A 56,297-nucleotide genomic window follows, 5' to 3' on the forward strand; every position below is an offset into this window, starting at 1 on the left:
TTTCACCGTCGAGCCCCAACCCAACAGAACCCAGAACAGCATCCGCACCTCATGGGTGTACACCGGACGTCCCATCGCAACCATCCCCCAATGATCAGGCACGTTGCGATGACTGCTTGAGACCGCCGTATAGCGGGCTATACATTCGCACGCACGTAGGAGCCGCCATCATCCGAAAGGATGACTCACATCGCGACCCCAGACCGATGCGCGGTCAGGCCCGCATGAGGGACAGTGGTCCGCATGATCGAAGTAACGGGACTGACCAAGCAGTACGGTGCCACCAAAGCGGTCGACGATCTGACCTTCACGGTGAAGCCGGGCATCGTGACAGGCTTTCTCGGCCCCAACGGGGCGGGCAAGTCGACGACCATGCGGATGATCCTCGGATTGGACCGCCCGACCAGCGGCACGGCCCTCATCGAGGGCAAGCCCTACAACCAACTCACGCAGCCACTGCGTACCGTCGGAGCACTTCTCGACGCCAAGTGGGTGCACCCCAATCGTTCGGCCCGCGCGCATCTCGAGTGGATGGCCGCGTCGAACGGCATCCCGAAGTCGCGCGTCGAGGAAGTGCTGCGGCTCGTCGGTCTCTCCGAGGTCGCGAAGAAGAACGCAGGCGGCTTCTCCCTCGGCATGTCGCAGCGGCTCGGGCTCGCCGGCGCACTGCTCGGTGACCCGAAGGTCCTGTTGTTCGACGAGCCGGTCAACGGTCTCGACCCCGAGGGCATCGTCTGGATCCGAAAGTTCATGCAGCGCCTTGCTGCCGAGGGACGTACTGTTCTCGTGTCGAGTCACCTGCTGTCCGAGATGGCCCAGACCGCAGAGCATCTCGTCGTCATCGGCCGCGGACGTCTGGTGGCGGACACGTCGGTCCAGGACTTCATCAACCATGCGTCCGAGGCGTCGGTACGCGTCCGAAGCCCGCAGCTCGATGCTCTCCGCAGTGCACTGACGTCCGCCGGACTGACGGTGCGCGAACCTGCGGACAAGGGCGAGCTGCAGCCGTCGCTCGTCGTCACGAATTCGACGACCGACGCCATCGGAGACATCGCCGGCCGCAACGGCATCGTTCTACACGAATTGTCCTCGCAGCGAGGATCTTTGGAAGAGGCGTTCATGAAGCTCACCGGACAAGACGTCCAGTATCACGGTGAAGGCACCGACGCCATGGGAGGTGCACTGTAATGGGAGTTCTTGCAGCAGAACGCATCAAGATCACGTCGACGAAATCGCCGTGGTGGTGCACCGTCGCCATCATCGTGCTCGGACTCGGCCTGGCGTTCTTCGTCGGACTCGCCGCCAAACTCGGCATGCAGTCCTACGAGAACGAGGTGGCAAGCGGTAACACGCCCGACTTCGACCCGTACCTGCCCACCGTGTTCGAGGTGGTCGGTAGCGGCGTCGGCGGTATGGGAGTCATGGTTCTCATGATCCTTGCGGCGCTGACGGTCACCAGCGAGTACCGCTTCGGCATCATTCGCACGACGTTCCAGGCCATTCCGAACCGTGCCTCGGTGCTCGTCGCGAAGGCGTCGTTGATCGGTGTGTTCGGATTCGTCCTGTCCTTCGTGCTCGGCATTCTGGCGTTCTACGTCGGCAAGGCCGTCGCAGGTCCCGACGCCGGTGCGTTGCTGAGCTTCGACGTCGACGGAACGTGGCGGGTCATCTACGGAACCGCGATCCTCGCGTTCCTGCAGGTGTTCGTCGCCGTCGGTGTCGGTGCGCTGCTTCGTCAGTCGGCGGGAGCCATCGCGCTGCTTCTTCTGTGGCCGCTGCTCGTGGAGTCGCTCTTCGGACTGTTCGGATCGTTCGGCCGCGCAATTCAGCCCTTCCTCCCCTTCGGGAACGCGAATCATTTCCTCGGCCAGGCCGGCGGAGTCGACTATCACTGGGGACCGTGGGGGAGCCTGATCTACTTCATCGCGTTCACCGCGATCGTCTTCGGCGCCGCACTGTTCGTGACCAATCGCCGAGACGCGTGACGTAGGTTGCGGCTAGGGTGCATCCATGCAGCGGATGACCCTTCTCGCAAGCGTCGCAGTCGGAGCACTCGTACTGGCCGGTTGTTCGTCCTCCTCGGAGGACGAGCCACCGGCCAGTTCTGCACCCACCCCGGTCTCGACGCCGGACGGTCCAGGTCTGGCCGACGCCGTCACCGGTGACGCGGTGGTGGCGCACCTCGAACAGCTCGAACGAATTGCCGTCGACAACAACGGGAATCGAGCCGCGGGCACGCCGGGTTACGACGCGAGCGTCGACTACGTCGTCGACCAGTTGGAATCCGCTGGATTCGAGGTGGAGACACCGGAATTCGAGTTCGACCAATTCGAGGCGACGACGCAGACCCTGTCGGCAGGCGGGCAGGAGATCCCGGTGAGCGCGTTGCAGTACTCACCCTCGACGCCGGACGGCGGTGTGACGGCCCGAGTCGTCGCTGCACCCAAGGACGACTCACCCGGTTGCGAGGCAACGGATTACGACGGCCTCGATCCCAAGGGCGCCGTCGTCGTCGTCGATCGTGGCGTCTGTCCGTTCGGCCAGAAGCAGACTGTCGCAGCCGATCTCGGTGCATCGGCGATCGTCGTGGTCAACAACGAGCCGGGTCCGCTCGACGGCGCGACGCTCGGCGGTTCGGACATCGCGCGCATCCCTGCCGGCGGCGTCGGGCAGGAGGACGGCGCGGCGGTCGCGTCGGCACCCGAGCTGACGTTGACGCTCGACACCGAGACGACCACGACCAAGAGCCGCAACGTCATTGCGCAGACGAAGACCGGCGACACCGCGAACGTCGTCGTCGCGGGAGCGCACCTCGACAGCGTGCCGGAAGGCCCCGGCATCAACGACAACGGATCCGGAACCGCTGCGGTTCTCGAGACGGCGCTGCGGATGGGCAGCGAACCCGACGTCACCAACGCCGTGCGATTCACGTTCTGGGGCGCGGAAGAACTGGGTCTCGTCGGATCCACGAAGTACGTCGAGGGTCTCAGCGACGAGGACAAGCAGAACATCGCGCTGTACCTCAACTTCGACATGATCGGCTCGCACAACGCCGGCTACCTCGCCTACGACGGTGACGACTCGGACCAGGTCGGCGCGCCCGCCGGACCACCCGGATCCGACGCCATCGAGCGGGTCTTCCTGCAGCGTCTCGAGCAGGAGGGCATCGCCGCCGACGGCACCGACTTCGACGGCCGTTCGGATTACGGCCCGTTCATCGAGGTCGGCATTCCAGCAGGCGGAGTGTTCAGCGGCGCGGACGAGAAGAAGACGCCCGAGCAAGCCGCGAAGTGGGGCGGTACCGCCGACGAGACGTTCGACCAGAACTACCACACCGCCGAGGACACCCTCGCCAACGTCGATCGCGCGGCGCTCGCCGAGAACGCGTCCGCAGTGGCGTTCGGCATCGGCACCTACGCCCAATCCGTCGAGGGTCCGGACGGCGTTCCCGTCGGTGCCGCGCGCACGGAGGCGCGTTCGGGGGAGTGAAGTACATGTGACCGTCGGTTACGCTCGAATCCGTGCCTTCGTACTGGACGTCGACGATCGACCGGGTTCGCGCGGTCGATCGCAGTCCCGTGATCGTCGACGCGGTGCGACGAATCCGGAACGTGCTGCCCGGGGACCCGTCGTTCGGGGACCCGCTGTCGATGGCGGGTCCGGGCTCGGCGCTCGCCGTCGCACGCGTCGCCGATCGGTTTCTGGACGACGAGCCCGGTGCATCCCGTGAGGTCGGGCTCGGTGCGCTTCAGCTGTGGCAGGCTCTCCTCGAACGAGCAGGTCGAGGTCGCGGGGAGCACGACGTCACCATCGTGTTCACCGACCTCGTCGGGTTCTCGTCGTGGTCGCTCGTCGCAGGGGACAGCGACACGCTGACGCTGCTGAGGCAGGTGTCGAAGGCGATCGAGCCGGCGATCGAAACCCATCAGGGCCGCGTCGTGAAGCGGATGGGCGATGGTTTGATGGCCGTCTTCTATCGACCCGAGAAAGCGCTGTACGCCGTCGCGGCTGCTCGGAGGGCGCTGACCTACGTCGACGTCGACGGCTACACACCGATCATGCGGGCGGGCATTCACACCGGAAATCCGCGGCAGATCGGATCGGACTGGCTCGGCGTCGATGTCACGATCGCCTCCCGCGTCATGGAGACCGGCGGCAACGGCAATCTGATGATCTCGCAGCGATCGCTCGACAGCATGCCGCCCGGCACGCTCGACGACCTCGGCCTGACCGCGCGGCCCTACCGTCGCGGATTCTTCGCGCCGAAGCTGAACGGCGTACCCGAGGACCTACGAATCCTGCGACTCGTGCAGACGCCAGAGCGGTGACACCGGGCCGTGGCCGGCGCCCAGGTCGTACGACGCGGCCAGGCAGCGGGTGACCCACTCCTTGCCGAACGCGACGGCGTCGGGAATCGAGTAACCGTTGGCCAGCGCGCTCGCGATCGCCGCAGCGAGAGTGTCGCCGCCACCGTGATCGTTTCCGGTGTCGATGCGCGGGCTCGTGAACTCGAGGAACTCGTTGCCGTCGAACAAGATGTCGGTGCTCTGCTCGGACGTGCGCAGATGTCCGCCCTTCACGAGGGCATACCGCGCACCCAGCGCATGCAAGGCCTCGGCCGCACGATGGGCCGACGCGTCGTCGACCACCTCGATGCCGGTGATCAATCGGACTTCGTCGAGGTTGGGCGTCACGATGGTCGCGATCGGGAAGAGGGTGTGCCGAACGGCGTCGAGGGCTTCTTCGTGCAGTAGGGGATCGCCGTGCATCGACGCGCACACCGGGTCGACGACGAGCGGGATCGAGCCCGCGTTGCCGATGCCGACCTCGGTGCACGTCGCGGTCACTGCTTCGATGATGGCCGACGACGCCAGCATTCCCGTCTTTGCAGCGCCGACGCCGATGTCGCCCACGACGGTCCGGATCTGATCGGCGACGACCGTCGGGGGAATCTCGTGGAAGCCGCTGACGCCGACCGTGTTCTGCACCGTCACCGCGGCGACGGCGACGCACGCATGGACGCCGCACATGGCCATCGTGCGGCTGTCCGCCTGGATTCCCGCGCCTCCGCCCGAGTCCGTTCCAGCGATCGTGAGCGCGCGGACGGGCGTCGCGCCGTGGGGGGTCAGCGGTAGGAACTTCACGAGTGAAAACAGTACCGGCCGCGGTCTCACCGTCTACGACAGATGCATGCGTCGGCATGAATGTTGTTGCATCACAATGCCGATGGTGAACCGCTATGAGCGTTACCAGCCCGAACGTTGCATCTATGTTGCGGACCTACGGCACCGAAGGTTTGTTCCTACAAACGGGTGACAAGGCACCCGGTGCACTGTTTAATAGTGGTGCAGGTCACATATTGGTCACGACGAATTCAACACACACATCACCCTCGGTAAAGGAGGTGACCCGTGCTTGCGAGCAGTCCCAGCGCTGACGTTTCCATAAACAGGGATCAAAACCGTTTCGAACTCAGGCTCAACGGCGATCTGGTAGGGATCGTCGGCTTCTACGAGTTCGAAGGTCCGGCAAAGCGCGGTTCCCGCGCGTGTGTCGTCTCGTTCATGCATACCGTCGTCACGGAAGATTTCGGGCATCAGGGTCTCGCCGCGATCCTCGTGCGTCGTTCGCTCGACAACGCGCGGTCCTACGGCTGGAAGGTGAAGCCGGTCTGTACGTACGTGCAGCGATTCGTCTCGGCGAATCCCGAGTACTCCGACCTCATGGTTCCTGTCGACAAGTAACGGTTGCGACTCGGCGTGGCGTCGAATCGCTACGTCCGGTCGACGAGAAGTCGAGCTGCTGGTCTAGTAGTGACATGGATCACATGGACTTGACGTCGCAGGCGGCCGTCGCCGCGGCAGTGCGTATCGAGGACAACTGCGCGCACAACCGTTTCGATCTGTTTGTCGGCGACGAGCTGGTCGGCATCCTCGGGTACCGCGACGCGGACGACGATGCGGTGGCGTTCATGCACACCGTCGTCAAAGAGGAGTTCGGCGACCGCGGCTGGGCAGGCGTGCTCGTACGCGGCGCGCTGAACACTGCGCGAGACCGCGGATGGCGGATAGTCCCCATCTGCACGTACGTCCGACGCTACCTCGCGCGGAATCCGGAGTTCCTGGATCTCGTGGCGGAGTGACCTGAGATTGCGAGAGCAGTGCTCTTGTAATCCTGAGCTGCTGCGTGAATACTGCTTCCCAGAGAGAGCGCCGCTCTCCAAGTCGGGAGGTAGTCATGGGTCGACCGTTGCTCGTGGTGACGGGCATTCTCTTCGCGCTCTATCCGATTCTTCGTCCGTACTCGAGCGAAGCCGGATCCGACGGTGCCGACGCGTTCGCGTCGCCGCTGTGGGTTGCCGCTCACGTCTGCGCGATGATCGGATTCGTGACGCTGGTGCTCGCGGTGTCGACCGTCGACGCCAGGGCCCCGCTTGTGATCGGAGTGGGAGTCGGGCTCGTCCTGCCGTACTACGGCGCCGAAACGTTCGCTCTTCATGAACTCGGCCGCGAGGCCCAGGCGACCGGCGCCTACGACCTGATCGATCTCGCGGAACCCATCAGGTACGGGCCGACTCAGATGATCATGTTCGGGGTCGGACTCGTGACGATCGCGGTGGGTGCGATCCTGTTCGCCCGCAGGCTCGGTGGATGGCACTCGGCTGTGCTGGCCGCAGGTTTCGCGACGTTCCTGCCCCAGTTCTTCCTGCCTCCGTGGCTACGGGTCGCTCACGGCCTGCTGATTCTAGCCGGCTGCCTGCTCGTCGCAGCGCAGTGGTCGTCCGCGCCGACGCGTCAGGAGATGTCGACGACGACCGGCGCATGATCGCTGGCGCCCTTGCCCTTGCGTTCCTCGCGGTCGATGAAGGCGCCGCTGACGCGAGCCGCGAGCGCAGGCGAGGTCAACGCCATGTCGATGCGCAGCCCCTGCTTCTTCGGGAACCGCAGCTGCGTGTAGTCCCAGTAGGTGAAGGTCTTGGGTTCGGGCGTGAATTGCCGCGTGACTTCGGTGAACCCGGCTTCGGTGAATGCCTCGAAGGCGTCGCGCTCGGCCTGCGACGTGTGCGTCTTACCCTCGAACAGAGCCGGATCCCAGACGTCGTCGTCGGTGGGCGCGATGTTCCAGTCACCGACGAGAGCAATCTGCGCCTGAGGATCCGCGGTGACCCAGGCCTGGGCGTCGGCGCGCAGTTTTGCCAGCCACTCGAGCTTGTAGGTGTAGTGCGGGTCGGCGAGCTCGCGACCGTTGGGGACGTAGAGGCTCCACACCTGAACGCCGCCACACGTGGCCCCGATGGCGCGTGCCTCGACGACTGCCTCGACCTCGGGATCCTTGCTGAAACCGGGCTGATCCTCGAAGCCGATCCGCACGTCGTCGAGACCGATGCGCGACGCGATCGCGACGCCGTTCCACTGGCTGAGCCCGACGTGCGCGACCTCGTAGCCGATCTCGGAGAACCGCTCGTACGGGAACTGCGCGTCCTTGCATTTGGTTTCCTGCATCGCCAACACGTCGACGTCGGACCGGCCGAGCCAGTCGACGATCCGATCCTGACGAGAGCGGACGGAGTTCACGTTCCAGGTAGCCAATCGCACGGCCGTCACCTTAGGCGCTCGCACCCGTGCGTGCGAATGTGCAGCCCGCTATACATTCGCACGCACGGGTGGCGCAGCCGCATACCGATACCGATGATGCTCGAGAAATCCGAGTCCCTGGTACATCGCGATCGCACCGGTGTTCTCGGCGGAAACCTGCAGGTAGGCATGCGTGGCACCATGGTCGCGCCCCCATGCGACGAGCTCGCCGCACATCCGCGTCCCGAGCCCGTTGCGTCGATGCGCAGGCGCCACCTCGACGGCCGTCAGACCGACCCAGCGCCTGCCGTCGGGAGCATCCGTCACCGCGGCCCGCCCGATGGCGAGCATCGTGCTCGCCGCCGAGCCGATACGGCCGAAGCCGAGTGCGCCGTCCCGCACCGACGAGATGACGACGAGTGCGCGGCTCGGAAGCCGGCGGCCGCGATACCGATACAACCCGAGCCAGTCCTCGTCGGGAGCATCCGCGATCACCGACACCGAGTCGGTGGGAAGCGTCACCTGCGAGATGTCGGCCGCCATGACGAGCGTCTCGTCGCGCGTCGACCATTCCGGCGGCACCGCGCCGAGCCGGTCCGGGAGCAGCAGCGTCGGAGGCAGCAGGCGGGCGTGGAACCACTGCACTATCCGAGGAAGCGATTCCAGCGACGCCGACGGTCCGACCGGTACCGCCGAGTTCGCCCGGTCCGTGAAACCGTGCCCGGCCCGCAGCAGCCATCCGTCGATCCACGCCCGTTCGACGCCCGGCCACCCGTCGGCTGCAGCCCGCTCGAGCCCCCTGATCTCCGACGTCCGAATCGGTCGAGGGCCCAGCTCCTTCAACGCGACGACGCGGTCAGGCGTCACCCGCACGACCCGGCCGTCCGACGCCCGTACCGCGACGACGGATTCGTCGTGCTCCACGAGCTCCCCGATGACGTCCGTCATCGGGTGACTCTGTCCGGACGGCAGCAGGTAGCGCAGCGCGACCCGTGGACCCACGGGTTCAGTCCTCGTGGCCGAAGGGGTCCTCGACGGTTCCCGGAACCCACGACAGTCCCGGCTTGCCCCAGCCGGCGCGTTTGATCGCCTTCTTCGCCGCGCGTGCGTTGCGGCCGATGAGCACGTCGACGTACAGGAATCCGTCCAGGTGGCCGACCTCGTGCTGCAGCATCCGCGCGAAGAAGCCGGTGCCTTCGATGTCGACGGGATCGCCCTTGGCGTCGGTGCCCGTGACCCGTGCCCAGTCGGCGCGACCCGTCGGGAACTGCTCGCCGGGAACCGAGAGGCAGCCCTCGTCGTCGTCCTCGGGATCGGGCATCGTCTCGGGAATGGCCGACGTCTCCAGCACCGGGTTGACGACCTCGCCCTTCCGGCGGATCATCTTCCCGTCCGGGCCCTGGTCGGGGCAGTCGTAGATGAACAGTCGCAGCGGCACGCCGACCTGGTTCGCAGCAAGCCCGACTCCGTTCGCGGCGTCGAGCGTCTCGTACATGTCCGCGAAGAGTTCCGCGAGTTCGGCGGGAGTCTTGGTGACCTTCTCGGTCGGGGTGTGCAGCACCGGGTCGCCGACGATCCGGATGGGGAGAATTGCCATGTTGACCAACAATAGTGGCGGGCCGGTCGTGACCGTGCACGCGGTGAACCGGGTCCGACGCGCCGCGCGTGCGCCGCGCGCACGGTAGGCGGTGCTCAGCGTGGTTGAATGATCGCGAACCACACGTGTGTAATTCGTGCGGGTCGAGTGGGCCGGGATGTTCGGCCGCGAAACGACTCCGCAGATGCGGGTCCGAGAAGTCGAGGAGTGAGATGGACGGCGCTGCAGCGCGTGACTCGAACCAGTCTCAGCAGTCCGGCGATGCGAAGAACCCCAACGAGGTGGGCGACGACGGTCTTACCCGTCGCGAGCACGACATCCTGTCCTTCGAGCGTCAGTGGTGGAAGTACGCGGGCGCGAAGGAAGACGCCATCAAGGAACTGTTCTCGATGTCCGCCACCCGCTACTACCAGGTGCTGAACGCGCTCGTCGATCGTCCGGAAGCTCTTGCCGCGGATCCGATGTTGGTCAAGCGACTCCGTCGTCTGCGGGCAAGTAGGCAGAAGGCCCGCGCGGCTCGCAGGCTCGGCTTCGAGATCTGACGTGCGTAGGCCCGCGATTGCGATCAACTAGTGTCTTCGGGTGTGAGCAGTCCTAACCCGGAATCGTCCGGTCCTCCGCTCCGCGCTCTGGCAATGGTGTTGATCTCGCTCGCGATTCTGTTCGCGGCAATCGGTGCACTGTCTTTGACCGGTTCGGACGACAGCGACGACACAGCGTCCGAACCGACGACCAGCGAGCAGGCCGCGGCCCCCACGTCGGCGGCGCCCGCCCCCACGTCGGCTTCTGCAGCTGGATCGACGTCGGCGTCGGCGACGGCGTCGGCTACGACGTCGGTGGACCCGGCCGATGTCGATGTGCGAGTGCTCAACAACAGCGACGTGTCCGGCCTGGCGGCCGATACCGCAGCAACTCTGACGTCCGACGGCTGGACCATTGCCGAAACCGGCAATTACGCCGCCTCTCAGATCCCCTCGACGACGGTCTACTACGGAACCGGCCCCGGCGAGCAGGCTGCGGCTCAGCAGATCGCCCAGCAACTCGGCGCAACCACGCAAGCACGCCCGGCCACACTCAGCGAATTCGGCGACGGCGTGATCGTCATGGTGACGCAGTAACAGCTGACAACCCGTGGTCGGCTACTACTACGGGGCATAGTTAAGATCGACGCAACCGTATCGCCGGCCCCACGAAGGAGCTTCTCCCATGGCACCGACAAGTACAGCTCGATCGAAGATGCGCTCCTGGCGTTTCGCTACCCCGATCGTCGCTGTCGCGGCATTCGGCCTGACTGCCTGCAGCGCCCCCGAGACGCCCTCCGACGTTCCGGGAACCACTCCTCCGGTGTGGACCGGACACGAGGATCCGAGCGGACACGGCGTCGCTGCCGACAATCCGGAGAGCACCGTCGAAGCGGAGTTCGAGAACGCGTCGGGAACCACGGTCGGCACGGTGTCCTTCGTCGAGGAGGGCGACCATCTGGTCGTCACCGTCGAAGCCGAGAACATGACGCCGGGCTTCCACGGCCTGCACATCCACACCGCCGGCAAATGCGAGCCGAACTCGACCGCTCCGACAGGCGGAGAGCCGGGCAACTTCCTGTCCGCCGGCGGTCACCTTCAGGTCGACGGCCGCACCGAGCACCCCGCGAGCGGTGACCTGACGTCGCTGCAGATCGGACAGGACGGAACCGGCACCCTGGTCACGACGACCGACGCCGTCACGCTCGACGATCTGCGTGCCGACGGTGGCCGCGCGGTCATCATCCACGAAGGTGCCGACAACTTCGCGAACATTCCGACCCGCTACACGCTGCCCGACGGCGCTGCGGTTCCCGACATGAACACGTTGATGACCGGTGACGCCGGCGGCCGCGCCGCCTGCGCAGTTCTGCAGTAGGTGAACTCTCCGAGCGTGCCGGGCGCACCACCTGCGATTCCGTTCAACAGCTCGGCACGCCCCACTCTCGGAGTCGAGTGGGAAATAGCGTTGGTGGACAAGGACTCTCTGGACCTGGTCAACTCGGCGGCCGCCGTCATGGACGGTGTCACCGAGCTGGCCGGGGCCGAGACGCCTCGGGTCACGAAGGAATTGCTCCGCAACACAGTCGAACTCGTCACCGGAGTGTGTGACAACGTCGGCGAAGCGATGGACGATCTGGACGAATCGCTGAATCTCGTTCGGAGAGCGGCAGATCCGCTGGGAATCGACTTGGTCTGCGCGGGGACGCACCCGTTCGCCGAATGGTCGACCCAGGTGCTGACGCGCTCGCCGAGTTACGACGAGCTGATCGCACGTACCCAGTGGTGGGGTCGGCAGATGCTCATCTGGGGTGTGCACGTCCACGTCGGAGTCTCGTCTCCGCACAAGGTCTTCCCGATTCTCAATTCGCTGCTGCTGCAGTATCCCCACCTGTTGGCGTTGTCCGCGTCGTCGCCGATCTGGGCGGGTTCGGACACCGGATACGCGAGCAACAGGGCGCTGATGTTCCAGCAGCTGCCGACGGCCGGTCTGCCGTTCCAGTTCGAGAACTGGGGTCAGTTCGAAGGGTTCGTACGGGACCAGATGAAGACCGGCGTCATCGAACAGCTCGGTGGCATGCACTGGGACATTCGCCCGGCGCCGAAATGGGGAACCATCGAGGTCAGGGTCTGTGACGGTGTGTCCACCAGGCGCGAGCTGGCCGCTCTCGTCGCGCTGACGCACTGCCTGATCGTCGACCTCGACACCAGACTCGAGGCGGGAGAAGACCTTCCGAGCATCCCGCCGTGGCACGTGCAGGAGAACAAGTGGCGTGCCGCCCGATACGGGCTCGACGCCGAGATCATTCTCGACGCCGACAGCAACGAGCGGCTGGTCACCGACGACCTGAACGACCTTCTCGAAAAGTTGGCGCCGACGGCCAAGCGCCTGGGGTGCGCCGACGAGCTGGCGTCGGTAGCCGACATTCCCCGTCTCGGCGCGTCGTACCAGCGGCAGCGACGCGTCGCGTCGGACGCGGGCGGGGACCTGAAGGCCGTCGTCCGGTCGCTGGTCACGGACCTGAACGCCTGACGGTTTCGTCGTAATCCGCCGTTCATCGACCGTTTACTATGAACGGCGTGCTCCAGGGAGAAGAGCGCGCCCTCACGGGCTCGCAGATGTCGGGGTCCCTGCGTCCCTTCGCGATCGGTGCTGCCGTCGTCGCGGTGTCGTTGTTGTCGCTGCAACTCGTGGCGTCGCGCTACGGTTTTTCCGGTCCATTGCCGAGCATCGTGAACGACTTCGTCGGCACCCCCAAATCGATGGCGGTCCCGTGGGGCGGGCTCGCTCTGGCGTTGGTCGGGGTCGCGGCTCGCGTGCGCGTGTGGGCGTTGGCGAGCGCGGTGGCCATCGATCTCGTCGGGATCGTCGTACGACTCGACGCGGGACTGCCGTTCTCGGTCGGCAACGGTGCCGTCATCGTGCTCACCGGTCTCGCGCTGTACGCCGTCGCACGTCGTGATCCGCGCGGACTGAAAGCTGCGTGCCTCGGGGGTCTGCTGATCCTCGCGACCAAGATCGGTGACGTGTGGCTGCAGATCACGACGATCGTGCGACCCTACGTTCTCGACGAATACGCCCAGCTCGCCGATCACGCGCTCGGCAACCCGTCGTGGCTCGTGGGCAGCGCACTCGCCGAGCTCGGACCCGGTGTCTACGCGGTGCTGCACTGGGTCTACATCCAGCTGCCCGTCGCCGCCATCGCGATCGCGATCTACCAGCTCCGAGGCGTGACCACCGGGGCGTGGCCGTCGCACTATCTGGTTCGCACGTTCCTGCTGATCGGCATCGTCGGCCCGATCTTCTACATTCTGTTTCCCGTGGTCGGTCCGGTGTTCGCGTTCGGTCCGGATGGCGACGGCTTCCAACTCGGCAACTTCTGGCCGACGGTCGTGCCTTTCGACGGCACCCCGTCGGCCATCGGATTCGACGGCGAGACGCCGCGCAACTGCATGCCGAGCCTGCACACCGCGTGGGCACTCGCGCTCTTCGTGCATTCCCGACGCGGCCCGTGGTGGTTGCGGCTCGGTGGAACCGCATGGCTCGTCTGCACCCTCGCGGCGACGCTCGGATTCGGCTACCACTACGGCGTCGACCTCGTTGCAGGCGTCGTACTGTGTCTGACGCTCGAGTCGATCCTGCGCGACCCGGAACGTGGTTGGGACCGCGCTCGGGTGCGGCTCGTTGCGTTCGGGGCGATGATCATGGTCGTGCTTCTGCTGAGCTACCGCTACCTGGCCGTGCAGTTCGGCAACTATCCCGAGCTGTTCGGTCCGCTGATCCTCGTGCTGATGGGCGCCGTCGTCGGCATGTTCTACGCGACGTTCTTCGCCGCCCCGGGAACGGCGCTGGCCACGTGGGGCGGCCGGCCTAGTCTCCGTCCGACTCCATCTCGTTGACGATGAGCAGCCCGTCGCGTCCGCGCTGTTCTCGGTAGGCGACGCGGCCGACGACGTGCGCGATGACAGGTGCGGTCACGAGAGTGAAGATGCCGACGAGCACGAGCATCCAGATGTCGACGTTGCCCCGCAGTTCGATGACGGCACCCGCCAGCACGAGCAGTAGGCCGACGACCTGAGGCTTGGTCGCCGCGTGCATGCGCGACAGTGTGTCCGGGAATCGGACGATGCCGACTGCAGCGGTGAACGCGAGCGTCGCGCCGAGCAGAATCAGGATCGCCGAGATCACTTCCAACAACATGTTCATTCGTCCCTCACCCGGAATCGTGCGACGCTGACCGAGCCGATGAAGCTGACCAGCGACAGTGCGACGATCGAGGGGACGATCGTCGTGTCCTTGCTGTAGACCGACCACACCGCGAGTCCGCACATCGACACCGCGAGGATGGTGTCCATCGCGACGAGTCGGTCGAGGGTGCTCGGGCCGTCGAGCAGGCGGTACGCCGTGACGACGGCGGCCGCGACCAGCAGGATGCCGGCGATGGCGAGAACGATCGTCACGACCAGTTCCCCTTTCGCTCGTCGTCGGTCTTCTTGTCGTCTCGGCCTTCGCGGTACGTCGTCACGTCGTCGCCGAGAACGCCGTGGTAGCGCTCGTACTCCTGGAAGTGCAGCGGACTCGGCTTCCAGTCGGAGTCACGCTCGAAACCGGCGATGAAGAGCTTCTCCAGATGTCGTACGTACGCGTAGAACGAGTCGACGGCCTTCTGGCTGCCCATGTCGAGGACGTGAACGTACAGCAACCTGCGGGTCTGGTCGATCTCGAGCACCATCGTTCCCGGCACCAGATTCATCGCGTCGACGAACAGAGTCAGCACGAGGTCCGACTTGATCGCGATACGGCACCGCAGCACGCCGGTGACCGGGGGCGCCTTCGGCCGCACCGCGAGCCATGCGACGTTCACACTCGACTCGGCGGCGTAGTAGAAGAACCACGCGGTGAGCTTGATCAGGGACCACACGTGGACGCGACCCTCGACCGGAACCTTCGGCAGCGGCAGCAGCACCATGATGAGGACTCCGACGGCGATGCCGCCGAGGATGTTCGCGGGACTGACGTTGCCCCACAACAACACCCAGACGGCCGTCAGCCACGCGAGGATCCACAGTCGAAGCAGTACGAAGCGGTTGAGGAATGTCATCGGCCTGCCTCTTCTCCCGCGACCTGATCCATCGTCTTGTCCCCGAGGAACTCGGCGCCTCGCACCGCGTCGATGTACACCGAGCGATCGCGTAGGTCCGCGGCCGCACGATCGCTGATGTCGATGATGCGACCGGCGAACACCGTCAACGCCAGCCCGACCGCGACGAGCCCGATCGTCGGGATCAGCATGAACGCGGGCATGCGGCCCACGTCCTCCCGGTCGGCGAGCTGGATGTCGCTCGAATCGTCGAGCAGCACCGACGGGCTGTTGTCGGCCAGGTCGCCCTCCGGAGCATCCGCACGCGCACGCCAGAACGCCTTCGTCCAGACGCGGGCCATGACGTAGAGCGTGAGCAGGCTGGTCACCGTGCCGCCTGCGACGAGAATCCACGCGAGGACGCTGCCCTGCGCGCTACCGGCCTGCAGGAGCGCCACCTTGCCGATGAACCCGGAGAACGGCGGAATGCCGCCGAGGTTGAGCGCCGGGATCAGGAAGATGATCGCGAGAACGGGACTCGCGGCAGCGAGACTGCCGAGGCGTCGCAGCGACGACGATCCGGCCTGCCGTTCGATCAGACCGACCACCAGGAACAGCGTCGTCTGCACGATGATGTGGTGGGCGACGTAGTAGATCGCACCGGACAGACCCGACTGCGTCGACAACGCGACACCGAACACCATGTAGCCGATGTGGCTGACGAGCGTGAAGGACAGCAGTCGTTTGATGTCGCTCTGCGCAATGGAACCGAAGATGCCGACCAGCATCGTCAACAGGCCACACACCATCAGCACGTTGTCGAGGCTGCCGTCCGGGAAGAGCAGCGTGTGCGCGCGAATGATCGCGTACACACCCACCTTGGTGAGCAAACCGGCGAACACCGCGGTCACCGGGGCAGGTGCCGTGGGGTAGGAGTCGGGAAGCCACGTCGACAGAGGGAAGACCGCGGCCTTGATACCGAATGCGACGAGAAGAACCGCGAAGATCGCCGTTTTCGTACCCGACGGCACGTCGTCGAGGCGGGTGGCCATGTGTGCGAGATTCAGCGTGCCCGTCGCCGCGTAGACCAGTGCGATGCCGAACAGGAAGATCAGCGACGACACCATCGACACCATGACGTACGAGACACCGGCTCGCACGCGGTCGGCGCTCGCACCGAGAGTCAGCAGCACGAACGACGCGGCCAGCAGGACTTCGAATCCGACGAACAGGTTGAAGAGGTCACCGGCGAGGAACGCGTTGCAGACGCCCGCGCTCAGTGCGAGATAAGTCGGCAGGAAGATCGAGACGGGCTGGTTCTCGTTGCCGTCGCGAATACCCTGACCGATCGAGTAGACCATGACGGCCAGCAGCACGATCGCGCTGACCAGAAGCATCAACGCCGACAGGCGATCGACGACGAGCGAGATGCCGATCGGCGACTCCCAGCCACCGACCTGTAGCGCGAACGTGCCGTCGCGGTCGGCCAGGAAGAGCAGCAGGGCGGACACGACGACGACGGCCGTCAGCGCGACGACGGTGATGAACCGTTGCACCCGCGGACGACGACCCGCGATCAGAGTCAGTGCGGCGGCGAAGAGCGGGATGAGGACGGGCAGGGGAGTGAGGGCGGAGATGGCGCCGACGGGGATGGTCATTTCGCGCCTCCCTTCTTCCGCTTCGTCTTCTGACCGCTGCGTTCTGCGGTTCGGTCTTCTTCTGCGCTGTCGATTCCGTCGAGGCCTTTCATCTCGGGTTCGTCGTCGTCGTCGTCGAAGTCACCGTCGTGCAGATCCTCGTAGCATTCGAGATCCTCGAGGTTCTTGAGGTCCTCGATCGGAATCGGGTTGCCGTCGGAGTCGAACGCGTCGCCGCCGAAACTCGGCTCGCCGGTGACGGGGTCGTCGGACCGGTCGCGGTCGGGCATCTCGGCCATCGACCGGCGCTTGGAGACCTTGGTGTCCTCGGGGTCGTTCTCGACGTCGTCCTTCGTGTTGAGCGTGAAGGAGCGATACGCGAGCGCCAGGACGAACGCCGCGATACCCATCGTGATGACGATTGCGGTCAGAATCATGGCCTGCGCCAACGGATCTGCCATCGTGTCGTGAATCGACGTCGTGCGCCCGACGATCGGCGGGGTACCCGTCGGGCCTCCCACCGTCAGCAGGAGGATGTTGATTCCGTTGCCGAACAACAGAAGTCCGAGCAGCATCTTGGTGATCGAGCGTTCCAGAAGCAGGTACACCCCCGTCGCGACGAGGATGCCGACGACGATCAGCATTCCGAGGTTCGCGATCATCGGGCGTTCACCTGGCTCTGCATCTCCACCTGTGCATCGAGACGTGCACCGAGACTTCGGAGTACGTCGAGTACGAGACCGACCACGATGAGGTACACGCCGAGGTCGAAGAACAGCGCGGTGACCAACTTGATGTCACCGAGCACCGGCAGCGTCAGCTCGATCGTCGCCGACGACAATGCGGGCGCGCCCAGGAACATCGACGCGATCGCCGTTCCCGACGCGAAGATCAGACCGAGGCCGAGAATCTTGCCCGCGTCGATCGGAACTGCTTCGCCGAGTTCGTACCGACCACCGGCGAGGTAACGGAGAACGAGGGCGAGACCTGCCGTCAGGCCGCCCGCGAATCCGCCTCCCGGCGCGTTGTGACCGGAGAAGAAGAAGTACACCGACAGCACCATGATCGTCGGGAAGATCAGACGCGTCGTGACCTCGAGGATCAGCGAGCGATGCCGCGGATCGATCAGGTCGCCGCCGAGCAGCCACGTCGTATCGGTGCCGACGCCGCCGTCGGACTGCGTGGCCGGGGCGTCGGACACCCGCGGTGCGCTGCCGAAGCGACGGTTGCGGAACACGAGGCTCGCGACGCCGGTCGCAGCGACGAGGAGCACCGAGATCTCGCCGAGGGTGTCCCACGCACGAATGTCGACCAGCAGCACGTTGACGATGTTCTTGCCGTCGCCGAGGTAGTAGGCCGCGTCGGGGAGTTGCAGCGAGATCGGCTCCGCGCTGCGCGCGTTCATCGCGAACGCGCCGAGAACGGTGACGGTGACGCCGACGGCGATGGCCAGCGCCGCCCGCGGGAGGCGTGAACCGGCCGAGCCACGGTCGTCGACCTCGGCGGGCAGCTTGCGCAGCACGAGCACGAAGACGACGAGCGTCAGCGTCTCGACGAGGAACTGCGTCAGCGCCAGGTCGGGTGCGCCGTGGACGGCGAAGATGACGCCGCAGCCGTAACCGGTGAGTCCGACGAGGATGACGCTGGCCAGACGGTTGCGCATCACCGTCGCGCCGAGGGCGCCGGAAATCATGATGAGCGAGACGATGACCTGCAGCGGAGTGTCGAACCAGACGAAGTTCAGACCCGGTTCGCGTCCGAAGGCGAGCAGCAGCATCGGCAGCAGAACCAGCGTGAGCAGGATGGTTCCCTGCGTCAGAGGAAGCGAACCGCGCTGCGTGGTGCCGGTCAGTCGGAGCGAGATGGTGTCCATCGACTTCAGAACCGAGTCGTAGACGCGGTCGGCGTTGCCGAGTGGCGGGTGCTCGAACTTCAGGCGGTTGACCATGCGGTGCGCGATGAAGAGGGACACACCGCCGACCACGACGATGACCGTCAGACCCAGCGGCAGGTTGAATCCGTGCCACAGCGACAGGTGGTACGACGCCTGGCCGTATGCGTCGAGCGTGCGCGCGTACGGGCTGACAAGGGTGTCGACGACCGGCGAGAAGATGCCCGACACCAGGCCGAGCACCGCGAGGAATGCAGGCGCCGCCATGAAGAGGGCCGTCGGCGCGTGCATGTTCTTGACGGCCGGGCTCGGGCGCTTGAGCTGCTTGCGGCCGAACGCTCCCCACACGAAGCGGATGCTGTAGGTCACGGTGAGGATGGAACCGACGACCAGGCCGGTGACGACGAGCACGCTGACGGTCGTGTTCAGGACCGGCGTCTCGATCACCGCGGACAGCGCCGCTTCCTTGCCGACGAATCCGAGGAACGGCGGCAGACCCGCCATGCTGGCGGCAGCCAACGCGGCGATGACGGCCAACCACGGGGCCTTCTTGCCGAGGTGGGCGAGCTTACGGATGTCGCGGGTGCCGGTCGTGTGGTCGATGATGCCGACGACCATGAACAGCGTGGCCTTGAACATCGCGTGCGCGACGACCATCGTCAGACCCGCCAGCATCGCCTTCTCGGTACCGATCCCGACGAGGACCATCAGAAATCCGAGCTGACTGACGGTGCCGAACGCGAGGACCAGTTTGAGGTCGAACGCGCGCAGCGCTCGCCAGCCGGCCAGGATCATCGACAGCAGTCCGAGCGAGATGACCGTGGCGCGCCACGGCCCGGAGTCGGCGAAGCCGGGCGCCATCCGTGCGACGAGATAGATACCGGCCTTGACCATGGCCGCGGCATGCAGATAGCCACTGACGGGCGTCGGTGCCGCCATCGCGCCCGGCAGCCAGAAGTGCATCGGAACGATGGCCGATTTCGACAACGCACCGATCAGGATCAGGACGATCGCGACGCCGGGCAGCCATCCCGACGGGGCGTCGGCGACGACGTCGGACAGGTTGTAGCTGCCGGCGACCTGACCCAGGACGATGATGCCGACGAGCATCGCGAGGCCACCGGCGGTGGTGACCAGGAGGGCCTGCGTCGCGGCACGGCGTGACGAGGCACGTTCGGCATAGTGGCCGACCAGCAGGAACGACAGGACGGTCGTGATTTCCCAGAAGGTGTACAGGACCAGCATGTTGTCGCTGGTGATGAGACCGAACATGGCACCGGAGAACGCGACCATCTCGGCGGCGAAGATGCCGAGGCGCGGCTCGTCGTCCTCGAAATAACGGGCGCAGTAGAGCAGAATGAGCGCGCCGATACCGAGGACCAGCACCGACATGATCGCGGCCAGTGAGTCGAAGCGCATGTCGACGTTCATCGACAGGCCGGGGGCCCACTCGATGCTGAGGAACTGTTCGGTGTTCCAGTTCGCGACGACCCAGACCAGACTGACGAGCGGAACGAGCGCGAGTGGGAAGAATGCGTTACGGCCCCACCAGCGAACCAGAAGCGGAGCGAGCACGGCCGCGACCGTGTGCGCAATCAAAATAGCGAGCAAAAAGGTACTCCGTCGTCTCGGGTCGCGTCACCCTCGACGGGTGACGCGGTGGTCGTTGGGCGGCGTCGAGTAGGCGAACAAAACGAGAAATCAAGCTCGCGAGCCGTGTGCTCGGCCGGCGAGTATGGGTTGGCTCCCATATTACTTTGCGTGGCCGCGCGGCTCTCGACTGGTGCAAAAAGGACAGACCTGTTGACGGCGAGGGCGTCGGCGCCTACCGTAATCAACGTATGGATTGATAAAGGAGTTGGTTGATTATGAGCGTCACGGACGACAGGCTCGACGGGGCGTTCATGGCGCTCGCCGATCCGGTTCGGCGTGCCATCGTCGCCCGACTCAGTCGTGGGCCGTTGACGGTGAACGATCTCGCCGAACCGTTCGAGATCAGCAAGCAAGCCGTCTCACGGCACATTCAGGTTCTCGAGGCGGCAGGGCTCGTGACCCGGTCACGCGACGCGCAGCGTCGTCCGGTTCATCTGGACTCGGCGCGCCTCGAGGAGCTGACCGCATGGATCGACAAATACCGCATCATCCACGAACAGCAGTTCAGGAAGCTCGATGCACTGCTGGCCAACGACAAGGACTACGGCAATGACTAATCCCGTGACCATCACCGTGCCCGACGGCGTCCCGTTCATCACGATCACGCGTGAGTTCGACGCGCCCGTCGACGCAGTTTTTCGCGCCTACCGAGACCCCGAGCTCGTGGTGTAGTGGCTCGGACCGAACGGCTACGACATGAAGCTCGACACCTACGACTTCTCGACGGGAGGCCGTTACCGCTACGTGCACACCGACCCGGAGGGGGCGACGTTCGCCTTCAACGGTGTCTTCCACGTCGTGCGTGAGAACGACTTCGTGATTCAGACGTTCGAGTACGAGGACGTTCCCGACGTCGTCAGTATCGAGTCGATCACCTTCGTCGATCTCGGCGACGGACGCACTCGCATCGAAGGGCAGAGCACCTTCCCGTCGATCGAGGCGCGCGACGGCATGGCCCAGAGCGGTATGGAGAAGGGCGTCACCGAGGGGTACGAGAGATTGGATACCTTGCTTTCGTGATTCGTACCGCTGGGTTGGCGTATGTGAGAGACCGTCGAATGCTCCAGGCGCGCTCGACCGGGAAAACCGCGTTCTACATGGCAGGCGGGAAGATCGACCCCGGTGAGACGCCCGAGCAGGCTCTGCATCGGGAGATACGCGAGGAGTTGGATGCCGACGTCGTCGACGCCCGGTTCCTCGGCGTCTTCGCCTGCGACGCGTGGGGGCATCCGTCCGGAACCCCGCTCGAGATTCATTGCTTCGTCGCCGAGCTGGGTTCCGAGCCGGTGCCGACCAGTGAGATCGCCGAGATCAGATACTTCACGCGGGACGAGTACGCGGCGATGCCCGACGTCGCTCCCGGCTCCCTCATGGTGTTCGACCACATGAAGAAGCTCGATCTGATCGACTGAAGCAGGTACGGTGTGGGAGAACGTACGTTCTCCCAACCTTTAGGAGCTTCAATGTCGAGCTTGGCGCAGAAGGCAACAACCCTCCTCGAACTCCACAAGCCGGGTGACCCGGTCGTTCTCCCCACGGTGTGGGATGCGTGGTCCGCGAAGCTCGCCGTCGATGCGGGATTCACCGCGCTGACCGTCGGAAGCCACCCGGTGTCCGATTCGATCGGTAAGCCGGACAACGAGGGCATCACGTTCGACGAGTTGCTCGCGCGCATCTCGCAGATCACCGCGGCCGTCGACGTTCCGCTGTCCGTGGACATCGAGTCGGGATACGGCGAAGATCCGAAGCGTCTGATCGACGGCTTGGTCTCGGCCGGTGCAGTCGGCCTGAACATCGAGGACACCGTGCATAGCGAAGGCGGCCGTCTGCGTGAGGCGCAGGAGCATGCGGACTTCGTCGGTGCCCTGCGTGCGGCGTCGGACGCAACCGACGTGCACGTGGTGCTGAACGCGCGCACCGATCTGTTCGTCAAGCAGGTCGGTGACGAGAGCGATCGGGTCGAGCGCGCCATCGAGCGGATGAAGCTCGCCGCGGCTGCCGGGGCGGACTCGCTGTACCCGGTCGGCTTCCACAGCGACGACGACTACAAGCGTCTCGTCGAGGGACTTCCGTTGCCGGTCAACGCAATCGCCAACCCGGCCGACGGCGACCTCTCGCACTTCGCGTCACTCGGCGTGGGGCGCATCAGTTTCGGCCCGCTGTTCCAGGGTGCACTCGCCGGTGAGGCGTCGAAGTTGTTGGCACGCTGGCGCTGACGCGCCCCGTGCGTGCGAATGTACAGCCCGCTGTACATTCGCACTCACGACCCGTAGGCCTCCAGGTGCGCCACTTGCTCGGGATCGAGCGAGGGGCGCACCGTCTTTCGTGCGGTCTCGACGTCGTCGGCCGTGACGAACGCGGCATCCAACGAGCGGCGCATGGCCGTCAGCGCGGCCTCTCGCAGGAGCGCGGAACAGTCGGCGGCCGAGTAGCCGTCGAGGTCGGTGGCGAGCAGATCGAGGTCGACGTCGTCGGACAGCGGCACGGATTTGCTCGACGCACGCAGGATGTCGGCCCGCGCCTCCGCGTCGGGCGGCGGGACGAACACGAGGCGTTCGAGCCTGCCCGGACGCAGCAGCGCGGGGTCGATCAGGTCCGGTCGATTGGTCGCCCCGAGCACGACGACGTCACGTAGCGGTTCGACGCCGTCCAGTTCGGTGAGCAGTGCCGCGACGACGCGATCGCCGACGCCGGAATCGCTGGTCTGTCCGCGTCGAGGTGCCAGTGCGTCGACCTCGTCGAGGAAGATCAGTGACGGTGCCGAGTCGCGCGCACGCTGAAACAGCTCGCGCACAGCCTTTTCCGACGACCCGACCCATTTGTCCATCAGCTCGGCGCCCTTGACGGAATGGACGCTCAGCTGGCCCGAACTTGCCAGCGCGCGCACGAGGAACGTCTTGCCGCAGCCGGGAGGGCCGTAGAGCAGCACGCCTCGGGGCGGCTCGATTCCCAATCGGGAGAACGAATCCGGATGCCGCAGCGGCCACAGCACGGCCTCGGTGAGTGCCTGTTTCGTCTCGACCATGTCGCCGACGTCGTCGAGGGTGAGGCTGCCGATCGCCAATTCCTCTGCGCCGGAACGAGACAGTGGACGAATGACGTCGAGGGCGCCCAGCAGATCCGATTGAACGAGCTGCGGGTCCGACCCATCGGAGCTCGCCCGCGACGCGGCCCGCAATGCAGCTTCTCGGACCAGTGCAGCCAGATCGGCGACGACGAAACCCGGTGTCCTGGCGGCTATCTCGGCGAGCGAGAGACCGTCGGTCGGCGCCGTGCGCAACAGGTGTTCGAGCAGGGCGGACCGTCCTGCGGCGTCGGGAAGTGACAGCGTCAGTTCGCGGTCGCAGAGATCCTGCGCGCGGAGCCGAGAATCGGTGGCCTCGGGATGTGCGGTCGTGGCGACGAACGCCAAGCCTGCAGTGTCCACCGCGCGGCGGAGCTGATCGAGCACGAGGGTCGACGCGGGTTCGGCCGTGGCGGGCAACAGGGCATCGATGTCCGTGATCAGCAGGACGCCCGAGCCGGCGAGACCGTCGATCGCCGAGGAGACGGCGTCGACACGCGCGGATGCGTCCAACGCGCCGATCGACGGGCCGTCGAGTTCTGCGACGGTACGACCGGCGAGGACCGCGCGGGCGAGTGTGGACTTTCCGACGCCCGCGGGTCCGGTGATCAGGACGCCGAGGTGCGCCGACGCGCCGAGCCGCGCGAGCAGCTCCGACTCGTCGAGCGCCAGACGCAGCCATTCGGACAGCTTCGCCTGCTGTGCGGACACCCCGACCAGTTCGGTGACCGGCAGCGCGGCCGGGGTGTCGCGTGCAGTGGTGGGTGTGGACGCCGGTGCTTCGCCCCAGCTGACCGCCGTGTTCGGTTGCACGCTGACCGGACCCGACGGCGACGTGCTCGACACCGTCAGCAGTTCGCTCGTCCACGTGAAGCCGAAGGTTCGAGAGAGTGCCAGCGTCGCGGCAGTGGTGCTCGTGCCCGGGCCGAGGTCGCGGGGCAGGAGCGAAACCGTATCGCCGACGGTGACCACCTTGCCGAGCAGCGCTTGGCGCAACGTCGACTCGGAGATCGAACCCGTCGCCAGCGCCGAACCGCTGACCGTCACCGTCTTCGCGCCGTAGACCGTTACCGGTGCGACGGCGATGGAACCGTCTTCCTTGATGCCCGCGTTCGACAGGGTGACGTCGTCGAGCAGGGCCGTCCGGGGCGGCGTTCCGTCCGGCGCGCGTCCGGCGACCGCGGCCGTGCGACGCGCACCGATCACCGCGATGGCGTCCCATTCGCGGATTCCGAGCGCGGCCAGTACCTCCGGGTGCAGCCGAACGACGCCGCGTCTGGCGTCGGCCGCCGATGTGTTGAGTCGTGCCGTGAGGACCAGCTCCGGGGCTGTCACTGCGGCCCTCGGGGTCGACGCAGACCCAACCGGGCTGCGGAGCGACGCGTGTTACCGGGGGCGCGTCGGATCGCGCGACGCTCGGCGCGACGCTCGGCGGGTTTCGCCTCCCACGCGTAGGGACGGGCCGCGACCCATCGCTGCGAGCGCACGGCGAACGGAATGTGGATCAGGTAGACGAGTACCAGGACCATCAGCAGGATCAGCGGGTAGGTGATCAACGCTGCGGCTGCGAGTGCGACGAGGATGAGCAGCGCGGCGGCCATGCGGGGAGGAACGGATACGGTCTTGAGCGCGAGCGTCGGGATGCGGCTGACCGCCAGCCCCGCTGTGAAGAGCGTCCACCCGACGACGACGTAGAACGACGCCCACCAGCCGTCGCCCCATTCCTGGAACGCCGCGATCGGAGCCAACACGATGAGGGCGCCCGCGGGAGCCGGCACGCCGGTGAAGTACTCGCGGGCGTAGGCCGGTGTGTTGTCGTCGTCGAGCAAGGTGTTGAAGCGAGCCAGGCGCAGGACCATCGCGACGACGTAGATCAGCGCGATGATCCAGCCGGCGCTGCTGCCTTCGAGCAGTGTCACGTACAGCACCAGGGCGGGTGCGACACCGAAGGAGATGGCGTCGGCCAGCGAGTCGAGTTCGGCGCCGATCTTGCTGGTGGCGTCGAGCAGGCGGGCGATTCGCCCGTCGAGGGCGTCGAGAATCGCAGCGGCACCGATCATCGCCAGCGCGACACCGAGTTCGCCGTCGAGCGCGAACTTCAGCGCGGACAACCCGGCGCACAACGCCAGAATCGTCACCACCGACGGCAGGAGTCGAACAGCAGCGGGAGGTCGCGCTCGTCTGGTGATCATCGCACCGACTATCGGGGGAGTTCGGCAAGCACGGTTTCGGCCCCGACTGCGCGCTGACCGCGCTCGACGAGCAACTCGGTGCCCGCGGGGAAGTACGTGTCGAGGCGAGATCCGAATCGGATCAATCCGTACGTGTCGCCGATGGTCAACGTATCGCCGACCTTCGCGTTGTTGACGATGCGGCGGGCGATCAGACCGGCGATCTGTACGACGGCGACGTCGTGGCCCGACGGCGTACGAATGTGCATGCTGTTGCGCTCGTTCACCTCGCTCGCCTCGGCGAGGTCGGCGGACTTGAACTGGCCGCGCCGATGCACGACCTCGATGACCTCGCCACCGACCGGAACACGCTGAACGTGCACGTCGAGGACGGACAGGAAGATGCTGACGCGCGGCACCGGCGTCGTGCCGAGATCGAGCTCGGCCGGCGGAACCGCGGTGTCGACGAGCGTGATCAAGCCGTCGGCAGGGGCCACTACGACGCCCGGTCGATTCGGTGGGACGCGGCCGGGGTGGCGGAAGAACGTGGCGCACGCACCGGCGGCGGTCAGGCCTGCGCGACGCACCCACTTGTGCCTGCGTCCGAGAGCGGCCACGGCCAGCGGGCCTGCGACGAACGGAAGTCCTGCGGGGTGCATCGGCGGGACGGTGTCACGAATCAACTCGACGAAGTGTGCTGCGCCGGTGCGCTGTTCCTGACCGATCGGGGTGGGACGGCGTGCCACTTCGCTCCTTCTTCTCGTGCGTGTTCAGGGCCCGACGAAACGACAGCTGCCGGGGCCTCACAGAGTACGTGAGATGCCCCGGCAGCTGCGTGTGCGCTGTGGGTCAGACCCTCGATCGGCCGGTGACGAGCTTGACCAGGAACAGCAGGATCACTGCTCCGAGCAGGCAGGTCAGGAAGCTGAAGATGAGTCCGCCGCCTTCGACGTCGACGCCGAAAGCCTTGAGTAGCCAACCGCCGATCAGGCCGCCGATGATGCCGACGACGATGTTCAACAGAATGCCCATCGATGCATCCGTCTTCATGATCTTGCTACCGATCCAGCCGGCGAGTCCGCCGATGATGATCCAGCCGATGATTCCTAGGCCCAACATGTGGTGCCCCCTCTTGTGTGTGCCGTGGGTATTGCTCACAGGGGGTGCCCGGGTGGTCGGCGGTTGAAACCTTGACTTAGCTTCGTTCGCTCTCCGTCTTGATGCGCTGCAGGGTCCGGTTCATGCCGTCGACGAGTTCCACGTCGAATTGTTCGATTCCGCCGAGCACGTTCTTCACGAGGAACGTCGAGACCGCGCTGGTTCCCGTCGGTGCTTCACGCTTCTCGACGACGGTGGTACCGCCGTCCTTCGGGGTCAGGGTGTACGACCAGATGGTCTTGTTCTCGTTGACGCGGAACGCGATCGACTTGTTCGGCTCGAAGTCGACGACCTTCGACGTCGTAGGCCAAACGAGCAGGCCCTTCTTGTTGACGTTCAGTGTGGTCGTGCCCTTGCGGACATCGCCGCCGAACACCTTCATCAGCTTGCACTGCGGGCTCCACTCACCCATGCGCTTCAGGTCCGAGACGATCGCCCACACCTTGTCCGGGCTGGCGTCGACGTCGATGCTGGCTTCGAGGGTCTTGCTCACGCGTTCCTCCATCAGGGTTGGTGCTACCTATAGTCACACACACTTCCCCGAAGTGTGGGCAGGATGTCCCAGTCGTCCGCCGCAGATCAGGAAAACCTGCTGACAGCCGGACAAGTGGGACACCACACCCACCCGGCGTCAGAGCTTCCCGAATGCCACGCCCTTGTACGTCCAACCGCACGCGAGGACGGCGTCCTGGATCGGCTTCTTCAGCTCACCGGTCGAGAAGCGGTAGTTGTACACCTGCCCGTACTCGAGCTGCTCGGTGAACGCGTAGGCCGTTCCGAACTGGACGGACGACTTCTGGCCCCGGAACTTCTCCGCGGACGCGGTCAACGAAGGCACCCCTGCTCGCCATTCGACGGCCCACTCCTCGTCCACACCGCGCACCTCGTCGGTGGCCGGGTCGAGCTTCAGCAGAATGCGAAAGACTTTCGACAGTGACGCCTTGGCGAAGATCTCGTACCAGCGCGCGTCGACGATGCGCCACTCCGCGACGAGGTCGACGCCCTCGGCCGATCCGTCGCGGATGACGAACGGCGCGCTCGGACGGTTGACGGCCATCAGTGCGGCGTACACCTCGTCAGGTCTGCGGGCCGGAATGTCTGCGGACGGACGCTTCGTGCCGGTGAACATGTCGAACAAACCCACTGTGGTCTCCTCGTATCTCGTGTGAGAACACGATGACCGGTGAGGCTTGGAATCGACTTGGAGGCTACATCTTCGCGTGCCGTGCGAGCACGAATGCGTACAACCCGTACAGCGCGATGCCGACGCCGGCGAGGACCAACAGAACCTGGCCGAAGGGCTGTTCACCCAGAGTCTTGACGGCACCGTCGACGCCGGTCGCCTTGCTGGGATCGGAGGTGAAGACGGCGACGATCACGAGCGCACCCGTTCCGACGAGCGCGATTCCCTTCGCCGCGTATCCGGCGATCCCGAGACGTTCGACGCCTTTGCCGGTGTGGCCCTCGAGGTCGTCGAGGAAGTTCTTCGACACTCCCTTGTAGACGTGGTAACCACCGACGCCGATGATCACGAGTCCGACGACGATCAGCACGAACTTTCCGAAGCCGTTCTCCATCAGTCGTGCGGTGGTCGACGCGTTCTGTTCGCCGCTCGATTTGCCGGATCCGCGCGCGAAGCCGAACGTGGACCATGCGAAAGCGATGTAGACGACGGCGAGCGACGCGGCCTTGAAGCGGTCCATCGCGCTGCCCTCGTCGGCGTCCGACTTCTTGCCGACGATCGCCTCGACGATCCGCCACAACGCGAGCGCGACGAACGCGACGAACGCGATCCACAGTGCGATGGACCCGCCGGGTTTGCTGCCGAGCTCGGCGAGTGCACCGGACTGGTCGGCGTTGCCTCCCTGCCCGAACGCGAGTCGGATCGCGATGTAACCGATGAGAATGTGCAGTAAGCCGCTGACGAAGTGGCCGCAGCGAGCAGCCTTTTCGAATGCGCTGTTCTGTTGTACGCGCTCGGCCGCGTTACTTGCGTTCGTGTTCATATTTCAGCCCCCGAATCCGTGTGGTGCGCGGCGTACCCCTGCCGACGACATGTTCAAACACGCTCCGCGCGCCTACGAGCTTTCCGGTAACACGAGGCGAACACTGGTCGATAGAACGAACGAGAAATTCAGGCCAATCAGAAGTTGTTCGGAGTGATCGATCGTGAACTTTCCAACGATCTTGCGTCGTTCCAGGGCGGGAGTGCCGCTTCTGGAGTCCGCGCGTATGACCGGAAGTCCCCGTACGTGGCCGAGTGAGAAGCTCGAACGCCTCTTGACTCCTCGCGAGATCGACATGGTCAGACGAGGGCTGGTGTAAGTCCTCGGCGCTGACCACTCCGGAACGGCATAATCGGTGCGTAACGAACCGGCTGTTCTGGAGGGTCATGAAGCCTGCAATTCTCAGCGTGGACGACGACCCGGGGGTCTCTCGATCCGTCGCACGCGATCTGCGCCGTCACTACGGCGAGAAGTACCGCATCATCCGGGCCGAGTCCGGAGCGCAGGCGCTCGATGCATTGAAGGAACTGAAGCTGCGCGGTCAGCCCGTCGCGGTGCTCTTGGCCGACTATCGCATGCCGCAGATGAACGGCATGGAGTTCCTCGAACAGGCGATGGACCTGTACCCCTATGCGCGCCGCGTGCTGCTCACGGCGTATGCCGACACGGACGCGGCCATCGAGGCGATCAACGTCATCGACCTCGACTACTACCTGCTCAAGCCGTGGGATCCGCCCGAGGAGAAGCTCTACCCGGTGCTCGACGCCCAGCTGGAGGCATGGGCGTCGTCGAACCACCGGCCGGTGGAAGAGACCAGGATCATCGGCCATCGCTGGTCGGCACGGTCGTCGGAGGTTCGCGAATTCCTGGCTCGCAATCAGCTGCCGTATCGCTGGTACATGGCCGACGAACCCGAAGGTGCCCGCCTGTTGACGTCGGCGGGTGTCGACGACACGGTGTGTCCGGTCGTCGTCACAGCCGAAGGTAAGGCGCTCTGTTCGCCGACCGACGCCGAACTCGGCGATCACCTCGGCTTGACGACCACACCGTCGAACGCGTTCTACGACCTCGTCGTCATCGGTGGTGGTCCCGCCGGATTGGGTGCTGCCCTGTACGGGGCGTCGGAAGGACTGCGCACGACGCTCATCGAGCGCACCGCGACGGGTGGTCAGGCCGGCCAGAGCTCGCGCATCGAGAACTACCTCGGATTTCCCGACGGAGTTTCCGGCGCTCAACTGGCCGAGCGGGCGCGTCGGCAGGCATTGAAGTTCGGCGCCGAGGTGGTGACGACGCAGGACGTCGTCTCGTTGGAAGCGAACGGCGCTGCCCGGACGGTTCGTTTCGCCGACGGCAGCAGCATCGATGCGCAGACGGTCATCTTGTCGACGGGCGTCGCGTATCGGCAGTTGACGACGCCGGGCATCGAGAATTTCACGGGTCGCGGCGTCTTCTACGGTTCGGCGATGACGGAGGCCACGCGCTGCGCCGAGCAGGACGTCTACATCGTCGGCGGTGCGAACTCGGCAGGCCAGGCTGCGGTGTATCTGGCCCGCGGCGCGAAATCGGTGACCATTCTGATTCGCGCGCAGTCGCTCGAGGCGTCGATGTCGTACTACCTGATCAAGCAGATCGAGGAGAACCCGAAGATCACGGTGCGCACGTGCACCGAAGTCGTCGGCGTCGGCGGCGACGATCACCTCGAATCGATCACGCTGCACGACCGCGTCACCGACACGGACGAGACCGTTCCCGCGCAGTACCTGTTCCTGTTCATCGGCGCGGCGCCGCGCACCGACTGGCTCGACGGCTTCGTCGAGCGTGACGAACACGGTTTCGTCGTGACGGGTCCCGACCTGGTGGTCGACGGCAAAGCCCCGAGCGGGTGGGACCGCGAACGGCTTCCGCACCACCTGGAGACGAGCGTTCCCGGCGTCTTCGCGGCGGGCGACGTACGGTCCGATTCGGCGAAACGCGTCGCGTCGGCGGTAGGAGAAGGAGCGATGGCCGTCATGCTCGTGCACAGATATCTGGCGAACCCATGACCGCCCAGTGCTCTCCGGACGAGCTGAAGACGCTGTTCCTGTTCGAGCATCTGACCGACGACCAGCTGGAGCGACTGTGCCAGGAAGGGCACGTCGAGATCATCGAGCCCGGCCCGGTGTTCGCCGAAGGCGATCCGGCCACGTGCTTCTACGTACTGATCGAGGGATCGCTGGTGCTGTCGAAGCTGTCCGGCGGCGAGGATCTTGTCATCAACCGGACGTCGCAGCGCGGTGTGTACGCGGGTGCATGGCAGGCCTATCTCCGTGACCGGGTGCCGCAGGTGTACCCGGGTTCCATGCGGGTCACCGAGCGGTCGAGGTTCTTCGTGCTCGATGCGGACTGCTTCGCCGAGATCGTCTCCGAGTGGTTTCCGATGGCTTTGCACCTGCTGGAAGGACTGTTCTTCGGAAGCCGCAACACCAAGCAGATCGTCGAACAGCGAGAGCGTCTGCTTGCGCTCGGCTCGCTGTCCGCGGGACTGACGCACGAGCTGAACAACCCGGCCGCGGCGGCCGTACGTGCGACGTCGGCGCTGCGCGATCGCGTCGCACACATGCGGCAGAAGCTGAAGATGATCGCCAACGGTTCGCTGGACCCCGGCTCGTTGACGTCGCTCGTCGGACTGCAGGAGGAAGCCGTCGAACTGGTCGCGAAGGCTCCCAAGCTGTCGCCGCTCGAGGCGTCGGACCGCGAGGACGAGCTGGGCGACTGGTTCGACGATCACGACATCTCGGGTGGCTGGGACATCGCGCCGACGTTCGTGCAGGCGGGCCTCGACGTGGCGTGGCTCGACAAAGTCGTTGCGACCGTGGACGATTCGCAGCTACTCGAAGGCGCGATTCGATGGCTCAACTACACCGTCGAGACCGAGTTGCTGATGAACGAGATAGCCGACTCGACAACGCGTGTGTCGACGTTGGTCGGTGCTGCGAAACAGTATTCGCAGATGGATCGGGCGCCGTACCAGACCGTCGACATTCGTGATCTGCTCGACAGCACGTTGGTGATGTTGGCGCGCAAGATCGGTGACGACATCACCGTGGTCAAGGACTACGACGCATCGGTCCCGCCGATCCCCGCGTACGCCGCCGAGCTGAACCAGGTGTGGACCAACCTGATCGACAACGCGGTACAAGCGATGGCAGGCGAGGGCACGTTGACGGTACGGACGCGTCGCGACCACGATCAGGTGCTGGTCGAGGTGTGCGACACGGGTTCCGGTGTGCCGGAGGATATTCAGTCTCGAATCTTCGAACCGTTCTTCACCACGAAACCCGTGGGGGAGGGGACCGGACTCGGACTCGACATCTCATGGCGCATCGTCGTCAAGAAACATCGAGGCGACCTGTCCGTGCAGTCCGTTCCCGGTGACACCCGATTCGTCGTCAGGCTCCCGATCGAGCCTGCAGCAGCGCCAGAGGAGGATCGATGAGCGAACACATTCCCGGAATCGACACCGAGGTCGCACCGTCGGGGCCAGGGTGTCTCGAATGTTCCGAAGCGAGCGGATGGTGGTTTCACCTGCGGCGCTGCGCGCAGTGCGGCCACATCGGGTGCTGCGACTCCTCGCCGTCGCAGCATGCGAGCAAGCACGCCGAGAGCACGGGCCACCAATTCATTCGCAGTTACGAACCGGGGGAGACCTGGTACTACAGCTACGCCGACGAGACGATGTACGACGGACCGGAACTGGCCCCGCCGCAACATCATCCACTGGACCAGTCGACGCCCGGCCCTGCGGACCTGGTGCCGTCGGACTGGCAGCGATACCTCAACTGACATGGGCGAGAACAAGACCGCGGCGACGGACGTCGACGCGCTCGCATGGCTGCAGGCCGTCGAACATCCCGTGCGGCGTGCCGACGGCCTTGCGCTGCACGACATGATGTCTCGCGTCACCGGCGAGCCTGCTGTCATGTGGGGGCCGTCGATGGTCGGTTACGGCGAGTATCACTACACGTATGCCAGTGGGCGCGAGGGAGATTCGTTGGCCGTCGGTTTCTCGCCGCGAAAGACATCGCTCGCGCTGTACGGCCTCACGTACGCACCCAGGGCGAAGGCCATGCTGGAGCAGCTGGGCAAGCACAAGGCGGGCGCGGGGTGTCTGTACGTCAACAAGCTCGCCGACGTCGACACCGCCGTGCTGGAGAAGATGATCGAGGTGTCCTATCCCTACGTGATCGGTACTCTCGGGACCTGACGCTCATCGCGGAGGACGTGTTCGTGCTTCTGGTCGACGATGTCTCCGGCAAACCGATCGTCGACAGCACCAAGTTCCCGAGGGTGCTCGCCGGTGCAGTGGTGCTCGAGCTCGCGATGAGTGGGGCGGTGCGTCTCACCGGCAAGGGCGAGCAGGTCAAGGATGGCCGGCTGGTGGTGTCCGGCCCGCCTCCGCAGGACGAGTTGCTCGCCCGCGCACATGCGTTCGTGGGTACGCAGAAGAATCCACCGAAGCCGCAGAAGGTCATCGAGAAGCTGCAGCGAAACCTGAACAAGGAACTGGGATCTCGTCTTGCAGCGCAGGGTTCGGTCATCGAAGAACGCAAGAACGTTCTCGGACTGTTCCCGACGACCACCTGGCCCGCTCGGGATACGACGCACGAGAACCGACTTCGTCAGTGGATCGGCAGCGCGATCGTCGACGGCACCACCCCGACCGCGCCGATTTCGGCATTGATCTCACTGCTGTCGGCCGTCGACGCGATACACAAGGTGCTGCCAGGCGTCGACAAGAAGGCAGCGAAGAAACGCGCCAAGGAGATCGCCGAGGGTGACTGGGCCGGTGCGGCGGTCCGCAAGGCGGTGCAGGACGTCAACGCCGCGGTCATGACGGCGATCATCGTGCCCGCGGTCGTGGCGGGGTCGTCCTAGCTGTAGGCGAGCACGTCACCGTTCACTACGAACGACGAAGGGGCCCGGCTGATGCCGGGCCCCTTCGTCGTTCGGGAACTCACGAGTTCGACTGAGTCTGCCCCTCCTGCGACTCCGCGAACTCCTGGGTGTCGAATACCTCGCCGCGCAGCGGGTCGACGAGACCGTCGTCGCCGGAGTATTCGACCGCGCCGGTCTCCGGGTGGACCTCCAGCGCCTCCGTCGGCACCTCGTGCACGGCGAGCACGACGGTTCCGCCGGTCGGCGTCGTGAGACCGGCGGTGGATGGTCCGAGACCGGAGAAGGTCGACGAAATGCCGCCTCCACGAGGTTTTTTCGCTGCCGCGCCGTTACCGGAGCCGTTGCCGTTCTCGGAGGCGGTGTTGGTCTGAGTCACACGCACGTAGCGCGGCGTCGTGGCGACGTCGTACCGGAATGCCTTGAGCATCGACACGCACGCAAGCACGAGGACGACCGAGAACGGAACCGCTGTCGCGATCGACATGGTCTGCAGCGCGGTCAACGAACCGGCCCCGCCGATGAGAAGCAGCACCGCGGCGACGATGCCTTCGAGAACGGACCAGTACACGCGGGTCACCTTGGGTGTCTCGAGATCGCCTCCGGTGGACAGGATGTCGATCACCAGAGATCCGGAGTCCGAGGACGTGACGAAGAAGAAGACGATGACGAATATCGCCAGGACGCTCGTCACGATGCCGAGAGGCAGACCGCCGAGCAGCTGGAAGAGGGTCGTGTTGGTGTCGACTGCGCCGTCGACGAGAAGGTCGCCGTCGTTGCGCTGACGCAGGATGCCTGCGTCGCCGAAGATCGTGAACCACAGCGAGCCGATGATCGTCGGTGCCAGGAGCACGCCGAACACGAACTCACGGATGGTGCGGCCTCGTGAGATACGGGCGATGAACATGCCGACGAACGGTGCCCAGCTCATCCACCAGCCCCAGTAGAAGATGGTCCATGCTCCCGCCCATCCGTCGTCGGCGAATGGTGATGTGCGGAGCATCAGTTCGGGCAACGCCTGTACGTAGCCGCCGAGGTTCTGAACCCAGGACTTCATCAGGAACAGAGTGGGACCGAGGAGGAGGACGAAAAGCGCGAGGCTGGCAGCGAGACCCATGTTGATGTTCGACAGCCACTTGAGGCCCTTGGTCACGCCGGACACGACCGAGAACGTCGCGAGTCCCGTGACGACGACGATGAGCCCGACGACGAGCCAGTTGTCGGTCTCGACCCAGCCGAGGTAGTCGAGCCCGGCGGAGATCTGTTGAACGCCGAAGCCCAGAGACGTGGCGACGCCGAACAATGTGCCGACGATGGCGACGACGTCGATCGCATGACCGATGACGCCTTCGATTCGTTCGCGGCCGAGCAGAGGCTCGAGGAGCCACCGGATGGAGAGGGGACGACCTTTGCGATACGTCATGTACGCGAGTCCGAGACCGACCACGACGTAGATCGCCCACGCATGGAGACCCCAGTGGAAGAGCGTCAACTCCATGGCTTGATTGGCCGCCGCGTCGGTCGATCCGGCGATGCCACCGGCTTCGGGCGGAACCACGTAGTGCGACAACGGTTCTGCCACACCGTAGAAGACGAGGCCGATGCCCATTCCCGCGCTGAACAACATCGCGAACCACGACAGCACACCGAATTCGGGCTTCTCGTCGTCGCGGCCGAGGCGAATGTTGCCCACCCGACTCACTCCGCAGTACACCGCGAACACGACGAATCCGGTGGCGGCGAGGATGTACCACCAGCCGACGCCGTCCGTGATCGCCTTGTTGAGAGACTCGAACGCGCCCTCGGCGGTGCCGGCGAAGACGATGGTGAACGCGATCATCACGAAGATGATGACGGAAGCCGGGATGAAGACGGGTTTTCGAAGTCCGTTCCACGCTTCCGAGACGGCGTTGGGTTTCTTCGGGGAATTCAAGATTTCCGTCCTCACAATTTCGTATGCGAATCGTGGACGGCGGCCGATGCGAGGTCGCAACCATGCCGGGCCGACCACTCTCGGGTTCTCGTGCTTATCTCTAATTTGGGTCAAGTGCCGGTAAACACCATAACGGACCGATGGAATGCAGGCGAACAGCTCGCGCACTACTGTTTCGTAACGTGCCGCAAACACTTCTCGTGGTGGTCCTGGCGCTCGGTGCCGCCCTGTGCATCGCGATCGGAACGGTCGTTCGCCAACGCACTGCGGCTGAAGTTCCCCTCGAGGACGTCGGCGTACTCGGTCCTATCACGACGCTGGTGAAGCGGCCGGTCTGGTGGGTGGGAACGGTCGTCGGCATCGGCGGCTACGCGCTTCAAGCTGCCGCGCTCGGGCTTGGATCGTTGCTGTTGGTGCAGCCGCTGTTGGTTCTGTCCCTGCTCTTCGCGTTACCGCTCGGCGCCCGATTCTCCCATCGCGCGATCTCGGGTGCGGAATGGCTGTGGGCCGCGATCCTGACGGCGTCGGTCGCAATTCTCGTCGTCGTGGGCGACCCGAAGCCCGGCATCGAACGGGCCGAGGCGCGGCACTGGGTGGTGATCTGTCTCGTCGGCATTCCATTCGTGGCGTTGTGCGTGTTCGCCGCGCAGCGCAGTACGGGATCGCGTCGCGCCGTACTTCTCGGATCGGCAGGCGGCGCGCTGTTCGGTGTGGCGGCCGTGCTGACGAAAGGCGTCGTGCATCTCTTATCGCGTGGCGTGGTCCCGTTGCTGACGTCGATCGAGTTGTACGCGTTGATCGTCGTGGCCGTGTGCGCGATCTCGTTGCAGCAATCGGCGTTCCAAGCGGGGGCGCTGCAGGCATCGCTCCCGGCGACGACGGTCATGGAACCCGTCGTCGCGTCGGCGCTCGGGTTTCTGGTTCTCGGCGAATATCTCGACGCCGACCGCGACGTCGCCGTCGTGCTCGTCGTGGCGCTGTCGGCCATGATCGCCGCGACGGTAGCGCTCGCCAGGTCGTCGGCGCAGGGAGAGACGTCGGTTCCGGTCGGGCCGTAGCTGCGGTTCGCCCGCGTCGGCGACCTTGCACTCGCCATGGTCGAGTGCTAGAAATGGCTTTGGCACTCGCGCCTTGTGAGTGCCAGGTCGGGACGGTGAGGCTGGGAATCATCGACACCCCTGGTCGTCCGTCGCGGGCACCGAACTCGGCCGAGCAAGTGCAGATGGAGCGACTGGCACCCGGTCGCTCTGCGTGTCACCCCCAATCCGGAGGATCACTTCGCAATGGCCAAGATCATCGCGTTCGACGAAGAGGCACGCCGTGGCCTCGAGCGAGGCCTCAACGCCCTCGCCGATGCAGTAAAGGTGACGTTGGGCCCCAAGGGTCGCAACGTCGTGCTCGAGAAGAAGTGGGGAGCTCCCACGATCACCAACGATGGTGTCTCCATCGCCAAGGAGATCGAGCTCGAAGATCCCTACGAGAAGATCGGTGCCGAGCTCGTCAAGGAGGTCGCCAAGAAGACCGACGACGTCGCAGGTGACGGCACCACCACCGCTACCGTTCTCGCCCAGGCTCTGGTTCGCGAAGGTCTGCGCAACGTCGCAGCCGGCGCCAACCCGCTCGGCCTGAAGCGCGGCATCGAGAAGGCTGTCGCAGCCGTCACCGAGTCGCTGCTGTCCTCCGCCAAGGAGATCGACACCAAGGAGCAGATCGCTGCTACCGCTGGTATCTCCGCAGGCGACGCGTCCATCGGCGAGCTCATCGCCGAGGCCATGGACAAGGTCGGCAAGGAAGGCGTCATCACGGTCGAGGAGTCCAACACCTTCGGCCTGCAGCTCGAGCTCACCGAGGGCATGCGCTTCGACAAGGGCTACATCTCGGCGTACTTCGCCACCGATGCAGAGCGTCAGGAAGCCGTCCTCGAAGACGCGTACATCCTGCTCGTCAGCTCCAAGGTTTCCACGGTCAAGGACCTGCTGCCGCTGCTGGAGAAGGTCATCCAGTCCGGCAAGCCGCTGCTGATCGTCGCCGAGGACGTCGAGGGCGAAGCTCTCTCCACCCTCGTGGTCAACAAGATCCGCGGCACCTTCAAGTCCGTTGCCGTCAAGGCTCCCGGCTTCGGTGACCGCCGCAAGGCTCAGCTCGCCGACATCGCCATCCTCACGGGCGGCGAGGTCATCAGCGAAGAGGTCGGCCTCTCGCTGGAGACTGCAGGCCTCGAGCTCCTCGGCCAGGCACGCAAGGTCGTCGTCACCAAGGACGAGACCACCATCGTCGAAGGCGCGGGCGACTCCGACGCCATCGCCGGACGCGTCAGCCAGATCCGCGCCGAGATCGAGAACTCCGACTCCGACTACGACCGCGAGAAGCTGCAGGAGCGCCTGGCCAAGCTGGCCGGTGGCGTTGCAGTCATCAAGGCCGGAGCTGCGACCGAGGTCGAGCTCAAGGAGCGCAAGCACCGCATCGAAGACGCAGTGCGCAACGCGAAGGCAGCCGTCGAAGAGGGCATCGTCGCCGGTGGTGGCGTCGCACTGCTGCAGGCTTCGCCCGCAGTCGACTCGCTCAAGCTGGACGGCGACGAGGCAACCGGCGTGAACATCGTTCGCGTCGCCCTCGAAGCACCGCTGAAGCAGATCGCGTTCAACGCAGGCCTCGAGCCCGGCGTCGTCGCAGAGAAGGTCCGCAACCTCCCGTCCGGCCACGGCCTCAACGCCGCGACCAACGAGTACGAGGACCTGCTCGCTGCAGGCATCAACGACCCGGTCAAGGTCACCCGCTCGGCACTGCAGAACGCAGCGTCCATCGCGGCTCTGTTCCTGACGACCGAGGCCGTCGTCGCCGACAAGCCCGAGAAGGCCGGAGCGCCCGTCGGCGACCCGACCGGTGGCATGGGCGGCATGGACTTCTGAGTCCGTTCCCTCGCCGACAAGCCCGGTTCCTCTTCGGAGGGGCCGGGCTTTTTCGTGCCCTGGGCGCCGCGCGCAGGTTGCAGCGAATGCGCGGGTTGCAACGTGCGCGTGGGCTGGAAGGTGCGCGGTTGGTGTGGGTGCTCGGCCGGGGGTGCTGCGCGCGCAGGTTGCAGCAAGTGCGCGGGTTGCAACGTGCGCGTGGGCTGGAAGGTGCGCGAAACTCGGCCGATCGCACCTAGGCTCGCGGTATGGCATCGGACGCTATCGAACTCGAGGTGGGCGAGCGGACTGTCCGCGTCTCGAACCCCGACCGGGTGTACTTCCCGGAGAGCGGGGCGACGAAGCTCGATCTGGTCGAGTACTACCTGAGCGTCGGCGACGGAATCGTCCGCGCACTCCGAGAGCGGCCGTGCATGATGCACCGCTTCCCGAAGGGACTCGCCGGGGACAAGGTGCACCAGAAGCGGGTGCCGAACGGTGCGCCGCCGTGGCTCGAGACCGTGCGCGTGAAGTTCCCTCGCTACAACCGAACCGCCGACGAACTGTGCGTCACCGAACTAGCGCACGTCGCGTGGGCGGTTCAGATGTCGACCGTCGAGTTCCACCCGTGGAACAGCCGTCGAGCCGACGTGGAGAGCCCCGACGAGTGGCGCATCGACCTCGATCCCATGCCGGACTGCCCGTTCGACCGGGTTCGACGAGTCGCGGGCGTCGTGCACGAGGTGTTGGACGAGATCGGCGCCGTCGGATGGCCGAAAACCTCTGGGGGACATGGGCTGCACATCTACGTACGTATTCGGCCGGACTACGGATTCAAGGATGTTCGCAGGGCCGCACTGGCTTTCGCGCGGGAAGTCGAGCGTCGCGCTCCCGACGACGTGACGACGGTGTGGTGGCGTAAGGATCGTGACCCCGCAAAGCTTTTCGTGGACTACAACCAGAACGCACGCGATCACACGATCGCCAGCGCGTACTCGGTTCGGGGCAATCAGCAGGCGACGGTGTCGACGCCGATCGAGTGGGACGAGATTCCCGACGTCGATCCGCGCGAGTTCACGATCTTCACGGTGCCGAAGCGCTTCGAGAAGCTCGGCGACCTGCACGCGGGTATCGACGACGCGGTCTTCTCGCTCGACCCGTTGATCGAATGGGCGGAGCGAGACGAGCGGGAAGGGCTGTCGGAGCCCGAAGACTGAGTCGACCTAGGAGCCCAACGATCGGACCGCTCCCCGAACGGCGTCGAGGTGCGCGGCCATGGCGTCGGCTGCCTCCTGGTAGTTGCCGGAACGGATGCCGGCGACGATGGCGTCGTGCTCGATGTTGGACATCTCCCGTCGTCGGGCAACGAGGTTGAGAGTCTCGGACTGCCGGGTCAGTGCGCCGCGGATGTCGACGATGATGGCCTCGAAGACGCGGTTCTTTCCTGCGCGGGCGATGGCGGTGTGAAATTGGCCGTCGAGCGCGACCCAGGCCTGGTGGTTGTCCTCGCGCCGCATGCGGTCGGTCAGGTCCGTGAGGATCTGCAGGTCCTCGTCGGTGCGCCGTTCGGCGGCCCAGCCCGCGGACGGAATCTCGACGTGCGGCCGAGCCTCCATCAGTTCGCGTGCTTCGTAGTTGCCGATGTCGAGGTCTCCGGTGACGCGGTCGCGCACGACGAAAGTGCCTCTGCCCGTTTTGGTTTCGGTCAGTCCGAGCGCGGTGCAGGATCGCAGTGCCTCACGGATGACCGAGCGGCTGACGCCATGGCGAGCGGCCAGTGCGGATTCGGCAGGGAGCTTGTCGCCGACCTCGAGTTGGCCCGACACGATGGCGTCGCGCAGATCTGCGAACACTGCTTCGGCGGCGCTCATCCTCGTTGCGGTCGGCTGACTGACCGCCCAGCTGTCCGACAGGCTCATGTCTGAATAGTCCCCTTCTCGCTGATCGGGAGTCAAACGGCGGGAGTGGAGCCTCCGGAATGACCATAGAACCTGGGTTGACGCGTTGCGTGGCTTGGTTCACACTCTAACCTGTCAGACAGCCGGACAGCCGGACAAACCAAGGAGCATGCAGTGGCGGTCACCCGTGTCGAGAAGGACCTTCTCGGCGAGCGCGAGATACCCGACGAGAGCTACTGGGGCATCCACACCCTGCGAGCGCTGGAGAACTTCCCGATCACCGGTCGCGCCATCAACACGAACGGGCACCTCATCCGGGGTCTCGCTGCCGTCAAATGGGCAGCGGCGGCCGCCAACGAAGAACTCGGCATCCTCGACGCCACTCGCGGCAATGCCATCCGTCAGGCGTGCCAGGAGATTCTCGACGGGAAGCTCCACGAGCAGTTCGTCGTCGACGTCATCCAGGGCGGCGCAGGCACGTCGACCAACATGAACGCCAACGAGGTGATCGCCAACCGAGCGCTCGAGATCCTCGGGTATGTCCGCGGCGACTACTCCCATCTGCACCCGAACGAGCACGTCAACGCCAGTCAGTCCACCAACGACGTCTATCCGACGGCCGTCAACATCGCGACCATCTACGCGGTCCACGAACTGATCGGGTCGCTGAAATTCCTGCGCGACGCGTTCCAGCGCAAGGCCGTCGAGTTCGCCACCGTCGTGAAGATGGGACGTACGCAGCTGCAGGACGCGGTACCGATGACGCTCGGCCAGGAGTTCGGCACCTACGCGATCATGATCGACGAGGACTGCTCGCGGCTGGAGGAAGCCGCGCTGCTCGTCGGCGAGATCAACCTCGGTGCGACGGCCATCGGAACCGGGCTGAACGCGCCCGTCGGATATACGACGTCGGCCTGCGAGCATCTGCGACGCAAGACCGGGCTTCCGCTCGTCACCGCGACCGATCTGATCGAGGCGACGCAGGACGTCGGCCAGTTCGTGCACCTGTCCGGCGTGCTGAAGCGCGTCGCGGTGAAGCTGTCGAAGATCTGCAACGACCTGCGTCTGCTGTCGTCGGGTCCGCGCGCCGGGCTCAACGAGATCAATCTTCCTGCGATGCAAGCCGGTTCGTCGATCATGCCCGGCAAGGTGAACCCGGTGATCCCGGAGGTCCTCAACCAGGTCGCCTACGAGGTGATCGGACACGACGTCACCATCACGATGGCCGCCGAGGCAGGACAGTTGCAGCTCAACGCATTCGAGCCGATCATCGTGAAGTCGTTGTCGGAGGGCATGGCCCACCTCGGTGCGGCGTGCCGCACCGTCGCCACGCGATGCGTCGACGGCATCACCGCCAACGCCGACCTGCTGCGTGACCGCGTCGAGAACTCCATCGGACTCGTGACCGCACTCAGCCCGTACCTCGGGTACGTCGAGTCGACGGCAATCGCCAAGGAAGCTCTGCTGACCGGGCGCAATGTCGTCGACCTCGTTCTCGAGAAGAAACTGCTCGCCCGCGACGAACTCGATCGTCTGCTCAGCCCCGAACATCTCGCCAACCTCCGCGTCGTGCCGACCGAGCACGCCGACGCCCCAGCAACCTCGACAAGGTAGGACCCATGACCGTCGACAACACGAGACCGATAGTCGAGGAAGAACTCGGTTATCGAAAGTCGCTGGCACCACGCCAGATTCAGATGATCGCGATCGGTGGCGCCATCGGCACCGGTCTGTTCATGGGCGCCGGTGGACGCCTGCACGATGCAGGCCCCGCGCTGGTCCTCGTGTACGCCCTGTGTGGATTCTTCGCGTTCCTGATCCTGCGGGCGCTCGGCGAACTCGTCATGCACAGGCCGTCGTCGGGCAGCTTCGTGTCGTACGCACGCGAATTCTTCGGTGAGAAGATGGCGTTCGCGGCCGGCTGGCTGTACTGGATGAACTGGGCGATGACAGCGGTCGTCGACGTCACCGCCGTCGCGCTGTACATGAACTTCTTCAAGAAGTACTGGGCACCGCTCGGACACGTCGATCAGTGGGTGTTCGCGCTGATCGGGCTGGTGCTCGTGCTCGGCTTGAACCTGGTGTCGGTCAAGGTGTTCGGTGAGCTCGAATTCTGGTTCGCACTGGTCAAAGTCATTGCCCTGGTGACGTTCTTGGCCGTCGGTGTGTACTACGTGCTGTTCGGAACGCCGATCGACGGGCAGTCACCCGGCCTGAGCGTCATCACCGACAACGGTGGATTGATTCCCAACGGGTTGCTTCCTGCGATCGTCGTCATCCAGGGTGTCGTGTTCGCGTACGCGTCGATCGAATTGGTCGGAACCGCAGCAGGTGAGACGGCCGAGCCGGAGAAGGTCATCCCGAAGGCCATCAACACGGTCATCGTGCGCATTCTCGTGTTCTACGTCGGATCGGTTCTGTTGCTGTCGCTTCTGTTGCCCTACACCGCATATCACGCGGGGGAGAGTCCCTTCGTCACGTTCTTCGGTGCGATCGACGTGCAGGGTGCCGACGCGATCATGAACCTCGTCGTCCTCACGGCGGCGCTGTCCTCGCTGAACGCCGGACTGTATTCGACGGGCCGCATTCTGCATTCGATGGCGGTCGCCGGGTCGGCGCCGAAGTTCGCCGCACGAATGAACAAGGCAGGTGTGCCGTACGGCGGCATCGCGTTGACGGCACTCGTCGCGCTCGCCGGCGTCGGACTGAACGCGGCCGTGCCTGCGCAGGCGTTCGAGATCGTCTTGAACTTGGCTGCTCTCGGTATCATCAGCGCGTGGGGTGTCATCGTCATGTGCCAGCTGAAACTGTGGTGGCTCGCGCGCCGCGGGACTCTGGAGCGGCCGAAGTTCCGCATGTTCGGTGCGCCCTACACGGGCATCGCAACACTGGGCTTCCTGCTCGCCGTGCTGATTCTGATGGCGTTCGACAAGCCGGTGGGCACGTGGACCATCGCGTCCATCCTGTTCATCGCACCTCTTTTCGTTGCCGGCTGGTTCCTGTGCCGCAATCGGATTCGCACACTTGCAGAAGATCGAGAGGTATGACCGCTTGTCTTACATCGCCCTCCTGACCACGGGTGGCACGATCGCCAGCAGCCGTGACGAGAACGGCGTCAGCCGCCCCGGCGCAGCGCGGTTCGACCTCGCCGCCGAGGTGAAGGTCGTCGACCTGATGTCCAAGGACAGCTCGAGTTTCGACTTCGCGGACATGGACCGCATCGTCGACGCGGTTGCCGAGGCGCTGGAGGACACGGAGTGCGACGGCGTCGTCGTTCTGCACGGCACGGACACCATGGAGGAGAGCTCGCTTCTCGTTGATCTGTTCCACGACGACCCTCGCCCGGTCGTGTTCACCGGGGCTCAGCGTACATCCGATCATTCCGACCCCGACGGGCCGGCGAATGTCGATGCAGCTGTGCGTGCTGTGACGGATTCGGCGAACCGAGGCCGTGGGGTTCTCGTGGTGTTCGGCGGACGCACGCTGCCTGCGCGGGGGTTGTGGAAGTGCCACACGTCCGAGCTCGACGCGTTCGCCAGTTCGGCCGAACCCCGAACCGTGCTGCCGCGCAGTGCGATTGCCGGCGTCCGCGTCGACATCGTCGCGCTCTACCCGGGTGTCGACGCGGTGGCGATCGACGCGTACCGCGCCGCGGGCACCCAGGGCATCGTGCTGCAGGCACTCGGCTCGGGGAACACGAATGCGGATGTGGTCGCGGCGGTGAAAGCCTGTACGGCCGAGGGTGTTCCGGTCGTCGTGACCACGCGCGTGCCCGTCGGCGAGATCGAGCCGAGCTACGGCGGCGGGGGAGGCGGGGCAGACCTCGTCGACGCGGGTGCCGTGTTCTCGCCGGTGCTCCGGGCCGGTCAGGCGCGGGTACTGCTGGCGGCGCAGATCGCTACCCGGGTATAACGCTCCCTGATTCCAGGAAATATGCGGGATCCCGCGGATTTCGTGGAGTTGGGGAGCACCATGCACCCCTCTCCGTCCGCGGGGATACTGGACACCATGACTCGAGCTTTGTTGATCGTCGACGTTCAGAACGATTTCACCGAGGGCGGCGCGCTCGGTGTCGACGGCGGTGCGCACGTCGCCCGAAAGGTGAGCACGCTCCTCGCCCGGGAAGGCGACGAGTACGACGTCATCGTGGCTTCGCGCGACTGGCACGACGCCGACAGCGACAACGGGGGACACTTCGCGACGGACGAGGCCCCGAACTTCACGACGACTTGGCCGGTGCACTGTGTCGCGGGTACGGAAGGCGCCGAGTACCACCCCGATCTGTCCACGGGGTCGGTGGACTTTCACGTGTTCAAGGGGCAGGGGAAGCCGTCGTATTCCGCGTTCGAGGGTGTGGCCGAGAACGGTACGTCGCTGACGGACATTCTGAAGCAGAACGAGGTCTCCGACATCGACGTCGTGGGCATCGCGACGGACTACTGCGTGCGGGCGTCGGCGCTCGACGCGATCGAGGCGGGGCTGTCGGTGCGCGTGCTGACCGAGTACGTGGCGGGGGTGGCCGCCCAGTCCTCGAAGGCCTCTTTGGAGGAATTGGCCGCGGCAGGGGTGGAACTCGCCTAGGAGTCGATCGTCGTCGTGATGGTGGTGACGGACGGCGAGGTGGGTGTGCTGCCGAAGCCGAAGGTGACGGGAGGATCGACGGGCGTCAGTGCGCCCAGGTCCTCTCCGTCCCACGACGCGGATGCCGCGGTGATGCGGTGTTGATCGCGGGCACCGTAGTACTCGCGTCGACCGTTGCCTGCGCTGCCGCGGGTACGCACACCACGCAGAACGACGCGGGCGATCGGGTCGGTCAGGGCGCAGAACCACGGTGCCGTCGACACCGTCGACGGGATCACGCGCAACAATCGTCCGAGGGGCGTGACGCCACCGACAACCACGCGCAGCGTCAAGGGCCCGGCCGTGATCTCCGGTCCGAACGTCACCGGCGTGATGAGTGTGTCGTCGAACGTGTAGGTGGACGTGACGAATTCGCGCACGGCGTCCGACGGTGCCAGGAGAAGTCTGCGGCCGTCGGGAAACTCGACCATGATGTCCGTGAACTCTCCCAGTGGCGAATCCGTCCAGTGGCCGACGACGATCCGCACACCGGATTCGGTACCTACCCCGTAGATTTCCCCGTGAAACCGTGATCTTTCCATCGGCCCGACTGTAACCACGTTTTCGCCGACGGGTGCATGATGGACCACATGGCGTCTGTGCAACCCACGATCTTCGTCCTGTTCGGTGCGACCGGTGACCTTGCCAAGCGGATGGTGCTGCCGTCGTTCTACGAGCTGCATGCCGGGGGCCTGCTTCCCGAGAAATGGGTGCTGATCGGCAACGGCCGGCACGACACGTCCGACGAGGAGTTCCGCGACCACGTGCACGACGCGTTGGACGAGTTCGGGTCCGGCACCGATCACTGGGATGCGTTCTCCGAACGAATTCGGTTCGCAGGCAAAGGATTCACCGTCGACGATCCGGGCGCGCTGCCCGACGTGATCGAGGCCGCCCGCAAGGACGTCGGCGACGACGCCCAGCTGGTGCATTACATCGCCCTGCCCCCGACCACGTTCGAGGACTACACGAAGGCGCTCGGCGCGCACGGCCTGGCCGAGGGCGCGCGCGTCGTCTACGAGAAGCCGTTCGGGACGTCGCAGAAGAATTTCGAGGAGCTCGACAAGGTCGTCCACGGCGTGCTCGACGAGAAGCAGGTCTACCGGATCGACCACTTCCTCGGTAAGGAAGCGACGCAGAATCTGCACGTTCTGCGGTTCGCGAACGGCATGGTCGACGGCATCTGGAATTCCCGGCATGTCGAGCAGGTGCAGATCGACGTCCCCGAGACGCTGAACATCGACGATCGCGCCGAGTTCTACGACGAGACCGGCGCCGTGCTGGACATGCTGGTGACGCATCTGTTCCAGGTCGCAGCGGAGGTCGCGATAGAGCCGCCCGCGTCGATGAGTGCCGAGGATCTTCAATCGGCGCGCGAGAGCGTGATCGGGTCGTTCCGGCCGATCGACACCTCGGAGGTCGTCCTCGGCCAGTACGACGGCTATCGCGACGTCGAGGGCGTCGCGGACGATTCCACCGTCGACACGTTCGTCGCGGCCAAGCTGTGGGTCGACACCGATCGCTGGCGCGGCGTGCCGTTCCTGCTCCGCACCGGAAAGATGTTGGGTGTCAGTGCACAACGTGTGTCGCTGGTGTTCCGTAAGCCCCCGAACAGCCCGCTGACCGGGATCCCCGACGACGGCACCGTCCTGTCGTTCGACCTGTCCGGCAACGGAGCGATCGACATGTCGATGACGGTGAAGGAACCGGGCCCGGACTTCGACCTGTCGGTCGGGCATCTGTCGTTGCCGCTCAAATGCGTTCCCGACGCGGAACCACTGTCGCCGTACTCCCGTCTGATTCTGGACGTGTTGAACGGCGACCGGTCGTTGTTCACCCGTCCCGACGGTCTCGCGCAGGTCTGGAAGGTCGCGGCACCGCTGCTGGACAACCCGCCGAGCGTCGAGAACTACGCTCCCGGGACGATGGGCCCCGACAGTGCGGATGACCTGGCGTCGCCGTGTGGGTGGCTGGTGCGCTGACGCACCCGTGCGCGGAAAGTTGCACCCTGGGCCAACGTTCCGCGCACGGGCGGCGTAGCCGCACTACCAGCGCGAGGCCGCCGAGAAGACTCCCTGCGGATCGACCTCGGCTCGGATCGACTCCAGACGGTCCCGGGTGTCGGCGGACCATGCGCTGCGCACCCGGTCGGCCGGGACGCCGGTGGCTGCACCTGCCATGTTGACGAATGCGCCGCAGGTCCACGGCTCGAACCGATCGACGAACCCGTCGAGAGCGGCGGGGACGGCGTCGGCGATCGGCGGGACGAGGACACCGACGGCGAACAGGTTGAACGCGGCGTCGCGTCCGGCGACGGCGTTCGCACTCGCCGGCCGACGACCCAGCGCACCGCCCATCGCACGCAGTTCGGCAACGGCGAGCGGTAGTTCGGCTGCGCCGAGGAAGACGTCGGCCGCGTCGTCGGTGAGTTCGGTCAGCAGCAGCCCGCGTTCCATCGCGGGCATCGGATCGGTCGGGTCCATGTGCACGGCGGCGATCGCAGCGAAGGGGATCTCGCCGACGGTGTCCATGACCGGCTGAGCGACGCCTCGCATCGGGGCCAGCAGGGCGTACCCGTCCTCGGTCGAGCTGACGTGCGCATACCGCAGATGCAGGACGGTCCGGCCGCGCAACGGTTCCGGCAGTTCCGGGACGGGTGGCAGATGCAGCACGGCGACCGACGTCGTCACGGAATCGGGGAGCGTCGGAACCCACGACCGCCACGCCTGGACGACGGCACGCGCGTCGGCGATGTCGAAGAAGATCCCGCCGCCGAGGACGGTCTGAATCGGGAACAGGTCGACGACGATCTCGGTCACGATGCCGAACGCGGCACCCCCGCCGCGCAACGCCCAGAACAGGTCGGCGTTCTGGTGCTCGTCCGCTCGGCGCACGACTCCGTCGGCGGTGACGACCTCGATGCTGCGGACGTGATCTGCGGCGAAACCGTACGTCCGAGCGATCGGGCTGAGTCCGCCTCCGAGGGTGTATCCGACGGCGCCGACGGTCGTCGAGGAGCCGGCGAGTCCGGCGAGGCCGTAGGGCGCGGCCGCGTCGAGAACCTTCTGCCAGACGACGCCCGCGCCGATCGTTGCGGTTCGCCCGTGATGGTCGATCGTCAGCGTCTCCAGTGCGCGGGTGCTGATCAGAATCGTGTCCGGACCGGCGGCAACGGCGCTGTGGCCCGTGCACTTGACCGCGATCTTCATCCCGGCCCGCGCGGCGACGCGCACTGCTGCGGCGACGTCGTCGGCATCGGCTGCGACGAGGACCGCGGCCGGTTGGTGATCGACGGCGACGTTGAAGCCGGATACCTCGACGACGTAGTCGGCCGAGCCGGGCTCCAGCACGAGGCCGCGGGTCGCGAGGTTCAGTTCGGTGGGTACGGCGTTGGATTCGGTGGTGGTCATCGTGTTCGCTCGTCCTTCTCTGGGCTGGTGTGGTGTGAGCACAGCTGACCACCGGGGGATTGCAGTCGACTTGGAGAACTCTTGGACCGAGTCGATCATCGGGGTCGATGCAGGGCTGGATCAGCGGAAGAGCGCAAATTCACCCGTTCGGATGAACAGCGATCAGCGAGCGTCCATCCACTGAGGATCGGCCAGTAGATCCTTCGTCGACGCAAAAAGACGCTCGGCGGCGACGCGATGGTCGGCGGCCGCGTCGTGCATTCCCAGAACGTCGGCGGTGGCGGCGAGTGCCGAGTCGACGGCACCGCAGTACAGGGACCCGCTGTCGACGCCCGCGAAGGTGCCTGCGAACGGCAGCAATTCGTCGTAGCACTCGCGGCACACGTCGGTGTCGCCCAGGGCGGCGGCAGCGAGCGCTCGCACGGCCGTCATCCCGCGCCAGTAGTAGTCCCGCTGGTACGGCTCGGTTCGAGCCCAGATCTCCCGTGCACGGCTCATGTTGCCGCTGCGTGCCAGCGCCAGCACCCACGGGTTGTGAATGCGGACGGGGAGGTCGCCGTCGAGCGTCGGGAAGTCGTCGAGGATGCCGTCGTACGAGTCGGTCGCGATGGCGGTCGCCAGGCGTCCGATGTAGCGGATCTCGAATCCGTGCGACGTGCCCTGCTCGTCCATGTAATCGGCGACGGCTTCGTAGCGGGCGGCGGCGACTCCGTATCGACCGGCGAGCACATCGACGAGGCCACCGAAGATCGTCAACACGCCGAGCAACTGCGTCAGGGCAGCACCACTGGCGAGTTGGATGGCGTCACGCACGTGCGAGCGGGCCCCTTCGAGATCGACGACGGCGTTGCACGCGAGGAACAGCTGGAAGTGGGCGAGCGCTTGGTATTCGGCCGAGCCGATGTCGGTGGCGACGGCGAGCAGCTGCTCGGCACGTGCGACGCGTTCGTCGTCGTGATCGGGTCCGAATGCAATGTAGCCGAACGCATTCAAGGCCAGGCATAGCAGTTCGGGGTCCCCCAGCCGCTCGGCCAGTGCGACCGCGTCGACGGCCTGTTTGCTTGCGGTCGCGGAGTCGAGACCCTCGATCTCGAACACCGACGTGACCAGGAGACGAGTCCGATCGGCTTCTCCCACATCGGGATCGGCGAGAAGCGCGTTCACGTGGCGCAGAATTCCCTCGTCGGCGATGCCTTCGCGGATGTGCCAGATGACGGGTGCGCGCCACGACGTCACGGCATCGAGCAGCGCGCGACGGTCGTCGAGTGCCCACGCGATGTCGATCGCCTCCTGCCGACGCACCCGTGCTTCCCGGGTGTTCGCCGCCCGTGCGAGCGATGCGACGACCCTGATCAGCAGGGCGAGTCGTTCGGTGGCCGGTGCCATCGGGTCGAGATCGAGCGTCTCGAGTGCGGAATTCCACAGGGCGAGAGCATCTTTGTGCGACGACAGAGATTCCGCTCGGTGCGCGGCGGCGGCGATGACGTGCGTCGACTCGATGGCCGTCGTCGAGGTCGCGCCGAGTGCGGCGTGATGCGCGAGGAGTGCGAGGTCCTCGGGCGCGCGATCGCGCAGCACCGCATACGCCTGCGCGTGCAGTCGCCTGCGTCGCAACTTGGGCAGGTCGAGGTACAGCGTGTCGCGGACGAGCGCGTGGGTGAACTGCAGTCGGTCGGCAGCTCGTTCGGTCAACAAGCCTGCAAGCACCGCGGGTTCGAGATCGTCGAGCAGTTGGTCTTCGTCGGCCTTGGTCATCTCGAGCAGAGTGTCGAGGTCGGATTCGCGGCCGAGGACGGACAGCCGTCGCAGGGTGGTGACCGTGTGCTCGGGAAGTCGGGAAAGTCTGCGGCGCAGTACTTCTCCGATACCGGTCGGGATCGCTTCGCGCGCGGCAGGCGCGCCTTCGGACACGATGAGGCGGACGAGCTCGCGCAGGAACAGCGGGTTGCCTTCGGTGCGCGTCGCGAGCAGTGCCAGTGTGTCCGGACTCGGATCGACAAGACCGAAATCAGCTGCGACGGCGGCCATTCGATCCGGCGGCAAGCCCGCGAGTTCGAGTCGTGTGCTCGGCACGTCGAGCAGCGTCGCCCACGCGGACGTGAGATCCTCGGTGATTTCCGACGATCGGAACGTTGCGACGACCAGGATGTGCGCCCCGCGTGCGTCCGTCGCGAGTTGCCGCAGCACCGAGAGCGTCAACGCGTCGCCGCGGTGGACGTCGTCGAGGACCACGAGGATGGGCGACGACTCGGCGAGCCGGCAGAGGTAGTCCGCAACCCATTTGCCGAGCCAGAATGGTTGTGCTGTATCGATTTCCGATGATCGTGGAAGGATCGGGGCCAGCTTGTCGCGGACGTCGTCGTCCATGCCCGCGACGTTCGCGAGCGACTGCAGGACCTCGCTCCACGCCCACCCGGGAGGGGCGCCGTCGACCTCGGGGCAGCGACCCCACCCGATGTTCCACTGTCGTTGCCGCAGTTCGGCACTCAGCATCGACGCCAACGTGCTCTTGCCCTCGCCTGCCTCGCCGCCGATCCACGCGATCCCGAGTCCCGACGCGGCCGCCGTGTCTGCTGCCGCGACGAGCGCCGCGAGATCGTCCGGTCGACCGTTGGCGACCTCAGGATCGGCCTGCGCGGTCGAGCGTTCAGCGGGAACGACCGGCGCGACGACGGCGTGAACCTCCTCGACCTGCACCTCGTCCACGCTGTGCGCCAGGATGTCCGATTCCAGGGTGCGAAGTGTCGGGTCGGGATCGATCCCGAACTCGTCGGCCAGATAGTCGCGGGAACGCCGGAGCACGGCGAGCGCGTCGGATTGCCTGCCGCCGCGGTAGAGCGCGAGGGCGAGGAGTCGGACGGATTCCTCGCGGTCGGGCGCGAGGGCGATCACGGATTCGAGATCGCTGACGACGGCAGCGTGGTTGCCGCGGGCGATCATGTCGGCGGCTCGGCGTTCGACCGCGGTGCGACGGAGATCCTCGAGCCGGGTGACTTCCGACGCGGCCCATGCGGCGTCGGAAACCTCCCGGTACGGGCCGTCGGTCCACAGAGCCAACGCGTCGGTGTAGCGGTCGGTCCGGTCGACGAGATGCTCGAACTGCCAGACGTCGACGGCCTCGTCGGGCAGGGTCAGCGCGTATCCCGGAGGCGCGCTGATCAGCACGGTCGCGGGCGAGCGCGGTGGACGGTTCGGTTCGAGCACGCGCCGCAGATTCGAGACGTGCACCTGCAGCGCACCGAGCGCCCTCGGCGGCGGATCGCCCGCCCACAGATCCTCGATCAACAGGTCCGTGCTGACGACGCGCCGACGCGCCAGTACGAGGCGCGTGAGCACGGTGCGCTGGCCGCGGCTGCCCAACGAGACGGGCCGCCCGTCGACGTCCGCACGGATCGGCCCGAAGGCGCGAATCGTCACTGCTGGCTGAATCATGATGATCGGTAGGTTAACGGCATCCATCCCGGGGCGCCCAGCAGTACGCCCGCCTACACCTCAGGATCGCTCGGGCATGAGCATCCAGGCCGCGAGGTAGACGAGGGCGACGGTGCCGAAGGACACGAAGGCGCCGATCACCGTCAGGACGCGAACGAGATTGACGTCGATGCCGAAGTACTCGGCGACGCCGCCGCAGACACCGGCGACCATCTTCTGCGAATCGGAGCGGACGAACTCTTTCGGGGCGTTGGTGTATGTCATGAGAAAGAGTCTGCTCGGCGGAGACCTCCCGGCACATCGGGAATTTCCCCCATCTCGACCCCGAAGTCTTCACCGACCGTAAGCATGGAATCCGGCCCGAAACACCCGTACGGCCTTTTTTCGAAACCAGCTAGGACACAGCGGGTTTCGCCGGATAGTGTGTGCTCGTTCGACTGCTCATCACCCCTCGAAAGGACTTTTCTCATGCTCGGAACCCTCCTCGGCGCAGTGCTCGGCGGAATTCTCGGCGGCACGGGCGACGACGCTGCTGCAGGCGCAGGCCTGGGCGCTATCCTCAGCGGCCTCCTCGGAGACGGAACCGGAAGCGCCGGATCCAGCTCGTAGTTGCTCTCCGTGCGCCTTCTGCGTGACCGACGAAACCGCAGAGGGCGCACGACCGAGTTCACCTTCTTGTCACCATCTTGTTGCCGCCGGGGGCTAGCTTTCGGCCCATGACTCACGATTTCAGCTCGGTCGGCAATCTCGACGCAGCCGTGGACCTCACGGATACCAGCGGTTTCGTCGTCGACGACAGCGACGACGACGATCCCATCCTGCTGACGGTCCCCGACGGGCGAGTCGTCGACACCTGGCGCGAGGGATATCCCTACGACGAGCGCATGTCCCGCGCCGAGTACGAAATGCAGAAGCGGTTGCTTCAGATCGAACTGCTCAAGCTCCAGATGTGGACGAAAGAGACCGGCCGACGCCACGTCATCGTGTTCGAAGGCCGCGACGCCGCAGGCAAAGGCGGCACCATCAAGCGCTTCATGGAACACATGAACCCGCGCGGCGCACGCGTCGTCGCGCTGGAGAAGCCGTCGGCGCGCGAGTCCACGGAGTGGTACTTCCAGCGCTACATTCAGCACCTCCCCGCTGCCGGCGAGATAGTCATGTTCGACCGCTCCTGGTACAACCGCGCAGGCGTCGAGCGTGTGATGGGATTCTGCGACGAAGACCAGCACGCGCGATTCGTTCGGCAGGCGCCGCTCTTCGAACAAATGCTCGTCGACGACGGGATCAGCCTCACCAAGTTCTGGTTCTCGGTGTCCCAGCTCGAGCAGCGCACGCGCTTCGCCATCCGTCAGGTCGACCCAGTCCGGCAGTGGAAGCTGTCGCCGATGGACCTGGCCTCGCTGGACAAGTGGGATGCCTACACGGCGGCGAAGGAGGAGAACTTCCGTGCCACCGATACCGACGTCGCGCCCTGGACCATCGTGAAGAGCAACGACAAGAAGCGCGCCCGGCTCAACGCGATGCGCTTCGTTCTGAACAAGTTCGATTACGCAAACAAGGATCAGGAAGTCGTCGGAGAAACAGACCCGTTGTTGGTCGGACGTGCGCGTGACGTGATCGGAGAATGATCCTCTCCTAACCGGTCGCCGCGAATCCGTCGTCGAAATGTCGGCAAATCAGGTTTATTTCCCGATTTCATGGTCCCGCTGTTACCTCGTCGATGCATATGAGGTAAGAAGGAGGCGGGTCGTGACGTGGCGGCCGAGCAGTTCAACTGGAGGAGTAATTCATGGGTTCCGCAGCAACCTTCCTTGGTGACATCGTTTCCGGCGTCTACGACGGAATCGTCGACGCAATCGTCGACCAGATCGTCGGTGCTCTGACCTCGGGCAGCGCTGCCTGATAGGGCTCCGGCCAGGTTCGAACGAGGCGCCGCGACTCACTCGAGTCGCGGCGCCTCGTTCGCTTTTGTAAAAGCTGTATTCTGGTTTGGTCGACGCTTTGCTGCTTTTGGACTTTTATCGCCGAGCCCCTGGCGGAGTTTCGATTCGCTTGATAGAAACGTAAGTGGCAGTGATTGTTTCGTGATCGTCACTCCATCGGAATAGAACCCTCGAATAGAAGGAGCTCATTTCATGTCCAGCGAACTCGACACCTCCGGCCTGCTCGCCCTGCTCGCATTGCTGTTCTCCGGCAGCGCAGAGGCACCCGAGACGCCAGCGGGCTGAGTCAACGTCTGCTTCAAGCCTCCTACGTCGGCCGGGGCCAACCGCACAGGTTGGCCCCGGCCGACGTTCGTTCGTGTAGGCCTTAGTCTTGGCGGTCGTGGAGACCGTTCCGATTCAGATGCCCGGCGGCGACGTCGTCCCGGTAAGGCTGTTCGAGTCCGCTGTCCCTCCCAAGTGGGATGTTCCCGTCGTCGTCGTGCTGCCGGGTCTCGGTATCCCGGCCGGCTACTACCAGCTGTTCGCCGAGCGGCTGGCGGACGAGGGCATGCACGTCGCGCTCGCCGATCTGCGTGGCCAGGGTGACAGTAGGCCCAAGCCCAGCAGCGCCAGCAGGTACGGCTATCAGGAACTCGTCTCGGTCGACTTCCCCGCGGTCTTCGAAGTGGTCCGGGAGCGATTTCCCGACGCGACGCCGTACGCGCTCGGCCACAGCATGGGCGGTCAACTCGCGTCGCTGTACGCGTCGCGCATCCGTGGCCGCCTCGGCGGGTTGATCCTGGTGGCATCGGGATCGCCGTACCACCGCGGTTTCGGCGTCGCGCGAGGTGCTTCGCTGTTCGTCGGTGCGGCGGCCATGTCGCTGACCAGCAGCATCGCGGGTTTCTGGCCAGGGGATCGTATCGACATCGGCGGTTTCGGCCGTCAGTCGAAGGTGTTGATCGACGACTGGTCGCGATTCGCACGCACCGGCAGGATCGAGCCGTCGGGCGCCGACATCGACTACGAGGAGAGGATCGGCAGGCTGAAGCTGCCGATCCTCGCCGTCACGCTGGCCGGCGACGACATGGCCCCCCGGAGTTCCATGGACAACCTGCTGCAGAAGTTTCCGCGCGCCGATATCACCACACGGCATCTGGAGTCACCGCGTGGTCATATCGAATGGATCCGTCAGCCGGGCTCGGTCGTCGCCGAGGTGGTCGAGTGGTTCAAGCGTTGAGGGTCGTCCACAGGAACTGAAACGCGAGTGTCGTCTTGAACGCCATCTGGGCGTTGTCTGCGGCACCGCCGTGGCCGCCCTCGATGTTCTCGAAGTAGCGAACGTCCTGGCCCAGCTCTTCGAGGCGTGCGGCCATCTTGCGGGCGTGGCCGGGATGGACCCGGTCGTCCCGCGTCGACGTCGCGATCAGGATCGGCGGATATTCCTTGTCCGCGGGTCCGACGACGTTCTGGTAGGGCGAGTATTCGGAGATGAACGCCCACTCGTCGGGATCGTCGGGGTTGCCGTACTCGGCCACCCACGAGGCTCCGGCCAGCAGCAGGTGGTAGCGCTTCATGTCCAGTAGCGGCACCTGGCAGACGATGGCTCCGAACAGCTCGGGGTACTTCGTCAGCATGATGCCCATCAGCAGACCGCCGTTGCTGCCGCCCTGGGCGCCGAGCTGCCGATGCGTCGTGATGCCACGTTCGACGAGATCCCGGGCGACAGCCGCGAAGTCCTCGTGGACCTTGTGCCGACCGGCGCGCAGGACCTGTGTGTGCCACTCGGGGCCGTACTCACCGCCACCGCGGATATTGGCGACGACGTACGTGCCGCCTCGTTCCAGCCATGCGAGGCCCGTCGCGCCGCTGTACGACGGCGTCATCGAGATCTCGAAGCCGCCGTAGCCGTAGAGCAGGGTAGGTCCTGGCTCTGCATTGTCGCGGCGCACGACGAAGTATGGAATTTTCGTGCCGTCGTCGGACGTCGCGAAATGCTGGGCGACGGCCAAACCGGTGGTGTCGAAGAACGACGGCGCCTGCTTCAGCGCCTCGATTTCTCCCCCGACCGTGCCGTACAGCAGCGTCGCGGGCGTGAGGTAGCCGCTCGACGACAGGAAGAACTCGTCGCCGTTCTCCTCCGAATCCGTGCCGACGATCTCGATCGACGTCAGCTCGGGCAGACCGGTCATCGGTCGGTCGCTCCAGCCGTCGTCGCCCGGTGTGTAGACCCGGACCTCGGTGGCGACGTCGACGAGCGTGACGACAAGCAGGTGATTCTCGGTCCACGCCCACTGATGCAGCGAGCGGTGCTCGTCCGGCGCGAACAGGACCGTCAGATCACGCTCACCGCGCACGAACGCGTCGAAGTTCGTGGCGAGCAGCGCGCCGGCCGGGTACGTCGTGCCGCCGACGGTCCAGTCCGTCATCGTGCGCACGAGCAGCCAATCCTTGTGGACCGACGCCGTCGCGTCCGTCGGCACGTCGACGAGGACGAGTTCGTCGCTCTCCAGCACATAGAGCTCGGCGTTGTAGAAGTCGGTGGCGCGCTGGACGAAGTCGCGTTCGAATCCGGGAGTCCGGTCGTGCCATGCAGAGATCGAGATGTCCGACGGCTTGCCCTCGAACACGGTCGTCGCCTCGGACAGTTCGGTGCCGCGCTGCCACCGCTTCGCGATCCGCGGGTAGCCGGAGTCGGTGAGCGAGCCGTCGCCGAAATCGGTACCGATGTAGACGGCGTCGGAATCGATGTAACCGATGTCGGTCTTCGCTTCGGCGACGTAGAAGCCGCCGTCGTCCGCATTGCGGAAAGTCCTTGTCTCCAGGTCGAATTCACGCACGACGGTCGCGTCGGCGCCGCCGCGGGACAGCGTCACCAGCGCGATCTTCTGGTCCGGGCGCAGAAC

General features: G+C 65.5%; 55 protein-coding genes and 1 pseudogene (1 of these 56 running past the window's edge). 32 read left to right on the top strand and 24 right to left on the bottom strand.

Going from position 1 to position 56,297, the window contains the following annotated elements:
• The first annotated feature begins 243 nt into the window (after positions 1–243).
• The 4 genes from RhoFasB10_RS21665 to RhoFasB10_RS21680 are packed head-to-tail and all read left to right on the top strand — an operon-like array spanning position 244 to position 4,328.
• Positions 244–1,188, top strand: a complete 945-nt coding sequence (locus RhoFasB10_RS21665) for an ATP-binding cassette domain-containing protein (protein ID WP_068422278.1) — start codon at positions 244–246, stop codon at positions 1,186–1,188.
• Positions 1,188–1,985, top strand: a complete 798-nt coding sequence (locus RhoFasB10_RS21670; protein ID WP_114328006.1) for an ABC transporter permease — start codon at positions 1,188–1,190, stop codon at positions 1,983–1,985. The genes RhoFasB10_RS21665 and RhoFasB10_RS21670 overlap by 1 nt, the downstream gene beginning before the upstream one ends.
• A gap of 25 nt (positions 1,986–2,010) precedes the next feature.
• Entirely contained in the window at positions 2,011–3,489 is a 1,479-nt protein-coding gene (locus RhoFasB10_RS21675) for a M28 family peptidase (protein WP_167678500.1), read from the top strand.
• Positions 3,490–3,521: 32 nt separating this feature from the next.
• On the top strand, positions 3,522–4,328 hold the full coding sequence (locus tag RhoFasB10_RS21680) for an adenylate/guanylate cyclase domain-containing protein (RefSeq protein ID WP_068422074.1): 807 nt from the start codon (positions 3,522–3,524) through the stop codon (positions 4,326–4,328).
• Here RhoFasB10_RS21680 and thiD read toward each other — a convergent pair.
• Entirely contained in the window at positions 4,290–5,144 is an 855-nt protein-coding gene (gene thiD / locus RhoFasB10_RS21685; RefSeq protein ID WP_068422075.1) for a bifunctional hydroxymethylpyrimidine kinase/phosphomethylpyrimidine kinase, read from the bottom strand. The genes RhoFasB10_RS21680 and thiD overlap by 39 nt on opposite strands.
• Before the next feature lie 267 nt (positions 5,145–5,411).
• Between thiD and RhoFasB10_RS21690 the strand changes: the two genes are divergently transcribed.
• The 3 genes from RhoFasB10_RS21690 to RhoFasB10_RS21700 all read left to right on the top strand — a co-directional run bounded on the left by RhoFasB10_RS21690 (position 5,412) and on the right by RhoFasB10_RS21700 (position 6,825).
• Positions 5,412–5,744 carry a GNAT family N-acetyltransferase gene (locus RhoFasB10_RS21690; protein WP_068422076.1) on the top strand — a complete coding sequence of 111 codons (333 nt, stop codon included), beginning with the start codon at positions 5,412–5,414 and terminating at the stop codon, positions 5,742–5,744.
• A 74-nt stretch (positions 5,745–5,818) separates the two neighbouring features.
• Positions 5,819–6,142, top strand: coding sequence for a GNAT family N-acetyltransferase (locus RhoFasB10_RS21695; RefSeq protein WP_068422078.1), 324 nt, complete (start codon positions 5,819–5,821; stop codon positions 6,140–6,142).
• A gap of 95 nt (positions 6,143–6,237) precedes the next feature.
• Complete coding sequence (locus tag RhoFasB10_RS21700) at positions 6,238–6,825, top strand: hypothetical protein (RefSeq protein WP_167678503.1); 588 nt, start codon at positions 6,238–6,240, stop codon at positions 6,823–6,825.
• On the opposite strand, the gene RhoFasB10_RS21705 is transcribed toward RhoFasB10_RS21700, so the two are convergent.
• Genes RhoFasB10_RS21705 through RhoFasB10_RS21715 form a run of 3 tightly spaced genes read right to left on the bottom strand, consistent with a single transcriptional unit; the run spans position 6,795 to position 9,171 of the window.
• Positions 6,795–7,595: an exodeoxyribonuclease III gene (locus RhoFasB10_RS21705; RefSeq protein ID WP_068422281.1), complete on the bottom strand. Its 801-nt coding sequence runs from the start codon at positions 7,593–7,595 to the stop codon at positions 6,795–6,797. The two genes, RhoFasB10_RS21700 and RhoFasB10_RS21705, sit on opposite strands and share 31 nt — an antisense overlap.
• A 48-nt stretch (positions 7,596–7,643) precedes the next feature.
• Entirely contained in the window at positions 7,644–8,576 is a 933-nt protein-coding gene (locus tag RhoFasB10_RS21710) for a GNAT family N-acetyltransferase (protein WP_167678505.1), read from the bottom strand.
• 4 nt (positions 8,577–8,580) lie between these two features.
• Entirely contained in the window at positions 8,581–9,171 is a 591-nt protein-coding gene (locus tag RhoFasB10_RS21715; protein ID WP_068422291.1) for a peptide deformylase, read from the bottom strand.
• 212 nt (positions 9,172–9,383) lie between these two features.
• Here RhoFasB10_RS21715 and RhoFasB10_RS21720 point away from each other — a divergent pair, with 212 nt between their 5' ends.
• From RhoFasB10_RS21720 to RhoFasB10_RS21740, 5 genes are all read left to right on the top strand, one after another.
• Complete coding sequence (locus RhoFasB10_RS21720) at positions 9,384–9,713, top strand: DUF3263 domain-containing protein (protein ID WP_068422084.1); 330 nt, start codon at positions 9,384–9,386, stop codon at positions 9,711–9,713.
• 42 nt (positions 9,714–9,755) lie between these two features.
• Positions 9,756–10,289 (top strand): LytR C-terminal domain-containing protein, encoded by a 534-nt coding sequence (locus RhoFasB10_RS21725; RefSeq protein ID WP_346764458.1) that lies wholly within the window; start codon positions 9,756–9,758, stop codon positions 10,287–10,289.
• An 88-nt stretch (positions 10,290–10,377) separates the two neighbouring features.
• A complete protein-coding gene (locus tag RhoFasB10_RS21730; RefSeq protein ID WP_167678507.1) occupies positions 10,378–11,070 on the top strand; it encodes a superoxide dismutase family protein in 693 nt (230 codons plus the stop codon).
• A gap of 15 nt (positions 11,071–11,085) precedes the next feature.
• Positions 11,086–12,225 carry a glutamate--cysteine ligase gene (locus RhoFasB10_RS21735; protein ID WP_254303399.1) on the top strand — a complete coding sequence of 380 codons (1,140 nt, stop codon included), beginning with the start codon at positions 11,086–11,088 and terminating at the stop codon, positions 12,223–12,225.
• An 86-nt stretch (positions 12,226–12,311) separates the two neighbouring features.
• The gene (locus RhoFasB10_RS21740; RefSeq protein ID WP_240931388.1) at positions 12,312–13,592 is read left to right on the top strand and encodes a phosphatase PAP2 family protein; all 1,281 of its coding nucleotides are present in this window, start codon (positions 12,312–12,314) and stop codon (positions 13,590–13,592) included.
• On the opposite strand, the gene mnhG is transcribed toward RhoFasB10_RS21740, so the two are convergent.
• From mnhG to RhoFasB10_RS21770, 6 genes are read right to left on the bottom strand one after another with little or no spacing between them, the layout of a single operon-like run.
• Complete coding sequence (gene mnhG, locus RhoFasB10_RS21745; protein ID WP_068422096.1) at positions 13,564–13,899, bottom strand: monovalent cation/H(+) antiporter subunit G; 336 nt, start codon at positions 13,897–13,899, stop codon at positions 13,564–13,566. The genes RhoFasB10_RS21740 and mnhG overlap by 29 nt on opposite strands.
• Positions 13,896–14,153 (bottom strand): monovalent cation/H+ antiporter complex subunit F, encoded by a 258-nt coding sequence (locus RhoFasB10_RS21750; RefSeq protein ID WP_068422099.1) that lies wholly within the window; start codon positions 14,151–14,153, stop codon positions 13,896–13,898. Before RhoFasB10_RS21750 ends, mnhG begins: the two co-directional genes overlap by 4 nt.
• On the bottom strand, positions 14,150–14,794 hold the full coding sequence (locus RhoFasB10_RS21755; RefSeq protein WP_068422102.1) for a Na+/H+ antiporter subunit E: 645 nt from the start codon (positions 14,792–14,794) through the stop codon (positions 14,150–14,152). The genes RhoFasB10_RS21750 and RhoFasB10_RS21755 overlap by 4 nt, the downstream gene beginning before the upstream one ends.
• Positions 14,791–16,431: a Na+/H+ antiporter subunit D gene (locus tag RhoFasB10_RS21760; RefSeq protein ID WP_068422105.1), complete on the bottom strand. Its 1,641-nt coding sequence runs from the start codon at positions 16,429–16,431 to the stop codon at positions 14,791–14,793. The genes RhoFasB10_RS21755 and RhoFasB10_RS21760 overlap by 4 nt, the downstream gene beginning before the upstream one ends.
• Positions 16,428–17,072: a Na(+)/H(+) antiporter subunit C gene (locus RhoFasB10_RS21765; RefSeq protein ID WP_068422107.1), complete on the bottom strand. Its 645-nt coding sequence runs from the start codon at positions 17,070–17,072 to the stop codon at positions 16,428–16,430. The genes RhoFasB10_RS21760 and RhoFasB10_RS21765 overlap by 4 nt, the downstream gene beginning before the upstream one ends.
• Positions 17,069–19,912, bottom strand: a complete 2,844-nt coding sequence (locus RhoFasB10_RS21770) for a Na+/H+ antiporter subunit A (protein WP_167678509.1) — start codon at positions 19,910–19,912, stop codon at positions 17,069–17,071. Before RhoFasB10_RS21770 ends, RhoFasB10_RS21765 begins: the two co-directional genes overlap by 4 nt.
• 257 nt (positions 19,913–20,169) lie before the next feature.
• Between RhoFasB10_RS21770 and RhoFasB10_RS21775 the strand changes: the two genes are divergently transcribed.
• From RhoFasB10_RS21775 to RhoFasB10_RS21790, 4 genes and pseudogenes are all read left to right on the top strand, one after another.
• On the top strand, positions 20,170–20,511 hold the full coding sequence (locus tag RhoFasB10_RS21775) for a metalloregulator ArsR/SmtB family transcription factor (protein ID WP_068422113.1): 342 nt from the start codon (positions 20,170–20,172) through the stop codon (positions 20,509–20,511).
• A pseudogene (locus tag RhoFasB10_RS21780) lies at positions 20,504–20,974 on the top strand (SRPBCC family protein). Before RhoFasB10_RS21775 ends, RhoFasB10_RS21780 begins: the two are co-directional and overlap by 8 nt.
• On the top strand, positions 20,971–21,366 hold the full coding sequence (locus RhoFasB10_RS21785) for an NUDIX domain-containing protein (protein ID WP_346764459.1): 396 nt from the start codon (positions 20,971–20,973) through the stop codon (positions 21,364–21,366). Before RhoFasB10_RS21780 ends, RhoFasB10_RS21785 begins: the two are co-directional and overlap by 4 nt.
• Before the next feature lie 51 nt (positions 21,367–21,417).
• Complete coding sequence (locus tag RhoFasB10_RS21790) at positions 21,418–22,170, top strand: isocitrate lyase/phosphoenolpyruvate mutase family protein (protein ID WP_167678511.1); 753 nt, start codon at positions 21,418–21,420, stop codon at positions 22,168–22,170.
• Positions 22,171–22,214: 44 nt separating this feature from the next.
• On the opposite strand, the gene RhoFasB10_RS21795 is transcribed toward RhoFasB10_RS21790, so the two are convergent.
• The 7 genes from RhoFasB10_RS21795 to RhoFasB10_RS21825 form a co-directional block, all read right to left on the bottom strand.
• A complete protein-coding gene (locus tag RhoFasB10_RS21795; protein WP_167678513.1) occupies positions 22,215–24,353 on the bottom strand; it encodes an AAA family ATPase in 2,139 nt (712 codons plus the stop codon).
• Positions 24,350–25,210 (bottom strand): CDP-diacylglycerol--serine O-phosphatidyltransferase, encoded by an 861-nt coding sequence (gene pssA / locus RhoFasB10_RS21800; RefSeq protein WP_068422124.1) that lies wholly within the window; start codon positions 25,208–25,210, stop codon positions 24,350–24,352. The genes RhoFasB10_RS21795 and pssA overlap by 4 nt, the downstream gene beginning before the upstream one ends.
• A gap of 8 nt (positions 25,211–25,218) precedes the next feature.
• Complete coding sequence (locus tag RhoFasB10_RS21805; RefSeq protein ID WP_068422127.1) at positions 25,219–25,935, bottom strand: phosphatidylserine decarboxylase; 717 nt, start codon at positions 25,933–25,935, stop codon at positions 25,219–25,221.
• A gap of 103 nt (positions 25,936–26,038) precedes the next feature.
• Entirely contained in the window at positions 26,039–26,308 is a 270-nt protein-coding gene (locus RhoFasB10_RS21810) for a GlsB/YeaQ/YmgE family stress response membrane protein (protein ID WP_068422131.1), read from the bottom strand.
• A gap of 76 nt (positions 26,309–26,384) precedes the next feature.
• Positions 26,385–26,840: an SRPBCC family protein gene (locus tag RhoFasB10_RS21815; protein WP_068422298.1), complete on the bottom strand. Its 456-nt coding sequence runs from the start codon at positions 26,838–26,840 to the stop codon at positions 26,385–26,387.
• Positions 26,841–26,978: 138 nt separating this feature from the next.
• Complete coding sequence (locus RhoFasB10_RS21820; protein ID WP_068422134.1) at positions 26,979–27,491, bottom strand: hypothetical protein; 513 nt, start codon at positions 27,489–27,491, stop codon at positions 26,979–26,981.
• Positions 27,492–27,555: 64 nt separating this feature from the next.
• Positions 27,556–28,353, bottom strand: coding sequence for a DUF1206 domain-containing protein (locus RhoFasB10_RS21825; protein WP_068422137.1), 798 nt, complete (start codon positions 28,351–28,353; stop codon positions 27,556–27,558).
• A 386-nt stretch (positions 28,354–28,739) separates the two neighbouring features.
• Between RhoFasB10_RS21825 and RhoFasB10_RS21830 the strand changes: the two genes are divergently transcribed.
• The 5 genes from RhoFasB10_RS21830 to RhoFasB10_RS21850 are packed head-to-tail and all read left to right on the top strand — an operon-like array spanning position 28,740 to position 33,267.
• On the top strand, positions 28,740–30,395 hold the full coding sequence (locus RhoFasB10_RS21830) for an FAD-dependent oxidoreductase (protein WP_068422143.1): 1,656 nt from the start codon (positions 28,740–28,742) through the stop codon (positions 30,393–30,395).
• Entirely contained in the window at positions 30,392–31,828 is a 1,437-nt protein-coding gene (locus RhoFasB10_RS21835; RefSeq protein WP_068422146.1) for an ATP-binding protein, read from the top strand. Before RhoFasB10_RS21830 ends, RhoFasB10_RS21835 begins: the two co-directional genes overlap by 4 nt.
• Complete coding sequence (locus RhoFasB10_RS21840) at positions 31,825–32,175, top strand: UBP-type zinc finger domain-containing protein (RefSeq protein WP_068422151.1); 351 nt, start codon at positions 31,825–31,827, stop codon at positions 32,173–32,175. Before RhoFasB10_RS21835 ends, RhoFasB10_RS21840 begins: the two co-directional genes overlap by 4 nt.
• Position 32,176: 1 nt before the next feature.
• Positions 32,177–32,596 (top strand): DUF1801 domain-containing protein, encoded by a 420-nt coding sequence (locus RhoFasB10_RS21845; RefSeq protein WP_068422154.1) that lies wholly within the window; start codon positions 32,177–32,179, stop codon positions 32,594–32,596.
• Positions 32,593–33,267 (top strand): GPP34 family phosphoprotein, encoded by a 675-nt coding sequence (locus RhoFasB10_RS21850; protein WP_167678532.1) that lies wholly within the window; start codon positions 32,593–32,595, stop codon positions 33,265–33,267. Before RhoFasB10_RS21845 ends, RhoFasB10_RS21850 begins: the two co-directional genes overlap by 4 nt.
• A gap of 79 nt (positions 33,268–33,346) precedes the next feature.
• Here the strand turns inward: RhoFasB10_RS21850 and RhoFasB10_RS21855 are convergent, their stop codons facing one another.
• A complete protein-coding gene (locus tag RhoFasB10_RS21855; protein WP_167678516.1) occupies positions 33,347–35,218 on the bottom strand; it encodes a BCCT family transporter in 1,872 nt (623 codons plus the stop codon).
• Between the two features lie 182 nt (positions 35,219–35,400).
• On the opposite strand from RhoFasB10_RS21855, the gene RhoFasB10_RS21860 reads away from it, so the two are divergent.
• The 3 genes from RhoFasB10_RS21860 (at position 35,401) to ligD (ending at position 39,323) form a co-directional block, all read left to right on the top strand.
• A complete protein-coding gene (locus tag RhoFasB10_RS21860; RefSeq protein WP_068422159.1) occupies positions 35,401–36,276 on the top strand; it encodes a DMT family transporter in 876 nt (291 codons plus the stop codon).
• Between the two features lie 225 nt (positions 36,277–36,501).
• Positions 36,502–38,127, top strand: coding sequence for a chaperonin GroEL (gene groL / locus RhoFasB10_RS21865; RefSeq protein WP_068422162.1), 1,626 nt, complete (start codon positions 36,502–36,504; stop codon positions 38,125–38,127).
• A 248-nt stretch (positions 38,128–38,375) separates the two neighbouring features.
• Positions 38,376–39,323, top strand: coding sequence for a non-homologous end-joining DNA ligase (gene ligD, locus RhoFasB10_RS21870; protein ID WP_167678518.1), 948 nt, complete (start codon positions 38,376–38,378; stop codon positions 39,321–39,323).
• 6 nt (positions 39,324–39,329) lie between these two features.
• Here ligD and RhoFasB10_RS21875 read toward each other — a convergent pair whose 3' ends face one another.
• Positions 39,330–40,025, bottom strand: coding sequence for a FadR/GntR family transcriptional regulator (locus RhoFasB10_RS21875; RefSeq protein WP_167678520.1), 696 nt, complete (start codon positions 40,023–40,025; stop codon positions 39,330–39,332).
• A 153-nt stretch (positions 40,026–40,178) separates the two neighbouring features.
• Here RhoFasB10_RS21875 and aspA point away from each other — a divergent pair, with 153 nt between their 5' ends.
• The 4 genes from aspA (at position 40,179) to RhoFasB10_RS21895 (ending at position 44,585) form a co-directional block, all read left to right on the top strand.
• Complete coding sequence (gene aspA, locus RhoFasB10_RS21880; RefSeq protein WP_167678522.1) at positions 40,179–41,618, top strand: aspartate ammonia-lyase; 1,440 nt, start codon at positions 40,179–40,181, stop codon at positions 41,616–41,618.
• Between the two features lie 5 nt (positions 41,619–41,623).
• Positions 41,624–43,051: an amino acid permease gene (locus RhoFasB10_RS21885; protein ID WP_167678523.1), complete on the top strand. Its 1,428-nt coding sequence runs from the start codon at positions 41,624–41,626 to the stop codon at positions 43,049–43,051.
• Between the two features lie 4 nt (positions 43,052–43,055).
• The gene (locus tag RhoFasB10_RS21890) at positions 43,056–43,916 is read left to right on the top strand and encodes an asparaginase (protein WP_084423562.1); all 861 of its coding nucleotides are present in this window, start codon (positions 43,056–43,058) and stop codon (positions 43,914–43,916) included.
• Between the two features lie 96 nt (positions 43,917–44,012).
• Complete coding sequence (locus tag RhoFasB10_RS21895; RefSeq protein ID WP_068422305.1) at positions 44,013–44,585, top strand: isochorismatase family protein; 573 nt, start codon at positions 44,013–44,015, stop codon at positions 44,583–44,585.
• On the opposite strand, the gene RhoFasB10_RS21900 is transcribed toward RhoFasB10_RS21895, so the two are convergent.
• Complete coding sequence (locus tag RhoFasB10_RS21900; RefSeq protein WP_068422308.1) at positions 44,582–45,166, bottom strand: hypothetical protein; 585 nt, start codon at positions 45,164–45,166, stop codon at positions 44,582–44,584. The two genes, RhoFasB10_RS21895 and RhoFasB10_RS21900, sit on opposite strands and share 4 nt — an antisense overlap.
• 36 nt (positions 45,167–45,202) lie before the next feature.
• Here RhoFasB10_RS21900 and RhoFasB10_RS21905 point away from each other — a divergent pair, with 36 nt between their 5' ends.
• Positions 45,203–46,606: a glucose-6-phosphate dehydrogenase (NADP(+)) gene (locus RhoFasB10_RS21905; RefSeq protein ID WP_068422177.1), complete on the top strand. Its 1,404-nt coding sequence runs from the start codon at positions 45,203–45,205 to the stop codon at positions 46,604–46,606.
• A 63-nt stretch (positions 46,607–46,669) separates the two neighbouring features.
• Here the strand turns inward: RhoFasB10_RS21905 and RhoFasB10_RS21910 are convergent, their stop codons facing one another.
• From RhoFasB10_RS21910 to RhoFasB10_RS21920, 3 genes are all read right to left on the bottom strand, one after another.
• On the bottom strand, positions 46,670–48,034 hold the full coding sequence (locus RhoFasB10_RS21910; RefSeq protein ID WP_167678525.1) for an FAD-binding oxidoreductase: 1,365 nt from the start codon (positions 48,032–48,034) through the stop codon (positions 46,670–46,672).
• 162 nt (positions 48,035–48,196) lie between these two features.
• Complete coding sequence (locus RhoFasB10_RS21915) at positions 48,197–51,466, bottom strand: BTAD domain-containing putative transcriptional regulator (RefSeq protein WP_167678526.1); 3,270 nt, start codon at positions 51,464–51,466, stop codon at positions 48,197–48,199.
• A gap of 60 nt (positions 51,467–51,526) precedes the next feature.
• Positions 51,527–51,730 (bottom strand): PspC domain-containing protein, encoded by a 204-nt coding sequence (locus RhoFasB10_RS21920; protein WP_068422182.1) that lies wholly within the window; start codon positions 51,728–51,730, stop codon positions 51,527–51,529.
• 204 nt (positions 51,731–51,934) lie between these two features.
• On the opposite strand from RhoFasB10_RS21920, the gene RhoFasB10_RS21925 reads away from it, so the two are divergent.
• From RhoFasB10_RS21925 to RhoFasB10_RS21935, 3 genes are all read left to right on the top strand, one after another.
• Positions 51,935–52,075, top strand: coding sequence for a hypothetical protein (locus tag RhoFasB10_RS21925; RefSeq protein ID WP_167678528.1), 141 nt, complete (start codon positions 51,935–51,937; stop codon positions 52,073–52,075).
• Between the two features lie 107 nt (positions 52,076–52,182).
• Positions 52,183–53,094 carry a polyphosphate kinase 2 gene (gene ppk2 / locus RhoFasB10_RS21930; protein ID WP_068422188.1) on the top strand — a complete coding sequence of 304 codons (912 nt, stop codon included), beginning with the start codon at positions 52,183–52,185 and terminating at the stop codon, positions 53,092–53,094.
• A gap of 697 nt (positions 53,095–53,791) precedes the next feature.
• On the top strand, positions 53,792–54,631 hold the full coding sequence (locus tag RhoFasB10_RS21935; RefSeq protein ID WP_068422314.1) for an alpha/beta fold hydrolase: 840 nt from the start codon (positions 53,792–53,794) through the stop codon (positions 54,629–54,631).
• Here RhoFasB10_RS21935 and RhoFasB10_RS21940 read toward each other — a convergent pair.
• Positions 54,621–56,297: the 3' portion of a prolyl oligopeptidase family serine peptidase gene (locus RhoFasB10_RS21940; RefSeq protein WP_167678529.1), read on the bottom strand. The gene runs 354 nt beyond the window's last position; 1,677 of the gene's 2,031 nt are visible here — the last part of the coding sequence; its start codon lies beyond the right edge, outside the window — the gene reads right to left on this strand; it ends in the stop codon at positions 54,621–54,623. The genes RhoFasB10_RS21935 and RhoFasB10_RS21940 overlap by 11 nt on opposite strands.

Origin of the sequence: Rhodococcus sp. B10 (genome assembly GCF_011770055.1) — a bacterium.
GTDB lineage: Bacteria > Actinomycetota > Actinomycetes > Mycobacteriales > Mycobacteriaceae > Rhodococcoides > Rhodococcoides kyotonensis_B.

Bases quoted from the DNA above. Each gene is read 5' to 3' on its own strand.
- RhoFasB10_RS21665 (WP_068422278.1), top strand. From the start codon at position 244: ATGATCGAAGTAACGGGACTGACCAAGCAGTACGGTGCCACCAAAGCG.
- RhoFasB10_RS21670 (WP_114328006.1), top strand. From the start codon at position 1,188: ATGGGAGTTCTTGCAGCAGAACGCATCAAGATCACGTCGACGAAATCG.
- RhoFasB10_RS21675 (WP_167678500.1), top strand. From the start codon at position 2,011: ATGCAGCGGATGACCCTTCTCGCAAGCGTCGCAGTCGGAGCACTCGTA.
- RhoFasB10_RS21695 (WP_068422078.1), top strand. From the start codon at position 5,819: ATGGATCACATGGACTTGACGTCGCAGGCGGCCGTCGCCGCGGCAGTG.
- RhoFasB10_RS21700 (WP_167678503.1), top strand. From the start codon at position 6,238: ATGGGTCGACCGTTGCTCGTGGTGACGGGCATTCTCTTCGCGCTCTAT.
- RhoFasB10_RS21715 (WP_068422291.1), bottom strand. From the start codon at position 9,171: ATGGCAATTCTCCCCATCCGGATCGTCGGCGACCCGGTGCTGCACACC.
- RhoFasB10_RS21720 (WP_068422084.1), top strand. From the start codon at position 9,384: ATGGACGGCGCTGCAGCGCGTGACTCGAACCAGTCTCAGCAGTCCGGC.
- RhoFasB10_RS21730 (WP_167678507.1), top strand. From the start codon at position 10,378: ATGGCACCGACAAGTACAGCTCGATCGAAGATGCGCTCCTGGCGTTTC.
- RhoFasB10_RS21740 (WP_240931388.1), top strand. From the start codon at position 12,312: ATGTCGGGGTCCCTGCGTCCCTTCGCGATCGGTGCTGCCGTCGTCGCG.
- mnhG (WP_068422096.1), bottom strand. From the start codon at position 13,899: ATGAACATGTTGTTGGAAGTGATCTCGGCGATCCTGATTCTGCTCGGC.
- RhoFasB10_RS21755 (WP_068422102.1), bottom strand. From the start codon at position 14,794: ATGACATTCCTCAACCGCTTCGTACTGCTTCGACTGTGGATCCTCGCG.
- RhoFasB10_RS21760 (WP_068422105.1), bottom strand. From the start codon at position 16,431: ATGACCATCCCCGTCGGCGCCATCTCCGCCCTCACTCCCCTGCCCGTC.
- RhoFasB10_RS21765 (WP_068422107.1), bottom strand. From the start codon at position 17,072: ATGATCGCGAACCTCGGAATGCTGATCGTCGTCGGCATCCTCGTCGCG.
- RhoFasB10_RS21775 (WP_068422113.1), top strand. From the start codon at position 20,170: ATGAGCGTCACGGACGACAGGCTCGACGGGGCGTTCATGGCGCTCGCC.
- RhoFasB10_RS21790 (WP_167678511.1), top strand. From the start codon at position 21,418: ATGTCGAGCTTGGCGCAGAAGGCAACAACCCTCCTCGAACTCCACAAG.
- pssA (WP_068422124.1), bottom strand. From the start codon at position 25,210: ATGATCACCAGACGAGCGCGACCTCCCGCTGCTGTTCGACTCCTGCCG.
- RhoFasB10_RS21810 (WP_068422131.1), bottom strand. From the start codon at position 26,308: ATGTTGGGCCTAGGAATCATCGGCTGGATCATCATCGGCGGACTCGCC.
- RhoFasB10_RS21825 (WP_068422137.1), bottom strand. From the start codon at position 28,353: ATGAACACGAACGCAAGTAACGCGGCCGAGCGCGTACAACAGAACAGC.
- RhoFasB10_RS21830 (WP_068422143.1), top strand. From the start codon at position 28,740: ATGAAGCCTGCAATTCTCAGCGTGGACGACGACCCGGGGGTCTCTCGA.
- RhoFasB10_RS21835 (WP_068422146.1), top strand. From the start codon at position 30,392: ATGACCGCCCAGTGCTCTCCGGACGAGCTGAAGACGCTGTTCCTGTTC.
- RhoFasB10_RS21840 (WP_068422151.1), top strand. From the start codon at position 31,825: ATGAGCGAACACATTCCCGGAATCGACACCGAGGTCGCACCGTCGGGG.
- RhoFasB10_RS21845 (WP_068422154.1), top strand. From the start codon at position 32,177: ATGGGCGAGAACAAGACCGCGGCGACGGACGTCGACGCGCTCGCATGG.
- groL (WP_068422162.1), top strand. From the start codon at position 36,502: ATGGCCAAGATCATCGCGTTCGACGAAGAGGCACGCCGTGGCCTCGAG.
- ligD (WP_167678518.1), top strand. From the start codon at position 38,376: ATGGCATCGGACGCTATCGAACTCGAGGTGGGCGAGCGGACTGTCCGC.
- RhoFasB10_RS21875 (WP_167678520.1), bottom strand. From the start codon at position 40,025: ATGAGCCTGTCGGACAGCTGGGCGGTCAGTCAGCCGACCGCAACGAGG.
- RhoFasB10_RS21885 (WP_167678523.1), top strand. From the start codon at position 41,624: ATGACCGTCGACAACACGAGACCGATAGTCGAGGAAGAACTCGGTTAT.
- RhoFasB10_RS21895 (WP_068422305.1), top strand. From the start codon at position 44,013: ATGACTCGAGCTTTGTTGATCGTCGACGTTCAGAACGATTTCACCGAG.
- RhoFasB10_RS21900 (WP_068422308.1), bottom strand. From the start codon at position 45,166: ATGGAAAGATCACGGTTTCACGGGGAAATCTACGGGGTAGGTACCGAA.
- RhoFasB10_RS21905 (WP_068422177.1), top strand. From the start codon at position 45,203: ATGATGGACCACATGGCGTCTGTGCAACCCACGATCTTCGTCCTGTTC.
- RhoFasB10_RS21910 (WP_167678525.1), bottom strand. From the start codon at position 48,034: ATGACCACCACCGAATCCAACGCCGTACCCACCGAACTGAACCTCGCG.
- RhoFasB10_RS21915 (WP_167678526.1), bottom strand. From the start codon at position 51,466: ATGATTCAGCCAGCAGTGACGATTCGCGCCTTCGGGCCGATCCGTGCG.
- RhoFasB10_RS21920 (WP_068422182.1), bottom strand. From the start codon at position 51,730: ATGACATACACCAACGCCCCGAAAGAGTTCGTCCGCTCCGATTCGCAG.
- RhoFasB10_RS21925 (WP_167678528.1), top strand. From the start codon at position 51,935: ATGCTCGGAACCCTCCTCGGCGCAGTGCTCGGCGGAATTCTCGGCGGC.
- ppk2 (WP_068422188.1), top strand. From the start codon at position 52,183: ATGACTCACGATTTCAGCTCGGTCGGCAATCTCGACGCAGCCGTGGAC.